The organism is Dokdonella ginsengisoli, from assembly GCF_042652785.1.
GTDB classification, from domain to species: Bacteria; Pseudomonadota; Gammaproteobacteria; order Xanthomonadales; family Rhodanobacteraceae; genus Dokdonella_A; species Dokdonella_A ginsengisoli.
Map to the genome: position 1 here is coordinate 167,913 of NZ_JBHSHD010000016.1, position 53,631 is coordinate 221,543.

At 68.2% G+C, this 53,631-nt stretch carries 59 protein-coding genes (2 of these 59 running past the window's edge); 14 read left to right on the top strand and 45 right to left on the bottom strand.

Translation table 11 applies throughout. The features are described 5' to 3' along the window. The 7 genes from ACFO6Q_RS18655 to folC form a co-directional block, all read right to left on the bottom strand. On the bottom strand, positions 1 to 326 hold the start of the coding sequence (locus ACFO6Q_RS18655) for a hypothetical protein (protein WP_380022632.1). Its footprint begins 1,084 nt before the window's first position; only the first 326 of its 1,410 coding nucleotides appear in the window; it begins with the start codon at positions 324 to 326; the stop codon falls past the left edge of the window. Next, entirely contained in the window at positions 323 to 1,531 is a 1,209-nt protein-coding gene (locus ACFO6Q_RS18660) for a hypothetical protein (RefSeq protein ID WP_380022633.1), read from the bottom strand. Before ACFO6Q_RS18660 ends, ACFO6Q_RS18655 begins: the two co-directional genes overlap by 4 nt. Then, complete coding sequence (locus ACFO6Q_RS18665; protein WP_380022634.1) at positions 1,528 to 2,346, bottom strand: ferritin-like domain-containing protein; 819 nt, start codon at positions 2,344 to 2,346, stop codon at positions 1,528 to 1,530. The genes ACFO6Q_RS18660 and ACFO6Q_RS18665 overlap by 4 nt, the downstream gene beginning before the upstream one ends. Positions 2,347 to 2,496: 150 nt before the next feature. Further along, a complete protein-coding gene (gene purF / locus ACFO6Q_RS18670; protein WP_380022635.1) occupies positions 2,497 to 3,975 on the bottom strand; it encodes an amidophosphoribosyltransferase in 1,479 nt (492 codons plus the stop codon). A gap of 11 nt (positions 3,976 to 3,986) precedes the next feature. Further along, complete coding sequence (locus ACFO6Q_RS18675; RefSeq protein ID WP_380022636.1) at positions 3,987 to 4,547, bottom strand: CvpA family protein; 561 nt, start codon at positions 4,545 to 4,547, stop codon at positions 3,987 to 3,989. 109 nt (positions 4,548 to 4,656) lie between these two features. Beyond that, positions 4,657 to 5,595, bottom strand: a complete 939-nt coding sequence (locus tag ACFO6Q_RS18680) for an SPOR domain-containing protein (protein WP_380022637.1) — start codon at positions 5,593 to 5,595, stop codon at positions 4,657 to 4,659. Between the two features lie 59 nt (positions 5,596 to 5,654). After that, positions 5,655 to 6,977: a bifunctional tetrahydrofolate synthase/dihydrofolate synthase gene (folC, locus tag ACFO6Q_RS18685; RefSeq protein WP_380022638.1), complete on the bottom strand. Its 1,323-nt coding sequence runs from the start codon at positions 6,975 to 6,977 to the stop codon at positions 5,655 to 5,657. 121 nt (positions 6,978 to 7,098) lie between these two features. Between folC and ACFO6Q_RS18690 the strand changes: the two genes are divergently transcribed. Both ACFO6Q_RS18690 and ACFO6Q_RS18695 read left to right on the top strand, forming a co-directional pair. Continuing rightward, positions 7,099 to 7,824, top strand: coding sequence for a M15 family metallopeptidase (locus ACFO6Q_RS18690; RefSeq protein WP_380022639.1), 726 nt, complete (start codon positions 7,099 to 7,101; stop codon positions 7,822 to 7,824). A 31-nt stretch (positions 7,825 to 7,855) separates the two neighbouring features. Then, entirely contained in the window at positions 7,856 to 8,467 is a 612-nt protein-coding gene (locus tag ACFO6Q_RS18695; RefSeq protein WP_380022640.1) for a glutathione S-transferase family protein, read from the top strand. Between the two features lie 88 nt (positions 8,468 to 8,555). On the opposite strand, the gene prpC is transcribed toward ACFO6Q_RS18695, so the two are convergent. From prpC to prpE, 4 genes are all read right to left on the bottom strand, one after another. Beyond that, entirely contained in the window at positions 8,556 to 9,722 is a 1,167-nt protein-coding gene (prpC, locus tag ACFO6Q_RS18700; protein ID WP_380022641.1) for a bifunctional 2-methylcitrate synthase/citrate synthase, read from the bottom strand. A gap of 32 nt (positions 9,723 to 9,754) precedes the next feature. Then, positions 9,755 to 10,321, bottom strand: coding sequence for a hypothetical protein (locus ACFO6Q_RS18705; RefSeq protein WP_380022642.1), 567 nt, complete (start codon positions 10,319 to 10,321; stop codon positions 9,755 to 9,757). A 4-nt stretch (positions 10,322 to 10,325) separates the two neighbouring features. Next, entirely contained in the window at positions 10,326 to 11,219 is an 894-nt protein-coding gene (gene prpB / locus ACFO6Q_RS18710; protein ID WP_380022643.1) for a methylisocitrate lyase, read from the bottom strand. Positions 11,220 to 11,337: 118 nt separating this feature from the next. Beyond that, complete coding sequence (gene prpE / locus ACFO6Q_RS18715; RefSeq protein WP_380022644.1) at positions 11,338 to 13,236, bottom strand: propionate--CoA ligase; 1,899 nt, start codon at positions 13,234 to 13,236, stop codon at positions 11,338 to 11,340. A gap of 138 nt (positions 13,237 to 13,374) precedes the next feature. Between prpE and ACFO6Q_RS18720 the strand changes: the two genes are divergently transcribed. From ACFO6Q_RS18720 to ACFO6Q_RS18735, 4 genes are read left to right on the top strand one after another with little or no spacing between them, the layout of a single operon-like run. After that, complete coding sequence (locus ACFO6Q_RS18720) at positions 13,375 to 14,031, top strand: TetR/AcrR family transcriptional regulator (RefSeq protein WP_380022645.1); 657 nt, start codon at positions 13,375 to 13,377, stop codon at positions 14,029 to 14,031. Beyond that, positions 14,024 to 15,025, top strand: coding sequence for an HlyD family secretion protein (locus tag ACFO6Q_RS18725; protein WP_380022646.1), 1,002 nt, complete (start codon positions 14,024 to 14,026; stop codon positions 15,023 to 15,025). Before ACFO6Q_RS18720 ends, ACFO6Q_RS18725 begins: the two co-directional genes overlap by 8 nt. Next, the gene (locus ACFO6Q_RS18730; RefSeq protein ID WP_380022647.1) at positions 15,015 to 15,968 is read left to right on the top strand and encodes an ABC transporter ATP-binding protein; all 954 of its coding nucleotides are present in this window, start codon (positions 15,015 to 15,017) and stop codon (positions 15,966 to 15,968) included. The genes ACFO6Q_RS18725 and ACFO6Q_RS18730 overlap by 11 nt, the downstream gene beginning before the upstream one ends. After that, entirely contained in the window at positions 15,965 to 17,077 is a 1,113-nt protein-coding gene (locus tag ACFO6Q_RS18735; protein WP_380022648.1) for an ABC transporter permease, read from the top strand. The genes ACFO6Q_RS18730 and ACFO6Q_RS18735 overlap by 4 nt, the downstream gene beginning before the upstream one ends. 286 nt (positions 17,078 to 17,363) lie before the next feature. On the opposite strand, the gene ACFO6Q_RS18740 is transcribed toward ACFO6Q_RS18735, so the two are convergent. From ACFO6Q_RS18740 to ACFO6Q_RS18770, 7 genes are all read right to left on the bottom strand, one after another. Further along, positions 17,364 to 20,567 carry a WD40/YVTN/BNR-like repeat-containing protein gene (locus ACFO6Q_RS18740; RefSeq protein ID WP_380022649.1) on the bottom strand — a complete coding sequence of 1,068 codons (3,204 nt, stop codon included), beginning with the start codon at positions 20,565 to 20,567 and terminating at the stop codon, positions 17,364 to 17,366. Further along, the gene (locus ACFO6Q_RS18745) at positions 20,564 to 21,307 is read right to left on the bottom strand and encodes a hypothetical protein (protein WP_380022650.1); all 744 of its coding nucleotides are present in this window, start codon (positions 21,305 to 21,307) and stop codon (positions 20,564 to 20,566) included. The genes ACFO6Q_RS18740 and ACFO6Q_RS18745 overlap by 4 nt, the downstream gene beginning before the upstream one ends. A 181-nt stretch (positions 21,308 to 21,488) precedes the next feature. After that, complete coding sequence (locus ACFO6Q_RS18750; RefSeq protein ID WP_380022651.1) at positions 21,489 to 23,561, bottom strand: S46 family peptidase; 2,073 nt, start codon at positions 23,559 to 23,561, stop codon at positions 21,489 to 21,491. 168 nt (positions 23,562 to 23,729) lie between these two features. Beyond that, the gene (locus tag ACFO6Q_RS18755; RefSeq protein ID WP_380022652.1) at positions 23,730 to 24,716 is read right to left on the bottom strand and encodes a malate dehydrogenase; all 987 of its coding nucleotides are present in this window, start codon (positions 24,714 to 24,716) and stop codon (positions 23,730 to 23,732) included. Between the two features lie 175 nt (positions 24,717 to 24,891). Beyond that, positions 24,892 to 25,257 carry a glutaredoxin family protein gene (locus tag ACFO6Q_RS18760; RefSeq protein WP_380022653.1) on the bottom strand — a complete coding sequence of 122 codons (366 nt, stop codon included), beginning with the start codon at positions 25,255 to 25,257 and terminating at the stop codon, positions 24,892 to 24,894. 4 nt (positions 25,258 to 25,261) lie between these two features. After that, positions 25,262 to 26,437, bottom strand: a complete 1,176-nt coding sequence (locus ACFO6Q_RS18765) for an aminotransferase class I/II-fold pyridoxal phosphate-dependent enzyme (protein ID WP_380022654.1) — start codon at positions 26,435 to 26,437, stop codon at positions 25,262 to 25,264. A 123-nt stretch (positions 26,438 to 26,560) separates the two neighbouring features. Next, on the bottom strand, positions 26,561 to 28,009 hold the full coding sequence (locus ACFO6Q_RS18770; RefSeq protein ID WP_380022655.1) for a coniferyl aldehyde dehydrogenase: 1,449 nt from the start codon (positions 28,007 to 28,009) through the stop codon (positions 26,561 to 26,563). Between the two features lie 82 nt (positions 28,010 to 28,091). Between ACFO6Q_RS18770 and ACFO6Q_RS18775 the strand changes: the two genes are divergently transcribed. Next, positions 28,092 to 28,733 (top strand): TetR/AcrR family transcriptional regulator, encoded by a 642-nt coding sequence (locus ACFO6Q_RS18775; RefSeq protein ID WP_380022656.1) that lies wholly within the window; start codon positions 28,092 to 28,094, stop codon positions 28,731 to 28,733. A 107-nt stretch (positions 28,734 to 28,840) separates the two neighbouring features. Beyond that, positions 28,841 to 29,104, top strand: coding sequence for a GlsB/YeaQ/YmgE family stress response membrane protein (locus ACFO6Q_RS18780; protein WP_380022657.1), 264 nt, complete (start codon positions 28,841 to 28,843; stop codon positions 29,102 to 29,104). A gap of 54 nt (positions 29,105 to 29,158) precedes the next feature. Here the strand turns inward: ACFO6Q_RS18780 and ACFO6Q_RS18785 are convergent, their stop codons facing one another. Next, positions 29,159 to 29,698 (bottom strand): peptidylprolyl isomerase, encoded by a 540-nt coding sequence (locus ACFO6Q_RS18785; protein WP_380022658.1) that lies wholly within the window; start codon positions 29,696 to 29,698, stop codon positions 29,159 to 29,161. Between the two features lie 167 nt (positions 29,699 to 29,865). Between ACFO6Q_RS18785 and ACFO6Q_RS18790 the strand changes: the two genes are divergently transcribed. The 6 genes from ACFO6Q_RS18790 to ACFO6Q_RS18815 all read left to right on the top strand — a co-directional run bounded on the left by ACFO6Q_RS18790 (position 29,866) and on the right by ACFO6Q_RS18815 (position 38,141). Further along, positions 29,866 to 32,064: a pilin gene (locus ACFO6Q_RS18790; protein ID WP_380022659.1), complete on the top strand. Its 2,199-nt coding sequence runs from the start codon at positions 29,866 to 29,868 to the stop codon at positions 32,062 to 32,064. 102 nt (positions 32,065 to 32,166) lie between these two features. Next, positions 32,167 to 33,999: a translational GTPase TypA gene (gene typA, locus ACFO6Q_RS18795; RefSeq protein WP_380022660.1), complete on the top strand. Its 1,833-nt coding sequence runs from the start codon at positions 32,167 to 32,169 to the stop codon at positions 33,997 to 33,999. Positions 34,000 to 34,033: 34 nt separating this feature from the next. Beyond that, complete coding sequence (locus ACFO6Q_RS18800) at positions 34,034 to 34,762, top strand: DUF4241 domain-containing protein (RefSeq protein WP_380022661.1); 729 nt, start codon at positions 34,034 to 34,036, stop codon at positions 34,760 to 34,762. A 64-nt stretch (positions 34,763 to 34,826) separates the two neighbouring features. After that, the gene (locus ACFO6Q_RS18805; RefSeq protein WP_380022662.1) at positions 34,827 to 35,828 is read left to right on the top strand and encodes a hypothetical protein; all 1,002 of its coding nucleotides are present in this window, start codon (positions 34,827 to 34,829) and stop codon (positions 35,826 to 35,828) included. Between the two features lie 484 nt (positions 35,829 to 36,312). After that, complete coding sequence (locus ACFO6Q_RS18810; RefSeq protein WP_380022663.1) at positions 36,313 to 37,680, top strand: phosphatase domain-containing protein; 1,368 nt, start codon at positions 36,313 to 36,315, stop codon at positions 37,678 to 37,680. A 56-nt stretch (positions 37,681 to 37,736) separates the two neighbouring features. Next, positions 37,737 to 38,141, top strand: coding sequence for a hypothetical protein (locus ACFO6Q_RS18815; protein WP_380022664.1), 405 nt, complete (start codon positions 37,737 to 37,739; stop codon positions 38,139 to 38,141). Between the two features lie 39 nt (positions 38,142 to 38,180). Here ACFO6Q_RS18815 and ACFO6Q_RS18820 read toward each other — a convergent pair whose 3' ends face one another. The 26 genes from ACFO6Q_RS18820 to rplB form a co-directional block, all read right to left on the bottom strand. Next, entirely contained in the window at positions 38,181 to 39,569 is a 1,389-nt protein-coding gene (locus ACFO6Q_RS18820; protein ID WP_380022665.1) for a class II 3-deoxy-7-phosphoheptulonate synthase, read from the bottom strand. Positions 39,570 to 39,671: 102 nt separating this feature from the next. Continuing rightward, positions 39,672 to 40,175: a disulfide bond formation protein B gene (locus tag ACFO6Q_RS18825; protein ID WP_380022701.1), complete on the bottom strand. Its 504-nt coding sequence runs from the start codon at positions 40,173 to 40,175 to the stop codon at positions 39,672 to 39,674. A 49-nt stretch (positions 40,176 to 40,224) separates the two neighbouring features. Continuing rightward, positions 40,225 to 41,508, bottom strand: a complete 1,284-nt coding sequence (locus tag ACFO6Q_RS18830; RefSeq protein WP_380022666.1) for a Dol-P-Glc:Glc(2)Man(9)GlcNAc(2)-PP-Dol alpha-1,2-glucosyltransferase — start codon at positions 41,506 to 41,508, stop codon at positions 40,225 to 40,227. A 41-nt stretch (positions 41,509 to 41,549) separates the two neighbouring features. Then, a complete protein-coding gene (gene rplQ, locus ACFO6Q_RS18835; protein ID WP_380022667.1) occupies positions 41,550 to 41,939 on the bottom strand; it encodes a 50S ribosomal protein L17 in 390 nt (129 codons plus the stop codon). Positions 41,940 to 42,140: 201 nt separating this feature from the next. Further along, complete coding sequence (locus ACFO6Q_RS18840; RefSeq protein ID WP_380022668.1) at positions 42,141 to 43,139, bottom strand: DNA-directed RNA polymerase subunit alpha; 999 nt, start codon at positions 43,137 to 43,139, stop codon at positions 42,141 to 42,143. 76 nt (positions 43,140 to 43,215) lie between these two features. Continuing rightward, entirely contained in the window at positions 43,216 to 43,848 is a 633-nt protein-coding gene (gene rpsD, locus ACFO6Q_RS18845) for a 30S ribosomal protein S4 (protein ID WP_380022669.1), read from the bottom strand. 13 nt (positions 43,849 to 43,861) lie between these two features. Continuing rightward, positions 43,862 to 44,254: a 30S ribosomal protein S11 gene (gene rpsK / locus ACFO6Q_RS18850; protein WP_291184965.1), complete on the bottom strand. Its 393-nt coding sequence runs from the start codon at positions 44,252 to 44,254 to the stop codon at positions 43,862 to 43,864. A 150-nt stretch (positions 44,255 to 44,404) separates the two neighbouring features. After that, positions 44,405 to 44,761, bottom strand: coding sequence for a 30S ribosomal protein S13 (gene rpsM / locus ACFO6Q_RS18855; RefSeq protein ID WP_380022671.1), 357 nt, complete (start codon positions 44,759 to 44,761; stop codon positions 44,405 to 44,407). 112 nt (positions 44,762 to 44,873) lie between these two features. Further along, positions 44,874 to 46,166, bottom strand: coding sequence for a preprotein translocase subunit SecY (gene secY / locus ACFO6Q_RS18860; protein ID WP_380022703.1), 1,293 nt, complete (start codon positions 46,164 to 46,166; stop codon positions 44,874 to 44,876). Between the two features lie 25 nt (positions 46,167 to 46,191). Next, positions 46,192 to 46,626: a 50S ribosomal protein L15 gene (gene rplO, locus ACFO6Q_RS18865; RefSeq protein WP_380022672.1), complete on the bottom strand. Its 435-nt coding sequence runs from the start codon at positions 46,624 to 46,626 to the stop codon at positions 46,192 to 46,194. A gap of 43 nt (positions 46,627 to 46,669) precedes the next feature. Beyond that, positions 46,670 to 46,879 carry a 50S ribosomal protein L30 gene (gene rpmD / locus ACFO6Q_RS18870; RefSeq protein WP_380022674.1) on the bottom strand — a complete coding sequence of 70 codons (210 nt, stop codon included), beginning with the start codon at positions 46,877 to 46,879 and terminating at the stop codon, positions 46,670 to 46,672. After that, positions 46,872 to 47,384, bottom strand: coding sequence for a 30S ribosomal protein S5 (rpsE, locus tag ACFO6Q_RS18875; RefSeq protein WP_380022675.1), 513 nt, complete (start codon positions 47,382 to 47,384; stop codon positions 46,872 to 46,874). The genes rpmD and rpsE overlap by 8 nt, the downstream gene beginning before the upstream one ends. 152 nt (positions 47,385 to 47,536) lie before the next feature. Beyond that, a complete protein-coding gene (gene rplR, locus ACFO6Q_RS18880; protein ID WP_380022704.1) occupies positions 47,537 to 47,890 on the bottom strand; it encodes a 50S ribosomal protein L18 in 354 nt (117 codons plus the stop codon). A gap of 92 nt (positions 47,891 to 47,982) precedes the next feature. Beyond that, positions 47,983 to 48,510, bottom strand: a complete 528-nt coding sequence (gene rplF / locus ACFO6Q_RS18885) for a 50S ribosomal protein L6 (protein WP_380022677.1) — start codon at positions 48,508 to 48,510, stop codon at positions 47,983 to 47,985. 21 nt (positions 48,511 to 48,531) lie between these two features. Continuing rightward, positions 48,532 to 48,927: a 30S ribosomal protein S8 gene (gene rpsH, locus ACFO6Q_RS18890; RefSeq protein ID WP_380022679.1), complete on the bottom strand. Its 396-nt coding sequence runs from the start codon at positions 48,925 to 48,927 to the stop codon at positions 48,532 to 48,534. 77 nt (positions 48,928 to 49,004) lie between these two features. Beyond that, a complete protein-coding gene (rpsN, locus tag ACFO6Q_RS18895; protein WP_380022680.1) occupies positions 49,005 to 49,310 on the bottom strand; it encodes a 30S ribosomal protein S14 in 306 nt (101 codons plus the stop codon). 17 nt (positions 49,311 to 49,327) lie between these two features. Beyond that, positions 49,328 to 49,870, bottom strand: a complete 543-nt coding sequence (gene rplE / locus ACFO6Q_RS18900) for a 50S ribosomal protein L5 (protein ID WP_380022682.1) — start codon at positions 49,868 to 49,870, stop codon at positions 49,328 to 49,330. Between the two features lie 11 nt (positions 49,871 to 49,881). After that, complete coding sequence (rplX, locus tag ACFO6Q_RS18905) at positions 49,882 to 50,196, bottom strand: 50S ribosomal protein L24 (RefSeq protein WP_380022684.1); 315 nt, start codon at positions 50,194 to 50,196, stop codon at positions 49,882 to 49,884. 13 nt (positions 50,197 to 50,209) lie between these two features. Next, positions 50,210 to 50,578 (bottom strand): 50S ribosomal protein L14, encoded by a 369-nt coding sequence (rplN, locus tag ACFO6Q_RS18910; RefSeq protein WP_291186492.1) that lies wholly within the window; start codon positions 50,576 to 50,578, stop codon positions 50,210 to 50,212. A gap of 25 nt (positions 50,579 to 50,603) precedes the next feature. Then, positions 50,604 to 50,867, bottom strand: coding sequence for a 30S ribosomal protein S17 (gene rpsQ, locus ACFO6Q_RS18915; RefSeq protein WP_380022686.1), 264 nt, complete (start codon positions 50,865 to 50,867; stop codon positions 50,604 to 50,606). Between the two features lies 1 nt (position 50,868). Then, positions 50,869 to 51,063, bottom strand: a complete 195-nt coding sequence (gene rpmC, locus ACFO6Q_RS18920; RefSeq protein WP_380022688.1) for a 50S ribosomal protein L29 — start codon at positions 51,061 to 51,063, stop codon at positions 50,869 to 50,871. Beyond that, complete coding sequence (gene rplP, locus ACFO6Q_RS18925) at positions 51,063 to 51,476, bottom strand: 50S ribosomal protein L16 (RefSeq protein ID WP_380022690.1); 414 nt, start codon at positions 51,474 to 51,476, stop codon at positions 51,063 to 51,065. Before rplP ends, rpmC begins: the two co-directional genes overlap by 1 nt. Positions 51,477 to 51,479: 3 nt before the next feature. Next, positions 51,480 to 52,187: a 30S ribosomal protein S3 gene (rpsC, locus tag ACFO6Q_RS18930; RefSeq protein ID WP_380022691.1), complete on the bottom strand. Its 708-nt coding sequence runs from the start codon at positions 52,185 to 52,187 to the stop codon at positions 51,480 to 51,482. Between the two features lie 17 nt (positions 52,188 to 52,204). Beyond that, entirely contained in the window at positions 52,205 to 52,534 is a 330-nt protein-coding gene (rplV, locus tag ACFO6Q_RS18935) for a 50S ribosomal protein L22 (RefSeq protein ID WP_380022706.1), read from the bottom strand. An 11-nt stretch (positions 52,535 to 52,545) separates the two neighbouring features. Then, positions 52,546 to 52,827 carry a 30S ribosomal protein S19 gene (gene rpsS, locus ACFO6Q_RS18940; protein WP_380022692.1) on the bottom strand — a complete coding sequence of 94 codons (282 nt, stop codon included), beginning with the start codon at positions 52,825 to 52,827 and terminating at the stop codon, positions 52,546 to 52,548. Positions 52,828 to 52,830: 3 nt separating this feature from the next. Then, positions 52,831 to 53,631 carry the 3' portion of a 50S ribosomal protein L2 gene (rplB, locus tag ACFO6Q_RS18945; RefSeq protein WP_380022693.1) on the bottom strand. 27 nt of this gene lie beyond the right edge of the window, so the window shows 801 of its 828 coding nt (coding positions 28-828); its start codon lies beyond the right edge, outside the window — the gene reads right to left on this strand; it ends in the stop codon at positions 52,831 to 52,833.

The following is a 53,631-nucleotide window of genomic DNA, read 5'->3' on the forward strand; positions in this document are numbered from 1 at the left end:
ACGGCCGCCGTGAGCGCCCATTCGCCGCGCGTGAACGACACGGAGGCCGGCAGCGGCGCCGCGCCGCGGCGGCGCCAGGCGAAGATCCAGCCAGCCAGTCCGATCAGCACGGCGCCCGTGCCGACGCGCGAGGCAACGAGCGAAAGCTCGGATGCGGCCAGCACGCGCACCAGCAGGCCGCACACCAGCGCTCCGACGATCCAGCCGCCGGCGAGTGCGACGACGCGGTCGTGCCCGCGCCGCGGCCAGCCGGCGCAGGCGACCCACAGCCCGCTGCCGACCAGCAGCGGCACGCACCAGACGATCCATGCGGACAGGCCGTTCACGGCGACACTCCTTCGACGCGGTATACGGCCAGTCCGTCTGTTTCCAGCATCGTCCTGACGCGCACGCTCTGCTTGCCGACGCGCAGGCGGTTGCCGACCGGCCGCAGACGCTTGCCCTCGCCGTGGCGGACCAGGATCGTTCCGACCGGCACCACGGCGCGGCCGCCGGCGAGCGCGAGTTCGCCGTAGGCGCCGATGTTGAGCGGCGAGGCCAGGTAGGTCAGGCGCAGGACGTCGTGCGGGGAATCCGCGTCGACCAGAATCCGCGTCGTCGGCGGCGCGTTCACCAGCATTTGCTTCAGATGCGTCGCCGCATCGCGCAGCTCGGCGTCGACGACGTGATCCTGCCGCTGCGCGAGCGGAACATCGCCCCAGACGTCGCGATCCACGGACCGCTTGTAGGCCAGGCTGCGCAGCCACGCCGCATCGGCCACCACCCAGGCAAGCGCCGCCACGACGAGCAGGCCGCCGCCGAGACGCCGGCCCGACCAGCCCAGCACCAGGCGCGCCCAGACGGCCGCCAGGCCGAGTGCCAGCGCCAGCACCAGCGGAAGGCGCGGCGCGTGTGGCGAGCTGTCGCCGACCTCGCTCGGCCCGACCGCGCTGACCGAAATCAGCTGCCACGGCGTGAGCAGGGACCAGCCGGTGAGCAGAGCGCGAATCCGGCCGGCCCACGAATCGGACTCGAGTCCGACCGAGACCAGGGTGAACGGCGCGAAACCGCGTTCGGGCGCGACCAGCTGCGCGGCGGCGAACTGGGCGAAGCCGAGTTCGACGATCGTGCCGCGCCAGGCTTCGATCCGCGACAGGTCGAAGCTCGCTTCACCGCTGCCCGGCCACGGCAGCGCGATGGTCTGCACGTCGTCGGGCTGCTCGGCGGTGCGGAACACCAGCGTGAGTTCCAGCGTGCGCGGAAAATTCTCGAAACGGTAGCGCAGGATCGGCAATTCCTCGCCGGCCACGTTCGCCAGCGCGGTGGACTGCAGGGCGGAATAGTCCTCCGCCGCGGCGGTCACCTGCAGGCGATCGTCCTGCGCCGCGGCAGTGCCGAAGACCGGCTGGAATTCGCGTCCGGCGAACTCGCGCGTCAGCTGCGGCGCCGGCGGCGTGCTCCAGCCGGCGCCGGCCGCCCACAGCACGAGCAGCAGCCAGCTCGCCGCCGTCGCGACGACGAACGCCGCGAGGCGCGCGCGCGGCACCCTCATGCGGCCAGCTCGGCGAGGCGATCGAGTTCGATCGCCGTGAAGCCGGCGCGCAGGCGTGCGTCGACGTTGAACGGACCGCGCAACCCGCCGCGCAGATGCGTTTCGAGCAGGCTGCGGAAGGTGGCCTGCGGCTCCACGCCTTCGCGTCCGCAGCACCAGGCGAACCAGCGCGAGCCGGCGGCGACGTGGGCGACTTCCTCGCGCAGGATCACGTCGAGGATCTCGACGGTCGCGTGATCGGACACGCCGCGCAGGCGCTCGATCATGCCCGGCGTCACGTCGAGTCCGCGCGCCTCCAGCACGCGCGGCACCAGAGCCATGCGCGCGAGGCAGGAATCGGCGGTGCGCATCGCCATGTCCCACAGTCCGTCGTGCGCGTCGAAATCGCCGTAGGCGTGGCCGTACTCGGCCAGCCGCGCGCTCAGCAGGCCGAAATGGCGCGCCTCGTCGGCGGCGACCTGGGCCCAGTCGCGGTAGTAGTCGTCGGGCAGGTCGCGGAAGCGGTAGACCGCGTCCCAGGCGAGATTGATCGCGTTGAACTCGATGTGCGCCACCGCATGGACCAGCGCCGCCCTGCCCTCCGCGGTGCCGAGGCCGCGCTGCGCCAGCGCGCGCGGCGCGACCAGGCGCGGGCTGGCGGGACGGCCCGGCGCTCCGATCGGCGCGGGTGCCGACGGCGCCGGCGGTCGCGACAGCTCACCGCGCGCGATCGCCTGCGCGAAGCGCTGCGTCAGCGCGCACTTCTGCTGCGGATCGGCGCTGGCGAGGCAGATCTCGGCCGCCGCGAACAGGTCGACCGGGTCGGTGTGATCCATGCGTATCGGGTCCCAGTTGATGCCCGTCGCGGATTATCCACGACTGCAATCGGCAAGGATGCGATACGTGTCGGGACCCAGATGCAAAGAAAACGTTCAATACGCGCGCCGCACAGCCCGGCCCCGGGGCTGAACGCGGCGGACGAGGGCTCAGCCGGTCTGCCGCCGCTGCATCTTCGCGTCGTCGGAGCGCGAAAACTCCAGGTCGCGCAGATAGGTCGGCTCGACGCCGGTCACGTACTCGCCCGAGAAGCACGAGGTATCGAAGTACTTGAGGTCCTCGTTGCCGTCCTGCACGGCCCAGATGAGGTCGTCGAGATCCTGGTAGACCAGCTTGTCGGCGCCGAGGATCTTCTCGATCTCCTCCACCGTGCGGCCGTGCGCGACGAGTTCGGCGGTCACCGGCATGTCGATGCCGTAGATGTTCGGATAGCGCACCGGCGGCGCCGCGGAGGCGAGGTACACCTTCCTCGCGCCGGCCTCGCGCGCCATCTGGATGATCTGCCTGGATGTGGTGCCGCGCACGATCGAATCGTCCACCAGCAGCACGTTCTTCTTGCGGAACTCCAGGCCGATCGGATTGAGCTTGCGGCGCACCGAGCGCACGCGCTCGCTCTGCCCCGGCATGATGAAGGTGCGGCCGATGTAGTGGTTCTTGACGAAGCCGTCGCGCACCGGCACGCCGAGCTTCTGCGCCAGCGGCCCGGCCATCGTGCGCGAGGTGTCCGGAATCGGGATCACCGAGTCGATGTCGTGTTCGGGCATCAGGCGCAGGATCTTCTCGCCGAGCTTCTCGCCCATGCGCAGACGCGCCTTGTAGACCGAGACGTCCTCGATCATCGAATCGGGCCGCGCGAGGTAGACGTACTCGAAGATGCACGGCGCGTGCAGGCCCGGCTCCGCGCACTGGCGCGTGTGCAGCTTGCCGTCGACCGTCAGCAATACGGCCTCGCCGGGCGCGACGTCGCGCAGCAGGCGGAAGCCGAGGATGTCGAGCGCGACCGACTCGGACGCGACCGCGTATTCCCTGCCGGTGGCCGTTTCGCGCTCGCCGAGCACCAGCGGGCGGATGCCGTGCGGATCGCGGAAGGCGAGCACGCCGTAGCCGAGCAGCACCGACACCACCGCGTAACCGCCGACGCAGCGCGCGTGCGTGCCGGCGACCGCCTTGAAGATGTGATCCGGCGACAGGGTCATGCGATCCTGGATCTGCAGCTCGTGCGCGAGTACGTTGAGCAGGATCTCCGAATCGGAATCGGTGTTGATGTGGCGGCGATCGTCCTCGAACACCTCGCGGCGCAGCGCCTCGGTGTTGATCAGGTTGCCGTTGTGCGCCAGCGCGATGCCGTACGGCGAGTTCACATACAGCGGCTGCGCCTCGGCCGAGCCTTCCGAGCCGGCGGTCGGATAGCGGCAGTGGCCGATGCCGATGCTGCCGCGCAGGCCGAGCATGCTGTCGCGGTCGAACACGTCGCGCACCAGACCCGCGCCCTTGTGCAGGCGCAGGCGGTTGCCGTCGAGCGTGGCGATGCCGGCCGCATCCTGGCCGCGGTGCTGCAGGACGGTGAGCGCGTCGTAGAGCGCCGCAGCGACTTCCGACTGGCCGACGATGCCGATGATTCCGCACATGATTGGATACTTCAGGTAGACGTAGGATTCGGGACGGCCGGCGGTTTCCTGTCGGATTCCGGCGGGCGGATCAAGGCACCGGCTGCCGGTTCGAGGTAGCTCGCCACCTCGGCCGGCAGGCGCTCGCGCAGCCAGCGCGCGCCCGGTTCGAAACTCGGCAGCAGCCGCGACTGGCCCCACCACGGATCGCGTGCGAACGGGGTGAACCCGAGCAGCAGCACGATCAGCACGACCAGGGCGATCCCGCGCACGAGGCCGAACACCATGCCCAGCAACCGGTCGCTGCCGGACAAGCCGCTGCCTTCGACCAGCTTGCGCATCAGGAACGTCACGATCGCACCCGCGATCAGCACCGCGATGAAACACAGCCCGTAACCGAGCAGAACGCGCACCGACGGCGTGGATATGCTGCCGGAAAACTGTTCCGCAAGAGCCGGACCGAGCATCCATGCGACCCAGAACGCGCACGCCCACACCGCCAGCGCCAGTACTTCGCCGATGAAGCCGCGCCACAGCCCCATCAGCACCGACAGGCCGAGCACGGCCAGGATCGCGTAGTCGGCCCAGTTCATCACAGCGCCGGGGTTGGGGATTGGGGATCGGGGATTCGGAAAAGATTCGACACGCTCACCTGCACCGCTCTAACGAATCTCCAATCCCCAATCTCCAATCCCGGCCTCATCACAACGTGACGATCATGCCGTCGAGTTTCAGCTTGTCCTTGATGCCGGTCTTCAGCTTGTCGGCGGCGGCGCGGTCGACTTCCGGGCCGGCGCGCACGCGCCAGAGCGTGGCACCGTTGGAATCGATCTTGTCGACGAACGCCGCGTAGCCGGCGTTCTTGACGCGGTCGCGCAGCTTGTTGGCGTCCTCGACCGTCTTCATCGCGCCGAGCTGCACGGCGAATGCGCCGGCGCGGTTCTTCGGCAGCGCGGCGGGCGCCGCATCGGCGGGCGCGTCGGCCGCCAGCTGCACGACGCTGCCGGGCACGGTCGGCTTGATCTGCTTGATGCGCACGCGCGCCGCCTCGGCCGCGGCGCGATCGGTGAACGGGCCGACGCGCACGCGCGACGCCGGCTTGCCCTGGTAGCTGCTCGATTCGGCGAACGCCGGATAGCCGCCCTTCTTGAGGCCGGCGACCAGCTCGTCGGCGTTCTTGATCGCCGTGTAGACGCCCAGATGCACGAAGTATTTTCCATCCGCCGCCTGCCCCGGCGCCGGCTTGGGCGCTTCCGGCACGGCGGCCGGTGCCGGCGTCGGCGTGGCGGCCGGCGCAGGCGTGGTCTTGGCGACCGGCGTGGGTGTCGGCGTGGTGGCGGGGCTCGCTGCGGCCGGCTGCGGCGATTCCGCCGGCTTCGGCGCCGTGGCCGTGTCGACCGTGGCGACATGGTTTTCGTCGACCGGCGCCGCTGCGGACGGCGCGCTGTTCGGCGCCGGAGCGACCGGCAGCACGCGCGTCTGGAACTCGCGATCCGGCGCCGGCGGGATCGCCAGGCTGGAAGTCTCCATTTCCGCGCTCTTCTGCGGCGCCGAACCGGACATGAACATCGGTACGAAGATCACAGCCAGCGCGATCAGCACGGCGGCGCCGAGCAGGCGCTGTTTCAGCGACAGATCCATGATGGGTCCGGGTCGGAAAATCGACGCGATTATACGCGCCCCCCGTGCTGTATCGAAGGTTAAGCGGCGGGTGCGGCGCGCCTGGCGAGCCGCTGCGCGGCGAAACGCAGTGCCGCGGCCGCGACGAAGAACGAACCGAAGGCGAGGATCCGGTCGCCCGCCTTCGCCTGCGCGAACGCGGCGGCGAGCGCCTTGCCGGCGTCGGCGTACCGGGCCGGTTCCGCAGCGGCACCGATCGCGTCACCGATCGCCGCGCGCAGCGGCTCGGCGGCGAGCCCGCGCGGCGAGTCGCCATCGAGCCCGGCGAGCAGCCATTCGTCGACCTCGCCGCGCAGCGCCGCGACGATGCCGCGCGCGTCCTTGTCGGCGAGCGCACCGAACACCGCCAGCGTGCGGCCCGCCGCCGGTTCGGCGCGCAACCATTCGGCCAGGGCGCGCGCGGCCTGCGGATTGTGGCCGACGTCGACGATCAGCTCGGGCGGTCCGGCGAAGCGCTGCAGCCGCGCGCCGATCCTCGCCTGCGCCACGCCTTCGCCGATGGCCGGGGGATTCCACCCGAGCCGGCCGCGCAGCGCGTGCAGCGCGGCGATCGCCGCGGCCGCGTTCGCCAGCTGGCACGGCGCGGCGAGCCGCGGCGGCGGCAGCATGAGCTGCGTGTCGCCGGCACTCCAGGACCAGCCGTCCTCGCTGCGCGCATACGCGAAATCGCGGCCGGCCAGACGCAGGTCGGCGCCGATGCGCGCGGCTTGCGCGAGCAGCGTCGCCGGAGGCTCGCTTTCTCCCACGATCGCGGGGCGCCCGGTGCGGAAGATGCCGGCCTTCTCGCGGCCGATGCTGTCGCGATCGTCGCCGAGCCAGTCCTGGTGGTCGAGGTCGACCGTGGTCACGATCGCCGCATCGGCGTCGACGAGGTTGACCGCATCCAGGCGCCCGCCGAGCCCGACCTCGAGCACGGCGACGTCGAGCGCACTGCGCGAGAAGATCCACAGCGCCGCCAGCGTGCCGTACTCGAAATACGTCAGCGCGACAGGTTCGCCGGGGCCTTCCGCGCGCGCCGCCTCGATGCGCTCGAACGCGTCGATCAGCGCCGCATCGTCGACGTCGTCGCCGGCGACGCGGACGCGTTCGTTGTAGCGCAGCAGATGCGGCGAGGTGTAGGCGCCGACGCGACGGCCGTCCGCGGCGAGCATGGCCTCGAGGAAGGCTACCGTCGAACCCTTGCCGTTGGTGCCGCCGATCGCAATCACCAGCGGCGCCGGGGCCGGCGCGCCGAGGCGTTCCCAGACCGCACGCACGCGCTCCAGGCCGAGCTCGATCGCCTGCGGATGCACGCGCTGCTGGTAGTCGAGCCAGTCGGCCAGCGTGCTCGGAAGTTCGCTCATGGCGGCGTGCGGACGGGATGGGCCGGCGATGGTGGGGATTCGGCGCGCGTTTGGCAACGGCGGTCGGGATTGGGCGGTCGCACGGCTATCATGCGTCTTTTCCGAAACCGCGGAGTCGGGAATGCGCACGCTGCCGTCGATCCTCGCCGTCGCGCTCGCCGCGTGCAGCGCGAACCCGCCCGCGCCGGCGGTGTTCCGCATCGAACCCGTACGGCCGGTCACCGAGCTGCTGCCGCAGGCGCTGGCGGCGACGCCGCCGCACGAAGCGGGCGAGTTCCGCGCGCCGGACCTGATCGAGCCGGCCGAACTCGATCCGTCCATCCGGCTCGACATCCGCTACGCGACGACACGCAATTTCCTCGGCACGGCGTTGTACAGTCAGCCGCGCGCGTTCCTGCAGCGTCCGGCCGCACAGGCGTTGGTGCGCGTGCAGCGCACGCTCGCCGCGGACGGCTATGGCCTGCTCGTGCACGACGCCTACCGCCCCTGGTACGTGACGAAGATGTTCTGGGACGCCACGCCGCAGGACTTGCACCGTTTCGTCGCCGATCCCGCCAAGGGTTCGCGCCACAACCGCGGCTGCGCGGTCGACCTGACGCTGTACGATCTCAAGACCGGCCGTGCGGTCGAGATGCCGAGCCTGTACGACGAGATGTCCGAGCGCGCCTATCCGGACTACGCCGGCGGCGATGCCGACGCCCGCGCACGCCGCGATCTCCTGCGCCGCCGCATGGAAGCCGAAGGCTTCCGCGTGTTCGAATTCGAATGGTGGCACTACGACTACCGGGACTGGACCTCGTACGCCATCCAGAACGTCCGCTTCGAGGACGTCGGCCGCCCGCACTGACGCGGGCAATCACAGCAAAAAGGAGAAGACGATGAAGCTCTACTACTCGACCGGCACCTGCGCGATGGCCGACCACATCGTGCTCGAATGGATCGGTCGGCCGTACGAGCTGCAGCGCCTGAGCCGCGAGGAGCGCGCACTGCCGGAGTTCCGCCAGATCAACCCGGCCGGCGCGGTGCCGGTGCTCGAGGTGGACGGCTGGGTCCTGACCCAGAACGCGGCGATCCTGAACTATCTCGTCGACGTCCACCCGGAAGCCGGACTGGGCGGCGACGGCAGCGCGAAAGGCCGCGCCGAGGTGAACCGCTGGCTGGCCTTCGTCAACTCCGACGTGCATCCGGCCTTCAAGCCGCTGTTCGGCTCGACCGCGTATCTCGAGGACGCGGCCGCGATCGAGAAGACCAAGACGCATGCGCGGACGACGCTGCGCACGCTGTTCGAGCGCACCGACGCGCAGCTGGCCGGCCGCGACTGGCTGGCCGGATCGCGCTCGATCGCCGATCCCTACCTCTACGTCGTGCTGCGCTGGGCCAGGGGACAGAACCTCGACCTCGGCGGCCTGGAAAACCTGGCCCAGTTCGCCGCCCGCATGGAAGCCGACCCGGCGGTGCAGAAGGTGCTGAAGGAAGAAGGGCTCGCCTGAAAAGAACGGGCCGGGCTGCTCCGAAGAACAACCGCGTCATCCGCGTGCCCGTCATCCCTGCGCAAGCGGGAATGACGGGCGGAATGGCTCAACGCCGGTCGATCGGCACGAACTCCAGGTCTTCCGGGCCGACGTAGTTGGCGCTCGGACGGATGATCTTGCCGTCGATGCGCTGCTCGACCACGTGCGCGCTCCAGCCGGAAGTGCGCGAGATCACGAACAGCGGCGTGAACATCGCGGTCGGCACGCCCATCATGTGGTAGCTGACGGCGCTGAACCAGTCGAGGTTCGGGAACATCTTCTTGATCTCCCACATCGTCGACTCGAGGCGCTCGGCGATGTCGAACATCTTCAGGTTCTGCTGCGCGGCCGAAAGCTCGCGCGCGACTTCCTTGATGACCTTGTTGCGCGGATCGCTGACCGTGTAGACCGGATGGCCGAAGCCGATCACGACTTCCTTGCGCTCGACGCGGGCACGGATGTCGGCTTCCGCTTCGTCCGGCGTGTCGTAGCGCTTCTGGATCTCGAACGCGACCTCGTTGGCGCCGCCGTGCTTGGGGCCGCGCAGCGCGCCGATCGCGCCGGCGATGGCCGAGTACATGTCGCTGCCGGTGCCGGCGATCACGCGCGCGGTGAACGTCGACGCGTTGAACTCGTGCTCGGCGTAGAGGATCAGCGAGGTGTGCATCGCGCGCACCCACAGCTCGCTCGGCTTCTCGCCGTGCAGCAGGTGCAGGAAGTGGCCGCCGATCGAATCGTCGTCGGTCTCCACGTCGATGCGCTTGCCGTTGACGGCGAAGTGGTACCAGTACAGCAGCACCGAACCGAGCGAGGCCATCAGCCGATCGGCGATGTCGCGCGCGCCGGGATGGTTGTGGTCGTCCTTCTCCGGCAACGCGCAACCGAGCGCCGAGACGCCGGTGCGCATCACGTCCATCGGATGCGCCGACGCCGGCAGGCTCTCCAGCACCGCCTTGACCGAAGCCGGAATGCCGCGCAGCGCCTTCAGCTTGGCCTTGTAGCCGGCCAGTTCCGCGCGATTGGGCAGCTTGCCGTGCACCAGCAGGTGCGCGATCTCCTCGAACTCGCAGGTGGTGGCGACGTCGAGGATGTCGTAACCGCGATAGTGCAGGTCGTTGCCGGTGCGGCCGACCGTGCACAGCGCGGTGTTGCCTGCGGCGACACCGGACAGGGCGACGGATTTCTTCGGTTTGAACGCAGGGGTCGCTTCGTTGTCGCTCACGTCTTTCTCCATTGTGCGATCGCCGCGCATGTGCAGCGAATTGTTCAATCGATGAATTGCCGCTCCGGCGGCAATGCCGGACAGGCGTCGACCTGCATGCTGGTCTGGTCGCGCACCTTGCGGTCGCGCACCCAGCATTCGCCCAGCGTCGAGCAGTAGCAGATGCTGATCTTCACGCGCTTCTGCGCCGCCACGCGGAATCGCTCGTAGCTTTCGGCATCGGGCAGCTGGATCATCTCGATCCGCTCGCCCGCCGTCATCACGTTGCCGCTGATGGTCGAACGCTTCAGGTTCTCGCGGTCGGAATCGAGGTCGAGCGCATCGAGCACCTCGCTCCAGCTGCGCTTGGGCTGATCGTCGACCAGCACCTCCACGCCGCGCACCTGCGCCGGCCCGACGCCCTTGTTCAGCACGATGATCGAGCGGTCCGGATCGGCGTAGCCGATGATCAGGAACGGCCACACCTGCGCGCGCACCTGCTCGCGCTGCACGTAGGCGGTGTATCCGGAAACCAGCAGCGCGAGGAAACCGATTAGCGCGGCAACGACCGCCGCGAGCGCGTCCCAATGGCGCTCGCGTGCGGGCTTCTCGGGCGCCGCCGGGGCCGTCACCGGCTCACGGCTCCTTCCTGCCGCTGGCGAACAGCGTGTCGAGCTTGCGCTCGTAGTCGTGATAGCCGAGGAAGTCGTACAGCTCCTCGCGCGTCTGCATAGTCGGCACCGCGGCCTTCTGCGTGCCGTCGCTGCGCGTGGTCTCGTAGAAGTTCAGCGCCGCCTTGTTCATCGCGCGGTACGCGCCGCAGCAGTACAGCGCGATGTCGACGTTCGCCGACTTCAGCTCCTCGACGGTGAAGAACGGCGTCGAGCCGAACTCGGTCAGGTTGGCCAGGATCGGCACCTTCACCGCGGCCTTGAACCGGCGGTAGTCGTCGAGCGTCTTCATCGCTTCGGGGAAGATCATGTCGGCGCCGGCCTCGACGTAGGCGACCGCACGCTCGATCGCCGAATCCACGCCCTCGACCGCGGCCGCGTCGGTGCGCGCCATGATGACGAAACCGGCATCGGTGCGTGCATCGACCGCCGCCTTCACGCGATCGACCATTTCTTCCTTCGGCACCACTTCCTTGCCGGGACGGTGGCCGCAGCGCTTCTGCCCGACCTGGTCCTCCATGTGCACGGCGCCGACACCGACGTTGATGAAGGACCGGATCGTGCGCGCGATGTTGAACGCGCCGCCCCAGCCGGTGTCGATGTCGACCAGCAGCGGCAGGCCGGTGGCGTCGACGATGCGGCGCGCGTCGATGAGCACGTCTTCCATCGTGCTGATGCCCAGATCCGGCACGCCGAGCGAGTTCGCGGCAACGCCGCCGCCGGAAAGGTAGATCGCCTTGTAGCCGACACGCCTGGCCATCATGGCGGCGTAGGCGGTGATCGCGCCGACGACCTGCAGCGGGCTTTCCTCTGCGACGGCGGCGCGGAAGCGCGCGCCGGCGGAAGCAATCGAACTCATGCGACCTCCTGAAAGACCCGCAATTCTAGCCGATCGCCGCGGGGCGCCGTTCGTGCCGGTCGCGCCGCACCCGCCTCGGCGCCGGCCCGACGACCGCAACGCGGTGCGCAGGACTCGCTCAGACGTCGCTGCCGCGCTCCAGCGCGCGGCGGATCTCCTCGAGCGCGCCCGGATCGTCCAGCGTCGACAGGTCGCCGGGGTCGCGCTGCTCGGCCAGTGCCTGCAGCGACCGGCGCAGCAGCTTGCCCGAACGCGTCTTCGGCAGCGCGTTGACGATGTAGATGCGCGCCGGCCGCGCCACGCCGCCGAGCGTCTCCACCACGCGCCGCTGCATCGCGTCCGCGTTCGCGCGCTTCTCCGCCTCGTCCGCCTGCGCGGCCTTCAGGGTCGCGAAGACGACCGGCACCTGGCCTTTCAGTTCGTCGTGCACGCCGACCACCGCGGCCTCGGCAACGCCCGAATGCGTGGCGACGGATTCCTCGATCTCGCGCGTGCCCAGACGGTGCCCGGCGACGTTGATGACGTCGTCGGTGCGGCCGAGGATGAAGGTGTAGCCGTCCACGTCGCGCACCGCCCAGTCGAGCGAGCTGTACACCAGTTCCTTGAAGTGGCTGAAGTAGCTGGCCTTGAAGCGCGCGTCGTCGCGCCAGATCGTGGTCATGCATCCCGGCGGCAGCGGCGGCACGATGACCAGCACGCCCTTCTCGTTCGGTGCGACTTCGCGGCCGCTGGCCTCGTCGATCACGCGCAGCTTGTAGCCGAGGTTCGGCAGGCCGGGCGAGCCGAACTTGACCGGCTTCAGATCCAGCCCCGGATGCAGGCACAGCACCGGCCAGCCGGTCTCGGTCTGCCAGTAGTTGTCGATGACGGTCTTGCCGATGCCGTCGGTGATCCACTGCGCGGTCGGCTCGTCCAGCGGCTCGCCGGCGAGGAACAGCCACTTCAGCGCCGACAGGTCGTACTTGCGCAGCCACGAGGCGTCCTGCTTCTTCAGCACGCGGATCGCCGTCGGCGAGGAGAACATCGTGCGCACGCGGTATTTCTCGCACAGCTGCCACCAGATGCCGGCGTCGGGGCTGGTCGGCAGGCCCTCGTACAGCAGCACGGTCGCGCCGGCGATCAGCGGCCCGTAGACGTTGTAGGAATGCCCGACCGCCCAGCCGACGTCCGAGGTCGTGAACATCGTCTGCCCGGCGCGCACGTCGTAGATCGCCCACATCGACAGGGCCAGCGCCACCGCGTGGCCGCCGACGTCACGCTGCACGCCCTTCGGCTTGCCGGTCGTGCCCGAGGTGTAGAGCAGATAGCTCGGCTCGTTCGACTCCAGCCATTCCACCGGCACCGTCGCACCGTCGTGGCGCGCGCGCAGTTCGGCGTAGTCGAGGTCGCGGCCGGCCACGCGCGCCAGATCCGGATCGAGTCCGCGGCTGACGATCAGCACGTGCGGCGGCGGCGACTTCGCCGCGGCGCACGCCGCGTCGACCAGCGGCTTGTACGGAATCACCTTGCCGCCGCGCATGCCGGCGTCGGCGCAAATCAGCAGCTTCGGCTGCGCGTCGTCGATGCGCAGAGCCAGGTTGTGCGCGGCGAAGCCGCCGAACACGACCGAATGGATCGCGCCGATGCGCGCGCAGGCGAGCATGGCGAACACCGCCTCCGCCATGTTCGGCATGTAGATCACCACGCGATCGCCGCGGCCGACGCCCAGCGACTTCAGCACCGCGGCGAACGTGTTCACTTCGCGATGCAGTTCGCGATAGGTGATCTCGTGGGTGAGATTCGTTTCAGTCGACACCGCGATCAGCGCGAGCTGGTCGCCGCGCGCGTCCAGGTGCCGGTCGATCGCGTTGTGGCAGAGGTTGGTCTCGCCGCCGACGAACCAGCGCCGGAACGGCGGGTTCGAGTCGTCGAGGATGCGCTGCGGCGGCCTGTGCCAGTCGATCGCCCTGGCCTGCTCCGCCCAGAACGCCTCCGGCTGCTCCACGGACTGGCGATACAGCTCGTCGTAGGTCGTCATCGCGCTTCTCCTGGGGCCTCGCCCCGCAAGCCTAGAGGACGGCGCGCCCGCGGCGGCTACGACCTTGGTCGAGGGGCATCCGGGCGCCGTCTGCTATCCTCGCTTGAAATTAATTATCCATTTAATTAGTGTAGACGGATGACGACGCGCAAGAACCCCTCCGGCCGCACCCCCGGCCGCCCGGTCCGCTCCCGCGGCGACGAACGCGGGCGCCTGCTCGACGTCGCACTCACCCTGTTTTCCAAGCACGGCATCGCGGCGACGCCGCTGACCGCGATCGCGCGCCGCGCGCGCGTCACGCCGGCCCTGCTGCACTACTACTTCGGCAGCCGCGAGCGCCTGCTCGATGCGCTGATGGAAGAACGTTTCCTGCCCCTGCTCGAACCGGTGCGCGCCGACCTGCTCGCGCAGGCGCACGATCCGGCGCGCCAGATCCAGACCTTGGTGCGCAGCCTGTTCCGCGTGCTCGAAGCCAACCCGTGGCTGCCGCCGCTGTGGCTGCGCGAAGTGCTGAGCGAGGGCGGACTGCTGCGCGAACGCCTGCTGCGCGGCGTCGCCTCGCGCATCGCGCCGCTGCTGCGCGACGCGATCGCCGCGGCGCAGGCACGCGGACAGATCAACCGCGATCTCGATCCACGCCTGACCGTCGTTTCGCTGATCGGCCTGACCGTGTTCCCGTTCGCCGCGCGGCCGATCTGGACGCGCCTGCTCGACGCCGACGACGTCGATGCGGAGCGGCTCGCCGCACACACCCTCGCCCTGCTCGGACGCGGACTGGAGCTCGACCATGCGTGAACGCCTCGACCGATCCGGCCGCCGCGCGCGGTTCTTCGCGCTCGCCGCGGCGACATTCGCCGCCGGCTGCGCCGAACGCCAGCCGCCGCAGCTGCTCGGCACGCTGGAATGGGACCGCGTCGCGGTCGCCGCCGAGGCCTCCGAGCCGATCCTCTCGGTCGCGGTCGCCGAAGGCGCGCGCGTGAAGTTCGGCGACCTGATCCTCAGCCTCGATCCGCGCCGCAGCGACGCCGAACTGGCGCAGGCCCAGGCCGAGCAGCGCCGCGCCGAAGCCGCGCTGGCGGAGCTGCGCCACGGCACGCGCATCGAGACGATCGACGCCGCACGCGCCACGCTGGCCGGCGCCGATTCCACGCGCGCCAACGCGCAGCGCGAGCGCGACCGGCTGGCCGAGATCCGCAAGCGCGGCCTGATCGCGCAGGCCGATCTCGACAACGCCGAAACCGCGCTGCGCACCGCCAGCGCGAGCACGAACGCGGCGCGCGCGAACCTGACCGAGCTGCTCAACGGCACGCGCATCGAGGACATCGAACAGGCCGAGGCGGCGCTGGCTGCCGCACGCGCCGCCGCCGAGCACGCCGCGCTGGTGCGCGCGCGGCTGGACGTGCGTGCGCCGCGCGACGGCGAAGTCGATGCGCTGCCGTTCAAGGTGGGCGACCAGCCGCCGCTCGGCGCTCCGCTGGTCAGCCTGCTGGCCGGCGCGGCGCCGTATGCGCGCGTCTACATGCCGGCCTCGCAGCGCGCGGCGCTGGCCGAGGGCGCGCACTGCCGCGTGCACGTGCAGGGCGTCGCCGAGGCGTTCGACGCGATCCTCCGCACGCTGCGCTCCGACCCCGCGTTCACGCCGTACTACGCCCTCACCGGCGAGGACGCGAGCCGCCTCGCCTATCGCGCCGAGCTGGTGCTGTCGGGCGAGGCGGCGACGAAACTTCCGGCCGGCCTGCCGGCGCAGGCCGATTGCTCCGGCGCAGGCCGCGGCGGCCATGGCGGCTGAGCCGCGCCGGACCGAAGCGGTCATCGTCGCGCGCGGCCTGACCAAGCGCTTCGGCGAGCTGGTCGCGGTCGACCATCTCGACCTCGACGTGCGGCGCGCCGAGGTCTACGGCTTCCTCGGCCCGAACGGCTGCGGCAAGTCGACCACCATCCGCATGCTCTGCGGACTGCTGCGGCCGACCTCGGGCGAAGTGCGCGTGCTCGGCCAGTCCCTGCCGGCAGGGGCGGAGAAGGTCAAGCGCTCGATCGGCTACATGACGCAGAAGTTCTCGCTGTACGAAGACCTGAGCGTGCGCCAGAACCTCGAATTCCTCGCCGCCGTGCACGGGCTGCGCGGCACGGCGGCACGCGCGCGGCTCGACGAGATGTACGCGCGCTACCGCCTGGACGACCTGAAGAACCGCCTCGCCGGCACCCTGTCCGGCGGCCAGAAGCAGCGCCTGGCCCTGGCCGGTGCGGTGCTGCACGAGCCGGAACTGCTGCTGCTCGACGAGCCGACCAGCGCGGTCGATCCGCAGTCGCGGCGCGATTTCTGGGACGCGCTGTTCGACCTCGCTGAAGCCGGCACCACCCTGCTCGTCTCCACGCACTACATGGACGAAGCCGAGCGCTGCCACCGCCTGGCGATCCTCGACCGCGGCCGCCTCGTCGCCAACGGCAGTCCGCAGCAGCTGATGGCCGACCTGCCCGGTTCGACCCTGCGCGTGGACTGCGCGCAGCCGCGCCGCGTGCAGCAGGCGCTCGCGCGCGAGGCGCACGTGCTCGGCATCGCGCAGATCGGCGGCAGCCTGCGCGTGCTGACCGACCGCCGCGACGGCGACGGCTGGCTGCGCGAGCGCGTGCGCGCGATCGATCCCGATGCCGCGGTCGAGGCGGTCGCCGCGAACCTCGAGGACGTGTTCGTCGCGGCGACGCGCAAGCCGGTCCCGGAGGCGGCCGCATGAGCCTGGCGCGCCTGCTCGCGGTGGTACGCAAGGAGCTGGTGCAGCTCGGCCGCGACCGCCTCACCTTCGCCATGATCGTCGGCATCCCGACCTTGCAGCTGCTGCTGTTCGGCTTCGCCATCAATCTCGACATCCGCCATCTGCCGGCCGCCGTGCTTGACCAGGCCAACACCGCGCATTCGCGCGAACTGGTGGCCGAACTCGCTTCCTCCCAGGTGCTCGACTTGCGCCGCGTCGTCGTCGCGCCGCAGGAGATCGACGCGGCGATGCGCCGCGGCGAGATCAGCGCCGCGGTGGTGATTCCGCCGGATTTCGAGACGCGCCTGGCGCGCGCGGACCGTCCGGCCTGGCAGGTCGTGGTGGACGGCTCGGACCAGTCCGTGCAGGCGGCGGCGCGGCAGCTGTCGGCGTTTCCGCTGGCCTCGCTCGACTACGGCCGCGCGCCGAACCGGCCCGGAACGCGCGCGGTGCCATCGGTGGAGATCGTCAACTTCTACAACCCGGAACGGCGCGCTCCGGTCAACACCGTGCCGGGGCTGATCGGCGTGATCCTGGCGATGACGATGGTGATCTTCACCGCGATGGCGATCGTGCGCGAACGCGAGCGCGGCAACATGGAGATGCTCATCGCCACGCCGCTGTCGCCGTTCGAGCTGACCATCGGCAAGGTGCTGCCCTACGTCGGCATCGGCCTGGTGCAGGTCACGCTGATCCTGCTGCTGGGCCTGCTCGTGTTCGACGTGCCGGTGCGCGGTTCGCTGCTGGAGGTGTACGTCGCGGCGATCGTCTACATCGCCGCGATGCTGTCGCTGGGCGTGTTCATCTCCACCCTCGCCGACAGCCAGTTCCAGGCGATGCAGATGGCGTTCTTCACGTTCCTGCCGCAGATCCTGCTGTCGGGTTTCATGTTTCCCTACGACGGCATGCCGCGTGCGGCGCAGTGGCTGGCGGAGATCTTCCCGCTGACGCATTTCCTGCGCCTGATCCGCGGCATCATGCTGCGCGAGGCGGCCCTGGGCGAGATGTGGCACGAACTCGCGGCGCTGGCGGCGTTCGTCGCGGTGATGTTGTCGGTGGCGGTGTTGCGCTTCCGCAAGCGGTTGGATTGAGGTGACGCCGAAACCTCGTTGAACACTCGGCCTCGTCGAGCGGAATGCAGCCAAGCGGAGCGAGCACTCCGAGGCTTGGCGCTCAGGTCGATCGAGCCCAAACCGTTCGCTTCACTCGCCACCGCCTTCCCCTCTCCCGCTTGCGGGAGAGGGCTGGGTGAGGGCAATCGGAGTGCGGCGTTTCACTCCGACTTCCCCCATCCGCCTTCGGCACCTTCCCCCGCAAGCGGGGGAAGGAAAAACGGGTTGCTTGGCGATTAGATCGGATGCGCTTCGGACCGTCCGCTCAATCCCGCTCGAACGGATTGCGCCGATCTTCCTCGCGTCCACCGCGCGCGGCGGACGCCTCTTCCGGCGCCGCGGCGGGTACCGCGATCTCCTCGAGCTTCGCCGCGCGCAGCCCCGCATTCGCCCGGGCCAGATCGCCGGACTGGAACCTGGCGAACTCCTGCTCGACGTCGCCGAGTTCGCGCTGCAGCGTGTCGACCCGCGCGAGCTGGTAGTCGGTCGGCTTGCCTTCGTAGATCGTCAGCGCGCCGTACAGCGTGTCCATGTGCTCGCGCAGGCGCTCCTCGCCGGTGATCGCGCCGCCCTCCTTGGTCGCGACGATCTTCCTGCGGATCGTGTCGGCCTCGTCCTTCAGCGCGAGCAGCGACTTGCGCAGCGCTTCGTTCCCGCCGAGCTTGCCGGCGCGCTCGTCGGACTGCGCGCGCACCGCGTTGATCTTGTGGACCAGGTCGCTCATGCGGCCGAACAGGTCGCGCACGCGCAGCGCCGTGTCGTACTGCGCCTGGCGATCGGCGGTCGCGTAGCTGACGCGGCGATCGAGGCCGACGTCGAGCCGGGTTTCGTACACGTCCTTGCCCTTGGTCATGCGCACCGTGTAGGTGCCGGGCGGCACGCGCGGTCCCTGCGTCGAATTGAACGCGACCTGCGCCGCCGGCGGCACGCGCGGCGGCTTGGCGCGCATCGACCAGTTCACGCGGTTGATGCCGCGACGCACGCTGGCCGGAATCGTGTCGACGACCTCGCCTTTCGAGTCGAGCACCTCGAGCTTGAGCTTGCCGAACAGGTGGCGGCTTCTCTGGTAGTAGACGATGTCGGCGCCGGAGGACGGGTTGGGCCCGCTGAAACTCGCGTCGCCCTCCGACCAGCCACCGAACGCATTGATGCGCTGCTGCACCGGCTTGGCCTGCAGGAAGGCCGCTTCGCTCGCCAGCGCCTTCGCGTCGAGCGCGCGCAGCGGCGTCAGGTCGTCGACGATCCAGATGCCGCGACCATGCGTGGCCAGCGCGAGCGAGGCGTCGCGGTTCTGGAACGCGAGGTCGCGCACCGCCACGGCCGGCATCTCGCCTCCCTTGAACTGCGCCCATTCGCGGCCGCCGTCGATCGAGATCCACAGGCCGAATTCGGTGCCGGCGTAGAGCACGTCGGGCTTGACCGGATCCTGCCGGATCACGTGCACGTAGCCGCGCACGCCCTTGGCGTCCTTCGGCGTGACCAGCGCGGTCCAGCTCTGGCCGTAGTCACGCGTGGCATAGACGTACGGCGCCATGTCGCCGAAGGTGTGGCGATCGAACGCGACGAAGGCGGTGCCCGGCTCGAACGCGCCGGCCTGCACCCACGACACCCAGGAATGCTCGGGCACGCCTTTGACGTTGCGCGTGAGGTTGCTCCACGACTTGCCGCCGTCGCGCGTCAGCTGCACGTTGCCGTCGTCGGTGCCGACCCAGATCAGGCCGGCCTGCCTGGGCGACTCGCTGATCGAGTAGATCGTCGTGTGCATCTCGGCCGCCGAATTGTCGACGGTGACGCCGCCGGATTCTTCCTGCCTCTGCTTCTGCGCATCGTTGGTGGTCAGGTCCGGCGAGATGCGCTGCCAGCTCTGGCCGTGGTCGCCGGAGCGGAACAGGAACTGCGCGCCGATGTAGATCGCGCCCTTCTCGTTCGGGCTCAGCGCGATCGGCGTGTTCCAGTTCCAGCGCAGCTTTTCCTTGTACTGCGCCATCGGCTGGACGAAGCGGATCTCGTGCGTGTGGCGGTTGATGCGCGCGATCGAGCCGCCCTGGTATTCGGCGTACAGGTAGGCCGGATCGGCCGGGTCCTCGAACATCCAGAAGCCGTCGCCGCCGTACATGTTCTCCCAGCGCGAGTTGGTGACACCGCCGGGGTAGGCGCTGTCGCCGACCCAGGAGCTGTTGTCCTGCAGGCCGCCGTAGACGCGGAACGGATCGGCCTCGTCGACGCTGACGTGATAGAACTGCGAGATCGGCAGGTTGTTCTGCTTCCACCACTTGTTGCCGCCGTCGAAGGACTGCCACAGGCCGCCGTCGTCGCCGCTGATCACGTGCTGGGTGTCGGTCGGGTCGATCCAGACGTCGTGGTGATCGCCGTGCGTGCCGCCGCCGACATTGGCGAAGCTCTTGCCGCCGTCCAGGCTCTGGATCAGGCCGAGATCGGGCTTGAACAGGCGATCGGGATTGTTCGGATCGACGATCAGGTTGGCGAAGTAGAACGGCCGCCAGACCATCATCTGGCTCTTGTCGCGCTTGTCCCAGGTCTTGCCGCCGTCGTCGGAGCGGTACAGCGCCGAGTCGGTCGACTCGACCAGGGCGTAGACGACGTTCGCGTCCGAGGGTGCCACGGCGACCGCGATGCGGCCGTAGGGCTTGCCCGGAAAGCCCTTGTTCGCCGCGTCCGTCACCTCGGTCCACGACGCGCCGCCGTCGGCGCTGCGGAACAGGCCGCTGCCGGACGGCGTCTGCGGCGACTCGCCGCCGGAACGGAAGGTCCAGCCCTTGCGGCGGAAGTCCCACAGGCCGGCGAACAGCACGTCGGGATTCTTCGGATCGAAACCGATCGACGCGCAGCCGGTGGAGAGGTTCTTGCCCTTCAGGACCAGGTTCCAGCTCTTGCCGCCGTCGCGCGTCTTGTACAGCCCGCGCTCGGCCGAGTCGCTCCACAGCTTGCCCGGCACGCAGGCGTAGACGGTGTTGCCGTCGCGCGGGTCGACCAGGATCTTGGCGACGCGCTCGGACTCGGGCAGGCCGAGGTAGGTCCAGGTGTCGCCGCCGTCGGCGGACTTGTAGACGCCGTTGCCGATCGAGACGGAATTGCGCGTCCAGGGCTCGCCGGTGCCGACCCAGACGTTCTGCGGATTGGACGGATCGAGCGCGATCGCGCCGATCGACTGCACCGGCTGCTTGTCGAACACCGGCTTGAACGTGGTGCCGCCGTCGCTGGACTTCCACACGCCGCCGGACGCGGCGCCGACGAACAGCGTGGTCTTGCCGTCCTTGCCCGGCACCGCGGCGAGCGCGGAAACGCGTCCGCTCATCGCCGCCGAGCCGATGTTGCGCGCACCCAGGCCGGACACGACGCCGGCGTCGAAACGCGCCTGCGGCGCAGTCGCCGCTGCCGCGGCGCCGAAAGCGACGGTGGCGAGCAGACCGCCGCCGGCGAGCAGGATCTTCATCGGACGCGCGCTCATTTCGCGCCTCCCTTCGCCGCCGCCGGGAAGGCGAACAAGGCGTCCTCGACGGGCGCATTCGCCTCGGCGTGCTCGATCGTCACCTGCTGCTTGCCGCCGTCGCCCTTGTTTTCGGTGGCGATGGAGAACGGGAAGTACACGCCGGCGACCTGTTCGTAGTCGCCGTAGTCGCTGACGCTGACGACCTGCGTGCCGCGCACGTTGCGTTGCGCGACGGTGCGGATCTCAAGGTAATGGTCCGGATCGAGGTAGACGTATTCGACGTCGCCATTCTTCAACGTCACCTTGAGCTTGTGCGCCTCGGTGCCATCGACGTCCTCGGTGCCGAGGTATTCGAGCGTGCTGCCGCGCGCCTTCCAGTCGAACAGCGCGCCGCCGATCGGCGCTTCGTCGGCCAGCGCGCGCGCGTCGTCGGCACTCATCTTCTCCGGGTCCTTGCGGCCCTGGAACGGCGAGATCTGCCAGCCTTCGCGGCCGTCCCAGGCCTGCACCGAGGTCAGTCCCTGCAGGCTCGCCTCGACGCGGGTCAGCTCCGGCGCCTTCTGGTACTGCGCGAAGCCGAGTTCGAACTGGTCGCCGACCAGCAGCTTGCCGCTGGTCTTGAGCGTCTTGATCGCTGCGAGCCCGGCGGCGCCGCCGCGTGCCTCGAGGTTCTTCGCGACGAGCTCGTCCAGGGTCACCGCCGAGGCGCTGCTCACCAGCAACGCCAGCAGTCCCGCCACCGTCCACCGCATGCGCATGATTTTCTCCCCGCAAGAATCGCCGCACCGACAGGCGACAACGCCATGCCGGCGGCTCGTCGGGCAGATTACCCGATGCGATTCATCCTGGAGATGGGAAGAAGGTCATGCTCCAGACGGATATCTGAGGAAATCCACACCGGCCCCGAACCGATCCGGGCACGAGGCCGGTGCGCAGGTGTCACCGGCGCGCGCTTTCGATTTCCTTGACCAGTGCATCGGCGCCGTAGACCTTGCGCAGCGCCTCGAGGATCGCGCCGCTGTGCACGGACACCGCGCGGTTCAGGCGCTCGTCGTACCAGTAGTCGCCACCGAGCGAATGGATGTTGCCATCGAACACCAGGCCGACGACTTCGGCGTTCTTGTTGATGACCGGACTGCCGGAGTTGCCGCCGATGATGTCGTTGGTGGTGACGAAGTTGTAGCGCTGGCCGAGGTCGAGCCGGCCCTTCGCGTCGAGCCAGCTCTGCGGCAGCGCGAACGGATAGGAGCCGGTGGCGTGCTCGAACGCGCCGCCGATCGTCGTGAACGGCTTCACCGCCTCGCCCTTCTCGTCCCAGCCCTTGACCTCGCCGAACGAGAAGCGCTGCGTGAAGGTGGCGTCCGGATAGACGCTGGTGCCGTACTTGGCGAAGCGCGCTTCGGCGATCAGCTCGGAATTCTTGTCGATCACCGATTCGATCTCGTTCTCGTAGCGCGTGCGGATCGCGCGGCCGTCGCCGTCGACCTGGCGCGCCAGCGCGATGAACGGATCGTCGGACTTGGCGATCGCGTCCGCGCCGCCTTCCCACAGCGCCTTGCGCACCGCCGGATCGTTGAGCCTGCTGCCGTCGACCAGGCGCTTGGCCAGCGCTTCCGGCGATTCCTTGCCGAGCACCTGCCTGACGAAGGCGTCGTCGGTGCCGAGCGCCTCGCGCAGCTTGGCCAGCGACCAGCCGAGCTTGACCTTCTCGTAGTCCGGATACACCGGCGCGGTCGAGAACAGCCGCTGCGTCACGCTCGGCAGCCGCGAATCGCTGAACTCGCGCAGGCGCTCGGCGTTCGGCTTGCCGCGCTCGGCAGCGCCGCGCACCAGCGTGCGCGCGTACTCGAAGTAGCGCGAGTAGAAGCCGCGGCCGTACTCGATGTAGTTGTAGCGGTCCTCGATGTTGCGATGGAGCGCGACCGCCTTGGCGATCTCGTCCCAGGCGGCGCCGTACTTCTGCTTGCGCGCCGGATCGGCGTCGACGAAGTCGCGCAGTTCCTTCTCCTGCTTGCGCTTGAGCTCGAACACGGCCGGATCCTGCAGCGCCTGCAGGCGGCCGCGCAGCGCCTTGAACGAATTCTCGGTGCCGAACAGGTCGCTCTGCGCGACGCGCCAGTTCTCGGCGCCCTGGCTGCGGAACTGCTCCAGCAGGCCGCGGCGCTCGGCCAGCAGCATCAGGTACGGGATCAGCTCGTCGTCACGCGCGAAGTCGAGCTGGGCGATCGTCAGCTGGCGGTCGGTGCCGCCGGGATTGCCGACGATGACCGTCATCTCGCCGTCCTCGGCGCCGTTCTTCGAGAACGGGAAGTACTCCTTCACCTTGACCGGCTTGCCGTTCTCGTAGGCGCGCAGCAGGCCCATGTCGAGGTCGTAGCGCGGGAAGTTGAAATTGTCCGGATCGCCGCCGAAGAACGCGATCTCAAGTTCCGGCGCGAACGCCAGGCGCACGTCCTGGAAGCGGTGGTACTTGTACAGGTCGTAGACGCCGCCGCGGTACAGGTCGACCACGTCGCAGCGCGTGTCGGCGCTGTCCTTGCCGACGCATTCCTTCTCGATCTCGGACTTGATCGCCTTCTCGGCCTTGCTGTAGTCCTCGCCGCTCTTGCCGGCGGTCGCCTTGCGGATGCGCTCGGTGACGTCGACGATCTGGTCGAGCCGGTTCAGCTCGATCTCGGGGCACTTGATCTCGTCCTTCTCGTCCTTCGCCAGGAAGCCGGACTTGATGTAGTCCTTCTCCGCGCTCGAGAGCTGCTGCACGCAGGAGTTCACGCAGTGGTGGTTGGTCAGCACCAGGCCGTTGGGCGACACGAACGAACCCGAGCATCCGCCGGCCAGGCGCAGCGCGGACTTCTGCACGCGCTCGGCCCACTTCGCGTCCGGCGTGAAGCCGTACTTGGCCTGGACTTGCGCCTTGGGCAGGTTGTCCGGCGTCCACATGCCTTCACCGGCGAATGCGGCGGTGCTGGTGACGGCCATCAGGATCAGGGCGAGAGCGGGCTTTGGGTTCATCGGGACTCCGAACGGGATTGAAGAAGTCGTCATTCCCGCGCAAGCGGGAATCCATTTCGCTTCTGCTGCTTCAGAAGCATGAAGATCAAGATGGATTCCCGCGTACGCGGGAATGACGGTGCAGAAGGAATGGCTCCGGAACATCTCTCCGGAGCTTCCTCCGAAGAATCAGCGCTTCGCGAAGAGATGCTCGACGCCGGCGCGCTCCTCGCGCAGTTCCTTGTCGGTCGCGTCCATGCGCTCGCGCGAGAACGCGCCGACCTCGAGGCCCTGCACGATCGCGTACTTGCCGTCCTTGACCGTGACCGGGTAGCCGTAGATCACGCCCGGCGCGATGCCGTAGGAACCGTCGGACGGGATCGCCATCGAGACCCAGTCGCCGTCCTGCGTGCCGAACGCCCAGTCGCGCATGTGGTCGATCGCCGCCGAGGCGGCCGAGGCTGCGGACGACGCGCCGCGCGCCTTGATGATCGCCGCGCCGCGCTGCTGCACGGTCGGGATGAAGCTGTCCTTGTACCAGGCCGCGTCGACCGCCTCGATCGCCGCCTTGCCCTTCACCGTCGCGTGGTGGATGTCCGGGTACTGGGTCGAGCTGTGGTTGCCCCAGATCGTCATGCGCTGGATGTCGGTCGTGTGCGCGCCGGTCTTCTCGGCCAGCTGCGACAGCGCGCGGTTGTGGTCGAGGCGGACCATCGCGGTGAACTGCTTCGGGTCGAGGTCGGGGGCGTTCTGCTGCGCGATCAGCGCGTTGGTGTTGGCCGGGTTGCCGACCACCAGCACCTTGACGTCGCGCTTGGCGTGGTCGTTCAGCGCCTTGCCCTGCGGTCCGAAGATCGCGCCGTTGGCCTCGAGCAGGTCCTTGCGCTCCATGCCGGGGCCGCGCGGGCGCGCACCGACCAGCAGGGCGTAGTCGACGTCCTTGAAGGCGACGTTGAGGTCGTCGGTGGCGACGACGCCGGCCAGGGTCGGGAAGGCGCAGTCGTTGAGCTCCATCACCACGCCCTGCAGCGCGGGCAGCGCCGGGGTGATCTCGAGCAGGTGCAGGATCACCGGCTGATCCGGGCCGAGCATGTCGCCGGCGGCGATGCGGAACAGCAGGGCGTAACCGATCTGGCCGGCGGCGCCGGTGACGGCAACACGGACGGGAGCTTTCATCGTGTGGACCTCGCAGTAGTGCAGAAGATTGGGGTGGTTCGCGAAACCGGGCCTCCTGCCGCGGTTCGCAGGAAAACGGTCGCGGCGGAGCCGCGCCACGTTTTCCGCGCCGGGCACCCACGTGCCCGGCGCGGCGGCACATCCGTGTGCCGGAGCGGTCTTTCGAACCGCTCCGTCAATGCGCCGAAGCCGGCAGCAGGCCGGCTTCGGAAAGGGACTGGCGGATCTGTTGCGGCACGTAGCCGACGAAACGCCGTTCGCCGACCAGCAGCACCGGCACGCCGGGACTGCGCAGCAGGCCGGCGGCGCGCTCGCCCTGCGGGCTTTCCTCGACGTCGTACTCGCGGTAGCGCACGCCCCAACGGTCGAGGTCGGCGCGCAGCTTGCGGCAGTAGCCGCACCACGTCGCCGACAGCAGCACCACCGGATCGTCGCCGACCACGGCGCGCACGGCGGCCTGGTCGACCGGCGCGCGCCGCGTGCACGCCGCCGTCGCCGCGACGGCGGCGACGATCAGCAGCACGAGCGCGAGGCGACGCATGCGCTCAGGTCAGTTCGGCGAAGAACTCGACGAAGCGCTTCAGCCCGTCCGCCAGCTGCTCCGTCGGGCAGGTATAGGAGATGCGCAGCGCGTTCGGATCGCCGAAGGCCGAACCCGGCACGCAGGCCACGCCCTTGACTTCGAGCAGCGCGTTGCACAGCTCGACGTCGTTGCCGATCTTCACGCCGCAGTGGCTCTTGCCGAACGCCACCGAGATGTCCGGGAACACGTAGAACGCGCCCTGCGGACGCGGGCACACCACGCCCGGGATCGACAGCACCGCCGCCAGCACCTCGTCGCGCTTGGCCTGGAACTCGGCGCACTTGCGCTCGGTGATCGTCTGCGGGCCGCTGAGCGCGGCGACGGCGGCCGCGTTGACGACTTCCGGCACGTTGGTGATGTGGTTGGAATTGAGCGTGACCATCGCCTGCGCGACGCTCTCGGGGCCGGCGATGAAGCCGACGCGCCAGCCCGGCATGCCGTAGGTCTTCGACAGCGAATCGACCTGGATCGTGCGCTCGCGCAGCTCGGGGCGCGCGTTGACGAAGTTGTGGTAGCCGACGCCGTCGAACACCATGCGGTTGTAGATGTCGTCGCAGACGATCCACACGTCCGGATGTTTCACCAGCACGTCGGCCAGCGCGGCGATCTCGTCCTTGCCGTAGACCATGCCGGTCGGATTGGACGGATTGTTGAACAGGAACACCTTCACGCCCGGCAGCGCGGCGTCGAGCTGGTCCGGCGTCAGCTTGTAGTTCTGGCTGGCGGGGCACGGCAGCAGGCGCTTCTGCGCGCCGACGATGTCGGCAATGTCGACGTAGGTGGTCCAGTACGGCACCGGGAAGGCAATCGTGTCGCCCGGATCGAGCAGCGCCTCGGCCAGGCTGTAGAGCATGTGCTTGGCGCCGATGCCGGTGGCGATGTTCTTGCGCCCGTAGCCCTTCAGGCCGCCGTCTTCCAGATGCTTGATGAACGCGTCGAGCAGCGCGTCGGGCCCGCGGTTGGAGCCGTACTGGCCGCTGTCGCGGGTCAGCGCTTCGCGCGCCGCGGCGTAGACGTGCTCGCCGGGAAGGAAGTTCGGTACGCCGATCGAGAAACTGACGATGTCGCGGCCTGCGGCCTTCAGGGCCTTGGCCTTCTCGGCCACGGCCATGATCGCACTGGGTTTGGCGCGACTCATGCGCGCCGCAAGATTCGGCATGGCTGTCCTGCGAGGTTGCGGAAGGGAGATGAAAAGTTGCAGCTGCAACTATCGATTTTATCACAGCCCGTCCGCCGGCTCCCGCGTGCCGGCCCCGCCCGCTCAGGACACGCGCGCGAGCAGCTTGAGCATCTTTTCGGTGAAGGGGCCGTACGGCGGATACAGCCAGCGCACGCCGGCGAAGCGGGACTGGATGAAGACCGGCTTTTCCTTAGAGAACTGGCGGAAGCCGAACTCGCCGTGGTAGTGCCCCTGCCCGGACGGGCCGACGCCGCCGAACGGCAGCGCCTCCTGCGCGATGTGCATCAGGGTGTCGTTGACCGTCACGCCGCCGGCGATCGTCTGCTCGAGCACGCGCTCGCGTACGCCGCGGTCCTCGCCGAACCAGTACAGCGCGAGCGGCCGGTCGTGCGCGTTGACGTAGTCGATCGCCTCGTCGCCGTCGGCGACGACGATCGGCAGCAGCGGGCCGAAGATCTCCTCCTGCATCACGCGCATGCCGTCGTCGACGTCCAGCAGCAGCGTCGGCGCGAGCTTGCGCGCGGCCGGGTCGGCGTGCTCGCCCGGTGGGGCGAGCTCGATCGCCTGCGCGCCGCGCGCCCGCGCGTCGTCGACCAGCTCGCGCAGGCGCCGGTAGTGGCGATCGCTGACGATGCTGGTGTAGTCCGGGTTGCCCTGGATGGTCGGATACATGCGCGCCACCGAGGCGCGCAGCGCCTCGACCAGCGCGTCGCGGCGCGAGCGCGGTACCAGCACGTAGTCCGGCGCGATGCAGGTCTGACCCGCGTTGAGCAGCTTGCCGAACGCGATGCGGTCGGCGATGAGGGCGAGATTGGCCGACGCGTCGACGATCGCCGGCGACTTGCCGCCGAGTTCGAGCGTGACCGGCGTGAGGTTCTTCGCCGCGGCCTGCGCGACGAGCCGGCCGACCGCGGTCGAGCCGGTGAACACCAGATGGTCGAACGGCAGCGCGGCGAACGCCTTGCCGACTTCCGCATCGCCGGTGACGACGGCGACCTCGTCCTCGGCGAACGCGTCGGCGATGCGCCGCTGCAGCACCTCGCTGAAGCGCGGCGTCAGTTCCGAGGGCTTGAGCAGCGCGCGGTTGCCGGCGGCGAGCGCACCGACCAGCGGCGCCAGCGCGAGCTGCAGCGGGTAGTTCCACGGGCTGATGATGCCGATCGAGCCGAGCGGCTGGCGCAGCAGGTACGAGCGGCCCGGCTGGTAGGTCAGCGCGGTCGGCGCGCGCCGCGGCTTCATCCACGATTTCAGGTGCCGGCGCGCGTGCCGGATCGCGCTGCGCGTGAAGATCGATTCGGCCAGCACCGTCTCGATGCGCGAGCGGTTGCCGAAATCCTGCGCGATCAGGTCGGCGAATTCACGCTCGGCGTCGGCGTCGAGCAGGCGCTCGAGCCGGGCCAGCCGGTCCAGGCGCAGCTCGCGCGAGGGATTCATGTCCTTGCGGAACGCCTGCTGCTGCAATCGCAGCAGGGTCTGCATGCGCGGTTCCGGAGCGGCGGCGAAGGTATCGATGCGTGCGGTCGAGGGCATGCCACGTCTCCGGCGGAAGGATGCGCCGGCTACGCTAGCGCTCGATGTTGACGCTGTCAACATCACTCCCTACCCTGTCGCAATGGCCCGCAAGACCGCAAAACCCGCCGCGCGCCGCGACGAGGACACGACCTACCACCACGGCGACCTGCGCAAGGCGCTGCTCGAGGCCGCCGCCGCCCTGCTCGCCGCCGAGGGTGCCGGCGCCGTCGGCATGCGCGAGATCGCGCGCCGCGCCGGCGTCTCGCACGCCGCGCCGTATCGCCACTACGCCAGTCGCGAGGCCCTGCTCGCCGATCTCGCGCGCAGCGGCTTCGAGCGGCTGAACCGGCGCTTCGCCGCCCTGCCCGCCCCCGGTGAGCCCGAGCGGCGCTTCGTGGAGATGGCGCGCGCCTACGTGCGCTTCGCGCTCGACGAGCCGGAAACCTGGCGCCTGATGTTCGGCGAAACGGTCGACAAGCAGGACTATCCGGACCTCATGTACGCCTCCGGCCTCGCCTTCGACACGCTGCGCCAGGTCGTGCAGGCACTCGGCGTGGCCGCGCCGGCGACGCTGGAATCGCTCGCCGCGTGGGCGATGGCGCACGGCGTCGCGCGGCTGGTGCTCGACCACCGCATCGACGCGCATCTGGACGTGCGCGTCGACCCCGACGAACTGGTCGTGCGCGCGGCGGAAGTCTTCATCGCCGGCGTGCGCTCGCCGCGCGCCGGACGCGGACGCTGACGCGTTCGCCCGAAGCATTCGTCCACAAACGTCTACATCTCGCCGTCTACATCTCGTCGCATCGTCTGCGCTACAGTGTGGCGGCGTGCCCATCATGAGGAGGTTGTATGTCTTGGTTGTGGATGTTCATCGTCGGCCTCGTCGTCGGCGTCGTCGCGAAGTTCCTGATGCCGGGCAAGGACCCGGGCGGCTTCATCATCACCGCGATCCTCGGCATCGCCGGCATGTTCCTCGGCGGCTACCTGAGCCATCTCATCTTCGGCACCGCCGGGCCGGGCGGCGAGATCCAGCCCGCCGGCTTCATCGGCGGCGTGATCGGTTCGCTGATCCTGCTCGCCATCTACCGCGTCGTCCGCCGCAACGCCGGCTGACCGGCTTTCCCGCGACGCTCCGCCTTGCGCGGAGCGTCGTTCGGCCGGGGGTGCTCAGCCCGCCGCCTTGGCCTTGAATCCGGCCGCGTCCGCCGCCGCATTCCACTGATCGACCCGCCCCTTCTGCTGCGCCAGCAGCGCCGCGGTGTCGCCCTCGATGGTGATCGATTCGATCTTGTCGCCGACGCGCACCTGGTCGACCACCGCCTTGTCGCTGGCATCGACCACCACGCCGAACACGGTGTGCTTGCCGTCCAGCCACGACGTCGCCGTGTGCGTGATGAAGAACTGGCTGCCGTTGGTGCCGGGGCCGGCGTTGGCCATCGACAGGATGCCGCCGCGGTCGTGCTTGAGCGCCGGCCGGATCTCGTCTTCGAACTTGTAGCCGGGGCCGCCGGTGCCGCTGCCGTGCGGGCAGCCGCCCTGGATCATGAAGTCCGAGATCACGCGATGGAAATTGAGCCCGTCGTAGTAGCCGCGCTGGACCAGGTTGACGAAGCTCGCCACCGTGACCGGGGTCTGATCGGCGAACAGGCGGACGCGGATCCTGCCGCGCGAAGTCTGGATGTTGGCGACCAGGTCGTTGCTGCTCATGGCGTGGGAACTCCGGGAAAAAGGGCAGCGATGATAGCCCAGCGGCACGCCGGGCGGACCCGCGCGATTTCGGCTACCTTTGCGCGGGGATCCGCAATCGCCAAGCCGCCGCCGAACCGCGCGTTCGATGCGGGCGGCTGGCCCGTACGACAAGGAAGGAGTCCACGATGTCCCGATCGCCGTTCGTCCGCCGCGCGCTCGCGCTCGGCCTCGCCGCCGGCCTGCTGGCCGCCTGCTCGAAGGAAACGACGACACCCGTCGCCGCGCTCGACGGCGCCGCCAGGGAGCGCGCCGCCGCCATCGCACGGCCGGCCTGGCTGCGCGACCGCCTGCCCGACCACACCGTGGCCTATCTGCGCGTGCCGTCGATCTGGGGCTGGCTGTCGGCACCGAACGGCCGTGTGCTCGATGCGGCGCTGGCCAGCCAGGCGCACGTCGACGCGATCCGTGCGCTGCGCCAGGCCGTGCGCGAGGACAAGCTGATCGCCGACAGCGGCATGGCGCCGATGCTCGGCCTGCTGCTGGCCGACCTCGACTCGCCGGTCGAGATCGCCGTCGTCGACAACGGCGAGGTCGCCAACCCGACCAGCAACGTCTTCGCCAGCGTGCAGTTCGACGTCGCCGACGTGGCGGCGATGAACGCGCGCATCGCCGCGCTGGCCAAGGACGCGCCCGTGCTGAAGGCGCCGCTCGACGCGGACGGCCGCGGCGAGCTGGCGCAGAAGGGTTTCGTCCGTTTCGATGCCGCGAACCGCCGCCTGTTCGTGTTCGCCGGCATGTCCGCCTCGGCCAGCGGCCTGGACACGCTGATCGGGCAGACCGCGCAGACGCGCCCGGCCGAGATGGCGGCGAGCGAACGCGAGGTCGACGCGTCCGGCCAGGGGCTGTTCTTCTGGCTCAAGCTCAAAGGCATCAACGGCATGGCCGGCGCCTACCTGCCGCAGGACGCCAGCAGTGCGCTGGTGCGCGATTTCGTGCAGAAATCGGAGAGCGTCGCCGGCGGCTGGGGCACCGTCGACGGCCACGGCCGGCTGCAACTGCGCCTGCGCGCCCCGCAGGCGCGCCTGCTCGGCTACTTCGCACCGAACGCGCCGCTGCCGGCGCTGAAGACCGCCGGTGCGCCGCAGTGGGCGGCCAGCCTGCACCTGCCCGACGCGCAGCAGTGGCAGCAGCTGGTCGATCAGCTCGACACCGACTTCGGCCCCGGCACGCGCGCGAAATTCGACGCGGCGAAGAGCGACGCCACCGCCAAGCTCGGCATCGATCCGCTCGAGCTGCTGCGCCGGATCGGCCCGGCCGTGGTCGCCTTCGAGGACGACGCCGGCTCGTACAGCGCGCTGCAGGTGAGTGACCGCGCGGCGCTCTACCAGCTGCTGGAACAGCTCGGCGGCAAGCGCGGCTGGCGCCACGACACGATCCGCTCCGGCACCACCGACGTGCACCACCTGCACATCCCGGGCACCGACCTCGACGGCGCATCGGCAACCCCGGCCGACGCGCAGTCGTCGGCCTGGATGCGCCTGTACGCACGCCTGGGTTCGCACCTGTACTGGGTCGAGGACGGCGACTGGCTGGTATTCGGCTCGGTGCCGCAGGCGCTGGCCGATCGCGCCGCGGCACGGCCGGCGACCGATCTGGCCGGCTGGCAGAAGGGCCAGGGCTACGACGCTCCGGGCAGCCTGCTCGGCGTCACCGCACTCACGCGCGGCGCGCAGCGCACCGGCTACTACGCCTATCTCGGCGGCCTGCAGCTGGTCGCCGACGCCGTCGGCGCCAAGCCGGACCTGGCCAGCCTGCCGAGCGCGAGCGAACTGAAGCTGCCGCTGCAGGGCGCCGTCGGCATCGCGCTGGAAGCGCGGCCGGACTTCCTCGGGCTGAGCCTGCAGTACGACGCCACCCCGCTCGACGCCCTCAGCGGCGGCGGCTCGATGACCACCGTCGCCGCGGCGGCGATCGTCGCCGCGGTCGCGCTGCCGGCCTACCAGGACTACACCGCGCGGGCGCAGGTCGCGAGCGTGGTCGCGGCGACCGGCGAGCTGAAGACCTATCTTGCCGAGCACTACATCGCGCGCGGCAATTTTCCCGATTCGCTGGACGAAGCGGACGTGGGCGAGACGGAACTGGGCGAAATATCGAAGTACCTGGAGAACTTCTGGATCGAGGACGGCACGATCGTGTTGCAGTTCGGTGACGAGGCGACGGCCGGTCTGAAGGAACAGACGCTGACGCTGACCCCGTACCAGCTCGGCACGGGCGTGGTCTGGCGCTGCGGCAACGGCGCCGTCGACGACGCGGCGCAGCCGCTGTCCGGCCCCGAAACGGCGACCACGGTGCCGGACAAGCTGCTGCCGGCCGCCTGTCGCTGAACGGCGTGGCGCGCGCATGCTGCGGCGCAGCGCCACACACCGTATAATCGGCGTCCTTTCCTCACCTTCCAGGCGGCGCTCCAGCGGGCGGCGCCCATTCGCATGTCCATCGAAAACCTGCGCAACATCGCCATCGTCGCCCACGTCGACCACGGCAAGACCACCCTCGTCGACCAGCTGCTGAAGCAGTCCGGCACGTTCAACGAACGCACGGTCCTGGCCGAGCGCGTGATGGACTCCAACGACCAGGAGAAGGAACGCGGCATCACCATCCTGTCGAAGAACACCGCGATCACCTGGAACGGCAACCGCATCAACATCGTCGACACGCCCGGACACGCCGACTTCGGCGGCGAGGTCGAGCGCGTGCTGTCGATGGTCGACTCGGTGCTGCTGCTGGTCGACGCGATGGACGGCCCGATGCCGCAGACGCGCTTCGTCACGCAGAAGGCGTTCCAGATGGGCTTCCGCCCGATCGTCGTGATCAACAAGGTCGACCGTCCCGGCGCGCGTCCGGACTGGGTGCTGAACCAGACCTTCGACCTGTTCGACCGCCTCGGCGCGACCAACGAGCAGCTCGACTTCCCGGTCATCTACGCCTCCGGCCTCAACGGCTACGCCGGCCTCGACGAGAACGTGCGCTCGGGCGACATGACGCCGCTGTACGAGGCGATCATGCAGCACGTGCCCAAGCCGCCGGTCGACGCCGACGGCTCGTTCCAGATGCGCATCAGCCAGCTGGACTATTCCAACTACGTCGGCCTGATCGGCATCGGCCGCGTGCAGCGCGGCAAGGTGCGCACCAACATGCCGGTCACCGTGCTCGACCGCGAAGGCAAGAAGCGCAACGCCAAGGTGCTGCAGGTTCTCGGCTTCATGGGCCTGGAGCGCCGCGAGGTCGAGGAGGCCGAGGCCGGCGACATCATCGCGATCAACGGCATCGAGGGCCTGGGCATTTCCGACACGATCTGCGCGCCGGAAGCGCCGGAACAGCTGCCGGTGCTGACCGTCGACGAGCCGACGATCAGCATGACCTTCCAGGTCAACAATTCGCCGTTCGCCGGGCAGAAGGAACACAGCGGCGGCAAGTTCCTGACCAGCCGCCAGATTCGCGACCGCCTGCTGCGCGAGACGCTGCACAACGTCGCGCTGAAGGTCGAGGAGACCGAGGATCCGGACAAGTTCAAGGTGTCCGGACGCGGCGAGCTGCACCTGTCGGTGCTGATCGAGACGATGCGCCGCGAAGGCTACGAGCTGGCCGTGTCGCGGCCGGAAGTCATCATCAAGGAAATCGACGGCGTGCTGAGCGAGCCGATCGAGCAGCTCGTCGTTGACATGGAAGAACAGTTCCAGGGCGGCGTGATGGAGCGCCTGGGCCAGCGCAAGGGCCAGCTCAAGAACATGGAACCGGACGGCAAGGGCCGCGTGCGCCTGGAATACCTGATCCCCGCGCGCGGGCTGATCGGCTTCCAGACCGAATTCCGCACGATCACCGCCGGCACCGGCCTGCTGTTCCACGTGTTCGACCACTACGGCCCGAAGGCCGAAGGTGCGATCGCCAAGCGTCCGAACGGCGTGATGATCTCCAACGGCCAGGGCCCGGCTCCGGCCTATGCGCTGGTCGGTCTGCAGGAGCGCGGACGCCTGCTGGTCAGTGAAGGCGACGAGATCTACGAGGGCCAGCTGGTCGGCATCCACGCCAAGGACAACGACCTCACCGTCAACGCACTGCGCGCCAAGCAGCTGACCAACATCCGCGCCGCCGGCAAGGACGACAACGTGCAGCTGACGCCGCCGATCCGCATGTCGCTGGAGCAGGCGCTGGAGTTCATCGAGGACGACGAGCTGGTCGAGGTCACGCCGAAGGCGATCCGCCTGCGCAAGAAGTTCCTGACCGAAAGCGATCGCAAGAGGGCGTCGCGCCAGGCCGCCTGAGGCAGCGCCGCCCCCTGCGGGGCGGCCGACGCCGATGAAATACCTGTTCGCGCTGGTTCTCCTGCTCACGGTCGCATCCTGCGGCCGTCAGCAGGCGCCGGCGGCGGGCAGCGAAGCCCAATCCCTCACCGAGACGCTCGATCACCCCGTCTTCGACGAGGCGTTCACCGCCGGCTTCACGCTCACGCAGAACGGGACCACGTTCGTCTTCCGCACGGAAGACGTCGGCCGCATCGATCTTCCGAGCGGCCGGCTCGCGGCGTTCGATCCGTTCGTTGCATTCGAAGCCGAACCTTTCGACAAGGCGTTGCCGCGCGGCTCGTTCCCGCTGCGGTTCGCGATCGCGCGCAGCGGAGACGACGAACGCATCGCGCTGGCGAAGATCGCCTTTTCCGAGGCGCGCATCGCGCGCTGGGAACTGGCACTGGTCAAGGGTCAGGATCCGGCTGCGCTGAAGCCGGGCGAGTTCTTCGGCTACGGCGTCGACAGCGGCACCGGTTCGTTCATGGACGAGGCCGCCATGCGCGCCTACGCCGCACGCCTGCAGCACGACGGCGAGAAATTCTCCGATCAACTGATCGAGTCGATGGAAAAGACCTACCGGCACACGCGGTCGTGGCTGCTGCTGCCGACCGAGCGCGGCACCGTGGCGCTGTTCTCCTCCGGCTACGGTGATGGAACCTACGCCACGTATTTCGCCTACGATGCGCAGCAGAACATCGTCGCTGCCATCACCGATTTCGGCGTGGTCGCGTGGCGATAGATCGCCCGGACGCGAACCTGCGATCGACGCGCCGCGGGCCGGATGCGTCTTCGAGGAAGGGATCATGAAACCGAACATTCCGCATGCAGGCCCCACTGAACGCACGCGCGCGGCGCTCCGCACGGCCGCGCTCGCCTGCGCCCTGGCCTTTCTGACCAGCGGCTGCGCTAGCGCGCCTGCCCCGCGTCCGCCGGCCTCTCCGCTGCTGGAAGCCGCCTCCGGCCTGTTCTACCTCGACCCGAGCAAGCGCGAGCGCTCGCAGACCGACGTGCTCGGCTCGTTCGTCCTGCTCGGCGCGCTCACCGACAAGTACGACCGTTCCGGCGGCTGCCAGAGCCCGGAATGCAAGCGCGACTTCGCCGACGCGCTGCGCACCCTGGGCCTGGCCTATTCGCGCCTCGGCCTGCATCGCCTCTCGCTGCGCTACTACGAGATGGCGCTCGCCAACGACGCCGATTCGGCGCAGAGCCACGCCGACGTCGCTGCCGAACAGCTGGCGCTGGGCCGCGACGACGCGGCGCTGGAATCGACCGCGGGCGCGCTGCAACGCGCGAGCGACGACGCCGAGATCGAGCACCAGGCGGCCAACGTGTACCTGCTGACCGACCGGCCGCAGGACGCCGTGCGGCACGCTGAAGCCTGCCTCCGGCTCACCGCGCGCGCGCGCCTGGCGCAGTACTGCGCGACCACGCTGGCGGTAGCCAAATTGCGCGGCGGCAGCGACAGCCTGTTGCTGCCGCTGATCGAAGCCAAGGGCTGGCCCGGGCCGCTGCTGCTGTTCGTCCGCGGCGAGATCGACGAAGCGACCCTGGCGCGCCTCACCACACTCGCCACGGATCCGGCCGACCGGCGCGAGCGCCTGAGCGAGGCGCTCTACTACGCCGGCGAAGTCGCCTTCGCGCGCAACCAGCCCGAGCTGGCGCTGCGCTACTTCCGCGCCAACCAGGCGATGAAGGTCGAGGGCTACTGGGAAACGATGGCCGCGCGACGGCGGATCGTGCAGCTGCACGGCAACTCCGACGAGCCCGAACCCGAAGTTCCGGTCAACCACGTCCCGCTCGGCTGAGGCCTGCGCGCACCCCGGAGTCACCCTCGCCTGCCGGCCCGCGGCAGCAGGCGCGCTCCTTCGTTCGCGCGAGCAATCGATCCTCGCCGCACCCATCGTGTTCCTTGCCGCGCCGCGCTTCTTCGCGCGATGCGACCCTGCGCATCCGGCGCTGCCGTGCCGGGCGGCGCAACGCGCACGGACGAAATCGCAAGAAAATAATTTTTCATTTGTGTACTAAGTAGTATTTCACACTTTGTGCACAATGCCGAAGCTTGAATGAAGACCGAGTTCCAGACCGTCGATTGAACTCACGACTGCTTGAAAGAGCGGAGTCTGCAGTCTTTCGCCAGTCGGACGACGTTCGGCCGCCGCAACGGCGGGCGCGATGGTTTCGCCCAGTGGAAGCCCTGTCCGGCGCCGGCGACGGCGCTGCGGGGAAGGCTTGCGCATGGCGGGACCCGCGGCCCGCTGCGGCGCTCTTCCATTCGACCGGTGCGATGCCATGGATCACGCCCAGCGACCTCCCGCTCCGCCGGACGGCGCGCAAAATCCGCGACACGCGAACGCGATCCTGTCGCTGGAATCCTACGGCGTCGCGTTCGGCCAGCGCGTGATCCTCGCCGAGATCGACTTCGCATTGCCGCCGCGCGGCGTCACGGGGGTGATGGGCCCGTCCGGCACCGGCAAGTCCACCCTGCTGCGTTCGCTCGCCGGCCTCAACGTCTCGAACTCGCGCTTCCACAGCTGGGGCCGCGCGGAATTCGCCGGCGCCGTGCTCGGCGCGGGTCACGTGCCGTCGCTGGTGCTGCAGGATCCCCAGCATCTGGGCACCTCGGTGCTGGAGGCGCTGGCCGGCGGCCTGCGCAGCGCGGTGCCTGGTCTTTCGCCGCTGGAACTGCGCCATCGCGCCGCCGCGGAACTGGAGCGCCTGGCCTGCGGCGACCTCGTCGCGTGGCTCGACCGCACCGTGATCGACCTGCCGGTCGGCGACCGGCGGCGCGTGGCGATCCTGCGCGAGGCCGTGGCGTCGCCGCCGCTGCTGATGATCGACGAACCCACCACCGGCCTCGACGACGATTCCAGCGCACCCGTGCTCGAGCTCGTGCGCATGCTCGGACGCGAGCGCTGCGTGCTGGTCGTGCTGCACAACCAGCAGCACGCACGCGCGGTCGCCGAACGGATCCTGCTGCTCGCCGGCGGCCGCATCCAGGCCGACGCGGACGTGACGACGTTCTTCGAGCAGCCTCCCACGCCGCTGGCCGAGCACTTCGTGCGCACCGGCAGCTGCGACGTGCCGTCGCCGGATGCGCAGCCGGAAGACCTCGCCGAAGACGCCGCCGCGCCGCCGCCGCTGCCGCTGGCGGCGCAGATCGCGGTGCGCGCCGAAGCCGAGTACCGCGGGCCGCGCGGATTCAAGTGGATCGTGCCGGGCCGCGTCGGCAGCACGCCGCTGCCGGGGGCGGTGGTCGACATCGAGCACGACCTCGCCAGCCTGCGCGTGGTCGGCGTCACCTCGCTGATCACGCTGACGCGGCGCGACCTGCCGCAGGAATCGCTGCGCCGCCACGGCCTGCGCAACCTGCACCTGCCGATCTACGACCGCGACGCGCCGGCACCATGGCAGATGCGCATGCTCGCGCGCCGCATGACGACGATGCTCGATCGCGGCGAGGTGCTCGCCGTGCATTGCCGCGCCGGCATCGGCCGCACCGGCACGATCCTGGCCGGCTGGCTGATCGCCGAGGGCCTGACCGCCGACGCCGCACTCGATCGCATCCGCCGCATCGATCCCGCCTTCGTGCAGACCGACGAGCAGGAGGCATTCCTGCACGCGTTCGAAGCCCACCTGCTTTCCATCACCCCGGCGTGAGCCGGAAGCCGCGCACGCGGCACCTTTCCCCCCAACCACTTGGAGAAGCCACGTCCATGAGTATCGAAGCCGCGCTGAGTAAATCGATGGGAACCGTTCCGGAGTGCGTCGCCGGCGGCGTCGTCGACCTTGCATCGGGCATGCTTCTGGCGATCAAGACGGTCGACTCGCATCCGCGCGAAGTCATCGACCTGCTCGCCGCCGCCACGACCGACATGTTCGCCGGGCCGAACGTCATGACGATCGAAAAGCTGTTCAAGCGCGCGCGCGGCATCAAGGAAGACGACCACCACTACTTCCAGGAGCTGCTGGTGAACAGCGACAACCTGATCCACGTCTTCCTGCGCGGCAAGCGCTTCGCCGACTACGTGGTCGTGTTCGTCTGCCGCAAGTCGGCCAATCTCGGCATGGTGCTGACCAAGGCGCGCATCAGCCTGCCGGACATCGAGGCGGCGATCTGAGCGTTTCGAAGCCACGGGCGTGCCCGTGGCTTCGCGGCGTCAGCGCGGCGCCTGCAGGCCGCCGCGCTTGCGCACGATCAGCATGGCCAGTTCGAGCGACTGCTCGTAGTTCAGGCGCGGATCGACCTGCGACTTGTACGCACGCGCGAGGTCGGCTTCGGTCAGGTCGCGGGCGCCGCCGAGGCACTCGGTGACGTTCTCGCCGGTCAGCTCCAGATGCACGCCGCCCAGGCGCGTGCCGACCGCGGCGTGCACGTCGAAGGCGTGGTCGAGTTCGGCGCGGATGTTCTGGAAGCGGCGCGTCTTGACCCCGCCGCCGACCGTTTCGGTGTTGCCGTGCATCGGATCGCAGATCCACAGCGGCTTGCGTCCGCTCGCCTTCAGCGCGGCCAGCAGCGGCGGCAGCGCCTTCTCGATCTTCTCCGCACCCATGCGGTGGATCAGGGTCAGGCGTCCCGGCTCGTTGTCCGGGTCGAGCAGCTCGACCAGGCGCAGCAGCTGGTCCGGCGTCACCGACGGACCGATCTTGACCGCGACCGGATTGCGGATGCCGCGGAAGTATTCCACGTGCGCGCCGTCGAGCTGCGCCGTGCGCATGCCGATCCACGGGAAATGCGTGGACAGGTTGAACCAGCCCCAGTGGCGCGGCACCTGCCGCGTCAGGGCCTGCTCGTAGTGCAGCACCAGCGCCTCGTGCGAGGTGTAGAAATCCACGCGCTGGTAGCTGCCGATCGACTCGCCGGCCAGCGTCTCCATGAAGCGCAGCGAGTTGCCGATGGCTTCGACCATCTGGCGGTATTCGCTCTGCAGCGGCGAGTGCTCGACCCAGGCCAGGTCCCAGTATTCGGGGTGATGCAGGTCGGCGAAGCCGCCGTCGATCAGCGCGCGCACGAAGTTCATCGTCATCGCCGAATGCGCGTGGCCGCGCAGCAGGCGCTGCGGATCGGCGCGACGCGACTGCGCGTCGAACGCGACACCGTTGACGAGATCGCCGCGGTAGCACGGCAGGGTCACGCCGTCGCGCGTCTCGGTGTCGGCCGAGCGCGGCTTGGCGTACTGGCCGGCGAAGCGGCCGATGCGCACCACCGGCAGGCGCAGCCCGTGCACCAGCACGAGGCTCATCTGCAGCATGACCTTGAGGCGGTTGGAGATCGGCGGCGAGCTGCAGTCGTCGAAACTCTCGGCGCAGTCGCCGCCCTGCAGCACGAAGCGCTTGCCTTCGGCCGCATCGGCGATCAGCCGCTTGAGCGCCAGGATCTCCCAGGACGTGACCAGCGGCGGCAGCTCGCGCAGCTGCGCCAGCGCCCGTTCGAGTTCCTTCGCATCCGCATACACCGGCTGCTGCTGCTGCGGGCGCTCGTACCAGGACGACGGCGACCAGCCGGCGGCTTCGCGGACGGGACCAATGTTGCGCTCGAGGGACCTCATGGCGATCACGTGGTTGCTGCAGTGCGGAAAACGATCATGCCACAAGGACCGCCGCCGCGCCTACGTCACGAAGCCGGCCCCTCCGAGCCACGCGATACCCGTTCAGCGCCTGCGGAAACCGGCCCAGAGCGCGCCGGCACCGAGCAGCACGTACCAGATCAGCGTCCAGGCCGGCATGGTCAGGCCGAGGAAGGTCCAGCCGATCTCGCCGCAGTCGCCGGTCGCCATGAAGGCCTTCTTGATCGCCTCGGCGATCGGGAACGAATCCATCAGGTAGTTGAGCCCCGGACCGCAGCCGTCCATCAGCGGATCCTTCGGCGAGAACTGCACGATCAGGTGGCGGATCGCGACGACCGCACCGACCGCCGATGCGATCGCGACCAGGATCGCGTAGACGCGGCGGCCGACCGCGCCCGGGCCGTGCGCGGCGCCGGCCAGGAAGAACACCGCCATCGCCAGGAACGCCACGCGCTGGAAGATGCACTTCGGGCAGGGCTCCAGGCCCATCTGGAACTGCTCGTAGAACGCGTAGGCGAGCAGTGCGGCACAGGCCAGTGCGCCGAACAGGAACTGCATTCGAAACGGCCACGCGAAAGGACGAAGGATGCTCACGGAGACTCTCGGCTGTTGTCGGAAGGGATTCTCGCCGGGCACGCTACAGGAAGAACTTCCATCGCAACGTCCCCTGCACGACCAGGACCGTGACCGCCAGCCAGAGCGCAAAGTTCGCCCATTCGACGAAGCGGCCGCGCATCGGCCGGAACGCGAGCCAGAACGCCAGCGGAATCAGGGCGTAGCGCTGCTCGATCAGCCACGACAGCGAGAGGAATCCGATCGAGAACGGCACCAGCCAGTACGCTTCGCGCGGCCGCAGCCGCGTCGACATCCAGCCGGTCACGCCGAGGGTGGCGACCAGGGCGGTCCAGGCGCGCGTCATCGGATCGGTCGACGCGGCCATCACCAGCCCGTTGCGCAGGAACCATTCCGGCATGACGGCATTGTCGCGATGGTCGGCCTGGTATCCCCACCAGAACGCCGCGAACACCAGCAGCGGCACGATGGCGAGCCAGGGGTGGCGACGCACCAGGACAGGAAATTCGGCCAGCCCCGCGGCGACGTGCAGCGGAAACAGCGCCCCCATGAGGAATAGCAGGCAGAACACGTTGCCGGCGTGCAGGGTCAGGTCCGGATGGGCGACCGGCCGGTTCAGCGAGATCGAGCCGTTCCACAGCCAGTACACGAAGAACGCGGCCAGCGGAACGAGGTACGGCAGCGTACGCGCGAGCACGCCGCGCCAGGCTGCGATTCCGCCTTCGCGCAGCAGCGGCCAGGCGACGAGCCAGGCCAGGAACACCGTCCACAGCACGTTGTTCTGGCGCACGCCCAGCGCCACCAGCAAGATCGCGGCGGACCACCAGTGGCGGCCGTTGAACGTCGCGACGGCGGCCCAGAGGATCAGCGCGAGGGAAAGGACGTCGGTATAGACGACGAAGAACAGCGATGCCAGCAGCGGGAGCACGGCGAACTGCATCGAGGCCAGCGACTGGGTGCCCGGATGGAGCGTGCGACGGAGCGCGTAGAAGCCCGCGATGGCGATCACGCCGAACAGCGCGTTCACCGCGCGGGCGTCACCGACGGTGTGCCCGCCGAACAGTGCCATGAGCGCGGCGGAGGCCGCGTGGTAGCCGGGCGTGGTGGTCAGGAAATCGCTGGCGATCCGGAAGACTCCCTGCCGGAACAGGTCGATCTGCGGGAAGTGCACCAGCTCGTCGGCGTACGGCGTGACGCCGCGCATCGCGACCCAGGTCGCGACCAGGTACAGCGCAGCCAGGAGCAGCCAGAGGAGCCGCGTGGGCCAGCGCCCGGAGAAGGACACCGGGCGCGGGACCGACGCCGGTTCGCCACCGGCGTCGACGCTGCGGTCGCCCGTCGGCGTCATCGGAAATTCCGAAGCGCTGCGCGGCGACCGGAGGGAGGTTTTTAGCCTTCGGCGGATTCTTCGGCGGCGACGCGCGGGCGGTCGACCAGCTCGACGTACGCCATCGGCGCGTTGTCGCCGACGCGGAAGCCGCACTTCAGCAGGCGCAGATAGCCACCCTTGCGCTCGCGGTAGCGCGGGCCGAGCTCGACGAACAGCTTGCCGACGGCCTGCTTGTCGCGCAGACGCGCGAAGGCGAGACGGCGGTTGGCGACGCTGTCGGTCTTGGCCAGCGTGATCAGCGGCTCGGCGACGCGGCGCAGTTCCTTCGCCTTCGGCAGGGTGGTGCGGATCAGCTCGTGCTTGAACAGGGACGAGGCCATGTTCTTGAACATCGCTTCGCGATGGCTGCTGGTCCGGTTGAACTTGCGGCCGGCTTTCTGGTGACGCATGGGGAATTCCTCTTGTCTCGATTGTTATGAGAAACCGGCGCTTGCGTCCGGATTCCCGCGGTTACCCGCTTATGTCAGCCCTACAAAAGAACGGGCTGTATTTGAAAAGCGCGACCAGGGACGGTCGCTTTGGACTCCGGCGAGGGCATTTCATGCAAACTCGCCGGGGCCCTTACTACTGAGCGATCACGAAGGATCGCGTCAACCCAGCTGCATGCCGTGAACGAGCCCCGGCGGCGGCCAGCTGTCGAGCTTCATGCCGAGCTGCAGGCCGCGCTGATACAGCACGTCCTTGATCTCGGTCAGCGACTTCTTGCCGAGGTTCGGCGTCTTGAGCAGCTCCACCTCGGTCTTCTGCACGAGATCGCCGATGTAGTAGATGCTCTCGGCCTTGAGGCAGTTCGCCGAACGCACGGTCAGTTCCAGATCGTCGATCGGACGCAGCAGCACCGGATCGACGCCGCTCTTGTCGGTCTTCGCATCGGCGCTTTCGCGGCGCGTGAAGTCGCCGAACACGCTGATCTGGTCCTGCAGGATCTCGGCCGCCTTGCGCACGGCTTCTTCCGCGTCGATCGCGCCGTTGGTCTCGACGTCGAGCACGAGCTTGTCGAGGTCGGTGCGCTGCTCGAGGCGCGCGCTGTCGACGTTGTAGGCGACGCGGCGGACCGGGCAGAACGAGGCGTCGAGCTGCAGGCGGCCGATCGGACGCGCTTCCTCGTCCGGCAGGCGACGCGCCGTGGCCGGCTGGTAGCCGACGCCGCGCGCGACCTTCAGGCGCATGTTCAGCGCGATGTCCTTGGTCAGGTGGCAGATCACGTGGTCCGGATTGACGATCTCGACCGTGTGATCGACCTTGATGTCGGCCGCCGTGACGACGCCCTTGCCCTTCTTGCTGAGCGTGAGCGTGGTCTCGTCGTGGCCGTGCATGCGGATGGCGACGTCCTTGAGGTTCAGCAGAACCTCGATGACGTCTTCCTGCAGGCCTTCGAGCGTGGTGTACTCGTGCAGCACGCCGTCGATTTCGACCTCGATGATCGCGCTGCCCGGAATGGAAGACAGCAGCACGCGCCGCAGCGCGTTGCCGAGCGTATGGCCGAAGCCGCGCTCGAGCGGCTCGACCACGACCTTGGCGCGGTCGGTGCCGATACGCTCGACGTTGATGCCGCGCGGACGCAGCACGTTGGTGGACGATCCCGCCATATGACGTTGACTCCAAGAGCCCCGAGAGGGCTCTATATGGTGTTTTTGCCGCGAAAATCCAGCCGCGGCGGGGGTTTTACTTCGAGTAGAGCTCGATGATCAGGCTTTCGTTGATGTCGGACGGCAGGTCCGAGCGCTCGGGCAGCGTCTTGAACAGGCCAGCGCCCTTCTTCGCGTCGACCTCGATCCAGGTCGGCACCAGGTCCATTTCCTGCGAAACGGTCAGCGCTTCCTGCACGCGCAGCTGGCTCTTGGCACGCTCCGACAGCGCGATCTCGTCGCCCGGACGCACCTGATACGACGGCAGGTTCACCTTCTTGCCGTTGACGCGCACCGCGGCGTGCGAAACGAGCTGACGCGCACCGGCGCGGGTGACTGCGAAGCCCATGCGGTAGACGACGTTGTCCAGGCGCGATTCGAGAATGCGCAGCAGGTTCTCGCCGGTGTTGCCCTTCTGGCCCGACGCCTTCTTGTAGTACGAGCTGAACTGGCGCTCGAGCAGGCCGTAGATGCGCTTGACCTTCTGCTTTTCGCGCAGCTGCACCCCGTAGTCGGACAGGCGGCCGCGCTTGGCGCCGGTGGCACCGTGCTGGCCGGGCTTCTGCTCCAGCTTGCACTTGGAGTCGAGCGCGCGGGCCGGGCTCTTGAGGTTGAGGTCGGCGCCTTCGCGACGCGCGAGCTTGCAGGTGGGGCCGAGATAACGTGCCATTCTTGTTTCTTCCTTACACGCGACGCTTTTTGGGCGGACGGCAGCCGTTGTGCGGAATCGGCGTCACGTCGATGATGTTGGTGACCTTGAAGCCCGCGTTGTTCAGCGAACGCACGGCGGACTCGCGACCCGGGCCCGGGCCCTTGATGCGCACTTCGACGGTCTTGATGCCGTAGTCGGCCGCGGCGCGCGCTGCCTTGTCGGCGGCGACCTGCGCGGCGAACGGCGTCGACTTGCGCGATCCGCGGAAACCCGCACCGCCGGCCGTCGCCCACGACAGCGCGTTGCCCTGGCGATCGGTGATCGTGACCACGGTGTTGTTGAAGGAAGCCTGCACGTGGGCGACGGCGTCCGTCACCACGCGCTTGGTCTTCTTCTTTGCCTTGACTGCAACCGGCTTGTTCATAGGTCCGGAGGATCCTCGAAATCTTGCACTTCCACGATCGTCCTGATCGAAAGAAAGACCGACCGTCCTGGTCGGACTTCAGATGGTCTACGGTCGTCCCGACCGGAAAACTCGACCGGCCGTCCCGGCCGGCTTGCCGCCGATGACGTCTTACTTCTTGATCGCGCGACGCGGACCCTTGCGGGTACGAGCGTTGGTGCGCGTACGCTGGCCGCGCAGCGGCAGGCCGCGACGGTGGCGCAGACCACGGTAGGTTCCGAGGTCGATGAGGCGCTTGATCGAGATGCCGACTTCGCGGCGCAGGTCGCCCTCGACGCTGAACTTGGCGATCTCATGGCGCAGCTTGTCGACCTCGGCCTCGGTCAGGTCCTTGATCTTCACCGCCGGATTGACGCCCGCGCCGGCGCAGACTTTCTTCGCGCGCGAACGACCGACACCGAAAATGCTCTGCAGGCCGATCACGACGTGCTTCTGAACCGGCAGATTGACACCCGCAATGCGTGCCATGCTTGTTTGTCTCCAAAAAAACTACTGATTGCGCAGAGAACTTGACATTATATCCGGATTGCCGTTCCCGGGAAACCCCTGTCCCGACAACCCCCTACTGCAGCTTTTCCGCTCAACGGCCGCGCAGATTCGCCTTCTTGAGCAGACTTTCGTACTGGTGCGAGACCAGGTGCGCCTGGATCTGCGCGGTGAAATCCATGACCACGACGACCACGATCAGCAGGGACGTGCCGCCGAAGTAGAACGGCACGTGCCAGGCGTTGCGCAGGATGTCCGGGATCAGGCACACCGCCACCAGGTACAGCGCGCCGGCGCCGGTCAGGCGGGTCAGCACGCCGTCGATGTAGTCCGCGGTCGCCTTGCCCGGGCGCAGGCCCGGAATCAGCGCCCCGGAGCGCTTGAGGTTGTCCGCGGTCTCCTGCGAATTGAACGTCAGCGCCGTGTAGAAGTACGCGAACACGATGATCAGCGCCGCGTAGATCAGCATGTGCAGCGGCTCGCCCGGACCGAGCGAGGACGTCAGCACCTGCAGCCAATGGATCTGGCTGGAGTTGTTGAACCAGGTCGCCGCCGTCGCCGGGAACATCAGCAGCGAGGAGGCGAAGATCGGCGGGATCACGCCGGCCATGTTGATCTTCAGCGGCAGGTGCGAACTCTGGTTCATGTACGCCTTGCCCGCTCCGCCCTGGCGGCGTGCGTAGTTCACGGTGATGCGGCGCTGGCCGCGCTCCATGAACACGACGAACGCGGTCACCGCGAGCACGATCACGAACACGATCAGCACGCGGATGATCGGCATTTCGCCGCTCTGCGCCATGCCCAGGGTGTGCACGACCGCCGCCGGAAGACCGGCGACGATGCCGGCGAATATCAGCAGCGAGATGCCGTTGCCGACGCCGCGCTCGGTGATCTGCTCGCCCAGCCACATCAGGAACATCGTGCCGGCGGTGAGGCCGACGACGGTGGCGAAGATGAAGCCCGGCCCCGGCGAGTACACGATGCCCTGCTGCGTCTGCAGCATGGTGGCGACGCCGAAGGACTGGAACAGCGCCAGCGCCAGCGTGCCGAAGCGCGTGTACATGGTCAGCTTGCGCCGACCCGACTCGCCTTCCTTGCGCAAGGCCTGCCAGCTCGGGATCACCGTGGCGAACATCTGCACGATGATCGACGCCGAGATGTACGGGATGACGCCGAGCGCGAAGATCGAGAAGCGGCTGAGCGCACCGCCCGAGAACATGTTGAACATGTCCAGCAGTCCGCCGCCCTGTTGGATCAGGCGCCCCATCGCTTCCGGGTTGACGCCCGGCACCGGGATGAACGAACCGAGCCGATACACGATCAGCGCGCCGATCACGAACAAGAGCCGCTGCTTCAGCTCGGTCAACTTGCCGAGCGAAGCGAGCATGTTGGACTGCGAAGACGCCACGGTCTTACTCCACGCTGCCGCCAGCGGCCTCGATCGCCGCCTTGGCGCCGGCGGTCACCGCCACGCCCTTGAGCTTGACGGCGCGCTTGATTTCGCCCTTCTTGACGATCTTCGCGCGCTCGGCGCGCGTTTCCACCAGGCCGGCGGCCTTCAGCGCGTCGAAGTCGACGACGTCGGCCTTGACCGAGTCGAGCTTGTACAGCAGCACTTCGCTGACTTCGTGCGCCTTCTTGGAGCGGAAGCCGACTTTCGGCAGGCGGCGCTGCAGCGGCATCTGGCCGCCTTCGAAACCGGCCTTGACCTTGCCCTTGCCCTTGCGCGCGTACTGGCCCTTGTGGCCGCGGCCGGCGGTCTTGCCGAGGCCGGAGCCGATGCCGCGGCCGACGCGGACGCGGTCCTTGCGGGCGCCGGCAGCTGGCTTGAGTGTATTGAGACGCATGACGTAACTCCTGAACGGGTGAGCGCGGCGAGCGCGCCGCTGCTTAAGCGCTTTCTTCGATGCGGACCAGGTAGCTGACCTGGTTGATCAGGCCGCGTACCGACGGCGAATCCTTCAGCTCGCGCACGTCGTTGAGCTTGCGCAGGCCGAGCGCACGCACGCTGATGCGGTGGCGCTCCTGGCAGCTGTTGATGCTCTTGAACAGACGCACGCGGATGGTCTTGCCTTCCGCCGCCTTCTTCGTCTTAGCCATTGCCCAGAACCTCGTCGACCGACTTGCCGCGCTTGGAAGCGATGCGCTCCGGCGACACCATCGCCTGCAGACCGTTGATCGTCGCACGCACCAGATTGATCGGATTGCGCGAACCGACCGCCTTCGCCAGAACGTTCTTGACGCCGACGACCTCGAGCACGGCGCGCATCGCGCCGCCGGCGATCACGCCGGTACCCTCGGACGCCGGCTGCATGAACACCTTCGCCGCGCCGTGGTTGGCCTTGACCGCGTGGAACAGCGTGCCGTTGTTGAGCTGGACCTTGATCATGCCCTTGCGCGCACGCTCCATCGCCTTCGAGATCGCGACCGGCACTTCACGCGCCTTGCCGTAACCGAAGCCGACGCGACCGTCGCCGTCGCCGACCACCGTCAGAGCGGTGAAGCTCATCTGACGGCCGCCCTTGACGGTCTTCGCCACGCGGTTGACCGCGATCAGCTTCTCGAGGAAGCCATCTGCGCTTTCACGTTCGTTGTTGTTCGCCATGTTTCACCTTTGATGCCGCTCCCGTGGGATGCGGACTTCTGCTTGCGGCGATGCCGCTTAGAATTGTGATGTTGCCGTGATCGGCGATTCGTGACCGGAGACTCGACGGAGCAGGCTCGCTGCCGACGAATCCCCCATCAGGTGCCACCGTTTTAGAACTTCAGTCCCGCTTCGCGCGCCGCATCGGCCAGAGCCTGGATGCGACCGTGATAACGGAAACCGGAGCGGTCGAACGCGACCGTTTCGATTCCGGCCTTCAGCGCCGCTTCCGCGACGGCCTTGCCGACGGCAGCCGCAGCCGCCTTGTTCTTGGTGCCCTTCAGGCCTTCGGCCAGCGACTTCTGCACGGTCGAGGCAGCCGCCACGACCTTCTCGCCGTCGGCGCTGAAGACCTGCGCGTAGATGTGCTGCGCGCTGCGATGCACCGAAAGGCGCGGCACGCCGAGCGAACGGATGCGCGCACGGGTGGACTTGGCACGACGCAGTCTTGCGATGTTCTTTTCCACTGTAGTTCTCCGAGAAGCGGATCGGCCGGTTTGCTGCTTCTGGTGGGAAATGCGGCCTGGAATGGCCACTTCCACACGCAGGGGCAACGCACTTACGCCTTCTTGGCTTCCTTCATCGTGATCTGTTCACCCGAGTAACGCACGCCCTTGCCCTTGTAGGGTTCCGGCGGACGGAACGCGCGGATCTTCGCGGCGACTTCGCCGACGCGCTGCTTGTCGGCACCCTTGATGAGGATTTCGGTCTGCGCCGGAACCTCGATCGTGATGCCTTCCGGCGCCTTGAACAGCACCGGGTGCGAAAAACCGAGGCTGAGGTTCAGGTCCTTGCCCTGCAGCGCGGCGCGATAGCCGACGCCGACCAGCTCGAGCTTGCGCGTATAGCCTTCGCTCACGCCCTTGACCATGTTGTTGATCAGCGCGCGCGCGGTACCGGCCATCTTGTGATCGTTGTCGCCCTGCGCCTTCAGCTGGATCTCTCCGCCGTTGATGGCGACGTCGACACCAGCCGGCGCGGCGATCTGGAGGGTGCCCTTCGGGCCCTTCACGGTGATCGCATCGGCCTGCACCTGGCATTCGACGCCTTTCGGCAGTGCGACGGGCTTCTTTCCTACACGTGACATGGCTTTGTCTCTCCCGGAACTTTAGGCGACCAGACCGATGACTTCGCCGCCCAGACCCTGCTTGCGGGCCTGCGCGTCGGTCATGATGCCGGACGAGGTCGAGACGATCGAAATGCCGAGTCCGCCGAGGATCTTCGGCAGCGCGTCCTTGCCGCGGTAGACGCGCAGACCCGAGCGGCTGATGCGCTCGATGCGCTCGATGACCGGCTTGCCTTCGTAATACTTCAGCGCGATTTCGAGCTTCGGCTTGCCGTCCTCGGTGACGGTCTGCACGTCGGAGACGTAGCCTTCGTTCTTCAGCAGGGTCGCGATCGCCTGCTTCACGCGCGACGCCGGCATCGCCACGGTACGCTTGCCCGTGGCCTGCGCGTTGCGGATGCGCGTGAACATGTCGGCGATGGGATCAGTCATGCTCATGATTCATTCCTTCTCTGGCATCGATATCCCGGAACCCGCAGCGCGGATTCCGAAAATTTTTTGTGGGACGGTGACGCTTACCAGCTGGCCTTGCGCAGACCCGGCACGTCGCCGCGCATGGTCGCTTCGCGCAGCTTGTGACGGCCCAGGCCGAACTTGCTGTAGACACCGCGCGGGCGGCCGGTCTGCGCACAGCGATTGCGCTGGCGCGACGGACTCGAATCGCGAGGCAGCTTCTGCAGCTTGGTCGCCGCGGCCAGCTTCTCGTCGTACGAGGCGGTCGAGCTGGAAACGATCTTCTTCAGCTCGGCGCGCTTCGCGGCGTGCTGCTTGACCAGCTTCTCCCGCTTCACGTCGCGGTTGATCATCGAACGCTTTGCCATGATTGGGTCCTGGTCGATCAGTTGCGGAACGGGAACTTGAACGCTTCCAGCAGAGCCTTCGCTTCCTCGTCGGTACGCGCGGTCGTCGTGATGGCGATGTCCATGCCACGCAGCGCGTCGATCTGGTCGAAGTCGATCTCCGGGAAGATGATCTGTTCCTTCAAGCCCATGTTGAAGTTGCCGCGGCCGTCGAACGAACGTCCCGAAATACCGCGGAAGTCGCGCACGCGCGGCAGCGAGATGTTGATCAGGCGATCGAAGAACTCGTACATGCGGGCGCGGCGCAACGTGACCTTGCAGCCGATCGGCCAGTTCTCGCGGATCTTGAACGTCGCATGCGCCTTGCGCGACAGCGTCACGATCGGCTTCTGTCCCGCGATCTTGGCCATGTCGGCGACCGCGTTCTCGAGGATCTTCTTGTTGCCCACGGCCTCGCCCACGCCCATGTTCAGCGTGATCTTGGTCAGGCGCGGGACCTGCATCGGGTTGGCGTAGCCGAAACGCTCGACGAGCTTCGGCACGACCTGTTCCTTGTAGATTGTTTCAAGACGCGTCGTCATTGCAGCGGACCTCAAGCGTCAACCACTTCACCGGAGGAACGGAACACGCGGACCTTGCGCCCATCGTCGAGCGTCTTGTAGCCCACGCGCTCACCCTTGCCGGTGGCGGTGTTGAACAGCATTACGTTGGAAATATGGACCGGCGCCTCACGCTCGACGATACCGCCGGGCTGGTTCGCCTGCGGATTCGGCTTCGTGTGGCGCTTGATGAGGTTGATGTTCTGCACGAACACGGAATCTCCCGCGACGCGCGTCACCTCGCCCCTCTGGCCCTTGTTCTTGCCGGCGATAACCAGAACCTGGTCGCCCTTGCGGATACGGTTCATGACATCAACCTCGTTACAAAACTTCCGGCGCGAGCGAAACGATCTTCATGAATCGCTCGCCACGCAGCTCACGCGTGACCGGTCCGAAAATACGGGTGCCGATCGGCTCGAGCTTGTTGTTCAACAGGACGGCGGCATTGCCGTCGAAGCGGATCAGCGATCCGTCCGCGCGACGCACACCTTTGCGCGTGCGCACGACGACGGCGTCGTAGACCTCACCCTTCTTCACCTTGCCGCGCGGAATCGCGTCGCGGATCGAAACCTTGATGATGTCGCCGATGCCGGCGTAGCGGCGCTTCGAGCCGCCGAGCACCTTGATGCACATCAGTTCCTTCGCGCCGCTGTTGTCCGCCGCGGCCAGCGTGGTCTGCATCTGGATCATGTCGCTTGACTCCTCTGCTCCACGCTCAGATTTCAGCGCGCGTGACGACTTTCACGACGCGCCAGTTCTTGGTCTTCGACAGCGGACGGCATTCCGCGATGCGGACGACGTCGCCTTCCTTGCACTCACCGGCTTCGTCGTGAGCATGCACCTTGGTCGAGCGGCGCACGATCTTGCCGTACAGCGGATGCTGCACCTGGCGCTCGAGCAGGACGGTCACCGTCTTCTGCATCTTGTTGCTGACGACGCGCCCTTCGAGGGTACGCTGGATCTTTTCGTTCTCGCTCATCTCACTGCCCCTGCTTCTTGCTGCCGAGCAGATGCTTGACCTGCGCGATCTCGCGGCGGACGCGGCCGAACTGGTGCGTCTGCGCGAGCTGGCCCGAGCCCTTCTGCATGCGCAGATTGAACTGCTCGCGACGCAGTTCGGCGAGGTGCTCGACGAGCTGCTCCGTGTTCTTCTGGCGGAGTTCCTGGAGTTCCATCACAGCACCGTCCGGGTTACGAATTGAGTCTGCACCGACAGCTTCGCCGCGGCCAGGCGGAACGCCTCGCGCGCTTCGACCTCGGTGACGCCTTCCATTTCATACAGCATGCGGCCCGGCTGGATCGGAGCGACCCAGAATTCGACGTTGCCCTTGCCGTTGCCCATGCGGACTTCGATCGGCTTCTTCGAGATCGGCTTGTCCGGGAACACGCGGATCCACAGCTTGCCGCCGCGCTTGACGAAGCGCGTGATGCAACGACGGGCGGCTTCGATCTGACGTGCGGTCAGGTGGCCGTGCGTGGTCGCCTTCAGGCCGAACTCGCCGAAACTGACCTTGTTCGAGACGTAGGCCAGGCCGCGGTTGCGGGCTTTCTGGACCTTGCGGTACTTGGTGCGCTTGGGTTGCAGCATGACTTACGCTCCCGCCTTCGGCGCGCGACGCTGCGGACGCTCTTCCGCCGCCTCGGCCTTGGCTTCCTGCTGTGAAGCGTGCAGGTCGAAGATCTCGCCCTTGTAGACCCACACCTTCACGCCAATGATTCCGTACGTGGTCTTCGCTTCGGCGAAGCCGTAGTCGATGTCGGCGCGCAGCGTGTGCAGCGGCACGCGACCTTCGCGATACCACTCCGAACGCGCGATCTCGGCGCCGTTCAGGCGGCCACCGACGTTGACCTTGATGCCGAGCGCGCCGAGGCGCATCGCGTTCTGCACCGAGCGCTTCATCGCGCGACGGAACATGATGCGGCGCTCGAGCTGCTGGGCGATCGATTCGGCCACCAGCTGCGCGTCGAGCTCGGGCTTGCGCACTTCGGTCACGTTGATGTGCGCCGGAACGCCCATCACCTGCGACACTTCCTTGCGCAGCTTCTCGATGTCCTCACCCTTCTTGCCGATCACCACGCCCGGACGGGCGGTGTGGATCGTCACGCGCGCGGTCTTGGCCGGACGCTCGATCAGGATCTTGGAGATGCCGGCCTGGGCGAGCTTCTTCTTCAGCAGCTCGCGCACCTTGAGGTCCGCGCCCAGATACTGGGCGTATTCGCGCTTGTTCGCGAACCACTTGGAGTTCCAGTCCTTGGCGATGCCCAGGCGGATACCGATTGGATTGACTTTGTGACCCATCGTTTCGATCCTGTGCCTTATTCGCCGACAACCACGGTGATGTGGCTCGTGCGCTTGGAGATGCGGGAACCGCGACCCTTCGCACGCGCATGCATGCGCTTGATGATCGCCCCCTCGTCGACGAAGATCTTCGCGACCTTCAGCTCGTCCACGTCCGCACCGAGATTGTTCTCGGCGTTGGCGACCGCCGACAGCAGCACCTTCTTGATCAGGTGAGCCGCCTTCTTGTCGCTGAACGCGAGCAGGTTGGTCGCCCGGTCCACGCTGAGTCCGCGCACCTGATCGGCGACCAGGCGGGCCTTCTGCGGGGAAATGCGCGCGCTGCGCAGGATCGCTTTCGCTTCCATCGTGCTCACCGTCACTTCTTGGCCTCAGCCTTCTTGTCGCCCGAATGCCCCTTGAACGTCCGCGTGACCGCGAATTCGCCGAGCTTGTGGCCGACCATGTTTTCGTTGACCAGCACCGGAACGTGCTGGCGACCGTTGTGGATGGCGAGCGTCAGGCCCACCATCTCCGGCACGATCATCGAGCGGCGCGACCAAGTCTTGATCGGGCGCTTGTTGTTTGCGGCGCTCGCCGTGTCCACCTTCTTCTGCAGGTGGTGATCGACGAACGGACCTTTCTTGAGAGAACGTGGCATGGATTAGCCCCTGCGATCGCGGACGATGAACTGCGTCGTGCGCTTGTTCTTGCGTGTCTTGTAACCCTTCGCCGGCATGCCCCACGGGGACACCGGATGCGGGTTGCCTTGGCCGGCCTTGGCCTCGCCACCACCGTGCGGGTGGTCGACCGGGTTCATCGCCGCGCCGCGCACCGTCGGGCGCACACCGCGCCAGCGGCTCGCGCCGGCCTTGCCCAGCTTCTCGAGGTTGTGCTCGGAGTTGCCGACTTCGCCGATCGTTGCACGGCACTCGGCCGGAACCTTGCGCATTTCGCCCGAACGCAGACGCAGCGTCGCGTAACCCTGCTCGCGCGCGACCAGCTGCGCCGAGGCGCCGGCGGAACGCGCGATCTGCGCACCCTTGCCGGGCTTCATTTCGATGCAGTGCACGGTCGAGCCGATCGGGATGTTGCGCAGCGGCAGCGAGTTGCCGACCTTGATCGGCGCGTCGTGACCGGAAATCAGCTGATCACCGACCTTCGCGCCCTTCGGCGCGATGATGTAGCGGCGCTCGCCGTCGACGAACAGCAGCAGCGCGATGTGCGCGGTGCGGTTCGGGTCGTACTCGATGCGCTCGATGCGGCAGGCGATGCCTTCCTTGTCGCGCTTGAAGTCGATGATGCGGTAGTTCTGCTTGGAACCGCCGCCCTTGTGGCGCGTCGTGATGCGACCGTAGTGGTTGCGGCCACCGGTCTTCGACTGCGATTCGGTCAGCGGACGGTACGGGTCGCCCTTGTGCAATCCGGGCGTGACCACGCGCACGACGGCGCGGCGTCCGGCAGA

Bases quoted from the DNA above. Each gene is read 5' to 3' on its own strand.
- ACFO6Q_RS18660 (WP_380022633.1), bottom strand. From the start codon at position 1,531: ATGAGGGTGCCGCGCGCGCGCCTCGCGGCGTTCGTCGTCGCGACGGCG.
- ACFO6Q_RS18665 (WP_380022634.1), bottom strand. From the start codon at position 2,346: ATGGATCACACCGACCCGGTCGACCTGTTCGCGGCGGCCGAGATCTGC.
- purF (WP_380022635.1), bottom strand. From the start codon at position 3,975: ATGTGCGGAATCATCGGCATCGTCGGCCAGTCGGAAGTCGCTGCGGCG.
- ACFO6Q_RS18675 (WP_380022636.1), bottom strand. From the start codon at position 4,547: ATGAACTGGGCCGACTACGCGATCCTGGCCGTGCTCGGCCTGTCGGTG.
- ACFO6Q_RS18680 (WP_380022637.1), bottom strand. From the start codon at position 5,595: ATGGATCTGTCGCTGAAACAGCGCCTGCTCGGCGCCGCCGTGCTGATC.
- folC (WP_380022638.1), bottom strand. From the start codon at position 6,977: ATGAGCGAACTTCCGAGCACGCTGGCCGACTGGCTCGACTACCAGCAG.
- ACFO6Q_RS18690 (WP_380022639.1), top strand. From the start codon at position 7,099: ATGCGCACGCTGCCGTCGATCCTCGCCGTCGCGCTCGCCGCGTGCAGC.
- ACFO6Q_RS18695 (WP_380022640.1), top strand. From the start codon at position 7,856: ATGAAGCTCTACTACTCGACCGGCACCTGCGCGATGGCCGACCACATC.
- prpC (WP_380022641.1), bottom strand. From the start codon at position 9,722: ATGGAGAAAGACGTGAGCGACAACGAAGCGACCCCTGCGTTCAAACCG.
- prpB (WP_380022643.1), bottom strand. From the start codon at position 11,219: ATGAGTTCGATTGCTTCCGCCGGCGCGCGCTTCCGCGCCGCCGTCGCA.
- prpE (WP_380022644.1), bottom strand. From the start codon at position 13,236: ATGACGACCTACGACGAGCTGTATCGCCAGTCCGTGGAGCAGCCGGAG.
- ACFO6Q_RS18720 (WP_380022645.1), top strand. From the start codon at position 13,375: ATGACGACGCGCAAGAACCCCTCCGGCCGCACCCCCGGCCGCCCGGTC.
- ACFO6Q_RS18725 (WP_380022646.1), top strand. From the start codon at position 14,024: ATGCGTGAACGCCTCGACCGATCCGGCCGCCGCGCGCGGTTCTTCGCG.
- ACFO6Q_RS18730 (WP_380022647.1), top strand. From the start codon at position 15,015: ATGGCGGCTGAGCCGCGCCGGACCGAAGCGGTCATCGTCGCGCGCGGC.
- ACFO6Q_RS18735 (WP_380022648.1), top strand. From the start codon at position 15,965: ATGAGCCTGGCGCGCCTGCTCGCGGTGGTACGCAAGGAGCTGGTGCAG.
- ACFO6Q_RS18740 (WP_380022649.1), bottom strand. From the start codon at position 20,567: ATGAGCGCGCGTCCGATGAAGATCCTGCTCGCCGGCGGCGGTCTGCTC.
- ACFO6Q_RS18745 (WP_380022650.1), bottom strand. From the start codon at position 21,307: ATGCGCATGCGGTGGACGGTGGCGGGACTGCTGGCGTTGCTGGTGAGC.
- ACFO6Q_RS18750 (WP_380022651.1), bottom strand. From the start codon at position 23,561: ATGAACCCAAAGCCCGCTCTCGCCCTGATCCTGATGGCCGTCACCAGC.
- ACFO6Q_RS18755 (WP_380022652.1), bottom strand. From the start codon at position 24,716: ATGAAAGCTCCCGTCCGTGTTGCCGTCACCGGCGCCGCCGGCCAGATC.
- ACFO6Q_RS18760 (WP_380022653.1), bottom strand. From the start codon at position 25,257: ATGCGTCGCCTCGCGCTCGTGCTGCTGATCGTCGCCGCCGTCGCGGCG.
- ACFO6Q_RS18765 (WP_380022654.1), bottom strand. From the start codon at position 26,437: ATGAGTCGCGCCAAACCCAGTGCGATCATGGCCGTGGCCGAGAAGGCC.
- ACFO6Q_RS18770 (WP_380022655.1), bottom strand. From the start codon at position 28,009: ATGCCCTCGACCGCACGCATCGATACCTTCGCCGCCGCTCCGGAACCG.
- ACFO6Q_RS18775 (WP_380022656.1), top strand. From the start codon at position 28,092: ATGGCCCGCAAGACCGCAAAACCCGCCGCGCGCCGCGACGAGGACACG.
- ACFO6Q_RS18780 (WP_380022657.1), top strand. From the start codon at position 28,841: ATGTCTTGGTTGTGGATGTTCATCGTCGGCCTCGTCGTCGGCGTCGTC.
- ACFO6Q_RS18785 (WP_380022658.1), bottom strand. From the start codon at position 29,698: ATGAGCAGCAACGACCTGGTCGCCAACATCCAGACTTCGCGCGGCAGG.
- ACFO6Q_RS18790 (WP_380022659.1), top strand. From the start codon at position 29,866: ATGTCCCGATCGCCGTTCGTCCGCCGCGCGCTCGCGCTCGGCCTCGCC.
- typA (WP_380022660.1), top strand. From the start codon at position 32,167: ATGTCCATCGAAAACCTGCGCAACATCGCCATCGTCGCCCACGTCGAC.
- ACFO6Q_RS18800 (WP_380022661.1), top strand. From the start codon at position 34,034: ATGAAATACCTGTTCGCGCTGGTTCTCCTGCTCACGGTCGCATCCTGC.
- ACFO6Q_RS18805 (WP_380022662.1), top strand. From the start codon at position 34,827: ATGAAACCGAACATTCCGCATGCAGGCCCCACTGAACGCACGCGCGCG.
- ACFO6Q_RS18810 (WP_380022663.1), top strand. From the start codon at position 36,313: ATGGATCACGCCCAGCGACCTCCCGCTCCGCCGGACGGCGCGCAAAAT.
- ACFO6Q_RS18815 (WP_380022664.1), top strand. From the start codon at position 37,737: ATGAGTATCGAAGCCGCGCTGAGTAAATCGATGGGAACCGTTCCGGAG.
- ACFO6Q_RS18820 (WP_380022665.1), bottom strand. From the start codon at position 39,569: ATGAGGTCCCTCGAGCGCAACATTGGTCCCGTCCGCGAAGCCGCCGGC.
- ACFO6Q_RS18830 (WP_380022666.1), bottom strand. From the start codon at position 41,508: ATGACGCCGACGGGCGACCGCAGCGTCGACGCCGGTGGCGAACCGGCG.
- rplQ (WP_380022667.1), bottom strand. From the start codon at position 41,939: ATGCGTCACCAGAAAGCCGGCCGCAAGTTCAACCGGACCAGCAGCCAT.
- ACFO6Q_RS18840 (WP_380022668.1), bottom strand. From the start codon at position 43,139: ATGGCGGGATCGTCCACCAACGTGCTGCGTCCGCGCGGCATCAACGTC.
- rpsD (WP_380022669.1), bottom strand. From the start codon at position 43,848: ATGGCACGTTATCTCGGCCCCACCTGCAAGCTCGCGCGTCGCGAAGGC.
- rpsK (WP_291184965.1), bottom strand. From the start codon at position 44,254: ATGAACAAGCCGGTTGCAGTCAAGGCAAAGAAGAAGACCAAGCGCGTG.
- rpsM (WP_380022671.1), bottom strand. From the start codon at position 44,761: ATGGCACGCATTGCGGGTGTCAATCTGCCGGTTCAGAAGCACGTCGTG.
- secY (WP_380022703.1), bottom strand. From the start codon at position 46,166: ATGCTCGCTTCGCTCGGCAAGTTGACCGAGCTGAAGCAGCGGCTCTTG.
- rplO (WP_380022672.1), bottom strand. From the start codon at position 46,626: ATGCGTCTCAATACACTCAAGCCAGCTGCCGGCGCCCGCAAGGACCGC.
- rpmD (WP_380022674.1), bottom strand. From the start codon at position 46,879: ATGGCTAAGACGAAGAAGGCGGCGGAAGGCAAGACCATCCGCGTGCGT.
- rpsE (WP_380022675.1), bottom strand. From the start codon at position 47,384: ATGGCGAACAACAACGAACGTGAAAGCGCAGATGGCTTCCTCGAGAAG.
- rplF (WP_380022677.1), bottom strand. From the start codon at position 48,510: ATGTCACGTGTAGGAAAGAAGCCCGTCGCACTGCCGAAAGGCGTCGAA.
- rpsH (WP_380022679.1), bottom strand. From the start codon at position 48,927: ATGAGCATGACTGATCCCATCGCCGACATGTTCACGCGCATCCGCAAC.
- rpsN (WP_380022680.1), bottom strand. From the start codon at position 49,310: ATGGCAAAGCGTTCGATGATCAACCGCGACGTGAAGCGGGAGAAGCTG.
- rplE (WP_380022682.1), bottom strand. From the start codon at position 49,870: ATGACGACGCGTCTTGAAACAATCTACAAGGAACAGGTCGTGCCGAAG.
- rplX (WP_380022684.1), bottom strand. From the start codon at position 50,196: ATGAACCGTATCCGCAAGGGCGACCAGGTTCTGGTTATCGCCGGCAAG.
- rplN (WP_291186492.1), bottom strand. From the start codon at position 50,578: ATGATCCAGATGCAGACCACGCTGGCCGCGGCGGACAACAGCGGCGCG.
- rpsQ (WP_380022686.1), bottom strand. From the start codon at position 50,867: ATGAGCGAGAACGAAAAGATCCAGCGTACCCTCGAAGGGCGCGTCGTC.
- rpmC (WP_380022688.1), bottom strand. From the start codon at position 51,063: ATGGAACTCCAGGAACTCCGCCAGAAGAACACGGAGCAGCTCGTCGAG.
- rplP (WP_380022690.1), bottom strand. From the start codon at position 51,476: ATGCTGCAACCCAAGCGCACCAAGTACCGCAAGGTCCAGAAAGCCCGC.
- rpsC (WP_380022691.1), bottom strand. From the start codon at position 52,187: ATGGGTCACAAAGTCAATCCAATCGGTATCCGCCTGGGCATCGCCAAG.
- rplV (WP_380022706.1), bottom strand. From the start codon at position 52,534: ATGGAAGCGAAAGCGATCCTGCGCAGCGCGCGCATTTCCCCGCAGAAG.
- rpsS (WP_380022692.1), bottom strand. From the start codon at position 52,827: ATGCCACGTTCTCTCAAGAAAGGTCCGTTCGTCGATCACCACCTGCAG.